Genomic DNA, 57,671 nt, shown 5'->3' with positions numbered 1-57,671 from the left:
ATTTCATCTCGCTCGGGTTTGGGTGGCCCTCGGCCTACTGCTCCCAGTTCATTCCGGGCGGCCTCTACTACGACCAGCTGATCGCCGCACCGAAGGCCATCAAGGGGCGGGTGACCTTTGGCGGTATCTTCATCTATCTCGGGATCACCGAGCGACACGGCAGTGCCGCCGATCGCTCCGGTTTTCCCGAATGCATCAACACTCTCGTGACCGCCATTCGCAACGACGTCGGCGAGCCCACGCTGCCTGCGTTGATGAACGACTACGAGGTGGAAGGCTCGGGCGAGTTCGTGGTCGGCGGCGCCGTGGCGAACGCCATCCGTCCCGAGATCGAAAGGTGCCCGAGCGTGGTGTCGAACTTCGCGCTCGTCTCGGCCGAGGGCGTGGGCATGCAAGACGACCATCACTTCAATCTGGACGGCCATCGCACCTGGGTGCAAAGAGCGCTCGCGACGATGAAGGACAAGGGCTGGCGCCCGTGGGCCCCGTGAGCCGCTGAGATGGTCTTTTCCAGCCATATCTTCCTGTTCTACTTCTTGCCGCTGGTACTGGCCGCGTACTACGCCCTGCCGGGCCGGGCCCGCACGGCCCTCATCGCCGTGTCGAGCTACGTATTTTACGGCTGGGCGAACCCGAGCTGGGCCGTGATCATGTTCTTCGGCTCGAGCGTCGACTACGTGTGCGGCATCTTGCTTCTGAAGATGTCACGGCTGCCCGACGTCGACGGCTTACCGCCCGTGATTGGTCCCGAGGTCGTGCGGACCCGCCAGATGAAGCTTGTGCTGGCGACGTCCATCGTCACCAACCTCGGGCTGCTCGCGGCGTTCAAATACACGGGCTTCGTCGCCGAGAACATCAACGCGCTTGGCGCGCTCTTCGGCAGCTCGACGCAAATCGTGCCGGTCTTGCACGTCGTTTTGCCGGTGGGCATCTCCTTTTACACGTTCAAAGCGATGAGCTACGCCATCGACGTGTACCGCGGTGACGCCCGACCGATGCGGCGCTTCACCGACTACATGTGTTTCGAGGCATTTTTCCCCGACTTGGTGGCGGGCCCCATCATCCGTTATGCGGCGATCGAGGAACAAATGCGCGTGCGCCAGCACACGCTCGAGAAGTTTGCGCGCGGCGTCGCGTTCTTCTCGCTGGGAATGGGTAAGAAGATTCTGCTGGCCAACCCGATGGGGCACATCGCCGATACGGCGTTCGCCGGTGGCGCCAAGCACTTCTACGACGCGTGGTTCGGGCTGGTCGCTTACGCGTTCCAGATTTACTTCGATTTCTCCGGCTACTCAGACATGGCCGTGGGCTTGGCGCTGATGCTCGGCTTCGTGCTGATCCAGAACTTCGACTCACCCTACAAGGCGCGCAGCATCACGGAGTTCTGGCGGCGCTGGCATATCAGCCTGTCCACGTGGCTGCGCGACTATCTGTACATCCCGCTCGGTGGCAACCGCAAAGGCCCGCTGCGCACGTACGCCAACTTGATGGCTGTGATGTTGCTCGGTGGGCTCTGGCACGGTGCCAGCTGGAACTTCGTGATTTGGGGCGGCATTCACGGTGGCATGCTCGGGGTGGAGCGCAGGCTCGGTAAAGCTCATCCGCTGCGCCGCCTGCCGCCTGCTGTCGGCGTCGCCTTCACCTTCTTGATCGTGTGCTTGTCGTGGGTGTTCTTCCGCGCCAAGACGCTCGATCAGGCGGTGACCTACCTGGGCTCGCTGTTTGGGCTCGCCGCCGTTTCGCCGGCGGCGGACGTCGTGGCGGGCGCGTTCCACCCGCGGTACTACGTGGGGCTATTCGCTCTGGCCGCGGTCGTGATCTTCGGCATGCCCAACAGTTGGGAGCTCACGCGGCGCTTGTCCTTGCCCCGTACCGCGTTCGTGGCGGCCACGATGACGCTCGCGACGTTGATGATGTGGACGCAGACCATCAACCCATTTCTGTACTTTCAGTTCTGAGGCCGCGCGATGCAAAGCACCTTGCCTCCCTCGTCCTCCGCCATCGAACGCAGCGGCGGTCCGACCGACCCCACAGGCGACGAGCAGCTGCGCCGCGGTATCATCGCGACCGACGTGAGTCGCGGCGCGGCCTGGCTGCTCACGCTGCTGTTTCTAGGGGCGATCTACGCTGTTCCGCTCGCGCAGGCCTACCTCGAGAAGAGCGAGGGTGAGGAATCGCCTCTCGCAGATCTGGTGCGCCGCCCACCGACGGCCGAGAACCTGCGTCAGCTCGAGAAGGGCATCGAGGATGCCTCGTACGCCAAGTCCTGGGTCCAGCCCCGCGTGCAGCTGCTGCTCACTCGTCTAGGTCGTGTTGGCAACAAGCTCGCGGTCGTCGGACACGGCGGCTGGCTCTATTACACGCCCGGTGTGCAGCACGTCAGCGGGCCCGGATTCTTGGAGCCCGAGGTGCTGCGGGGCCGCGCCAGGGAAGCCCTGGACGCAGGCCAGGAGCCCATCCACCCGGATCCGCGACCCGCCATCTTCGCGTTCCAGCAAGCGCTCGCGCAACGCGGGATCCGCCTCGTGCTCCTGCCGATGCCGGACAAGGCTGGCATCGAGCCGGGTCCACTTCTTGGGCGTGATGGGCGCGTCGAAATGGCGCAGAATGTCGACTACGACGGCTTCTTGAGCGAGCTTCGAGCAGCCGGCGTGGCCGTGCTCGACGCGCGCCGCAGCGTGCCTGAGCCCCGTACCGAGCCGCTCTTCCTGGCTCAAGATACGCATTTTACGCCCGGCTACATGGAGCGCATCGCCGCCGACCTCGGCCAGCTCGTGATCGGGCTTGGGGTATTGCCAAAGCTGGCAGAGAAGCCCGTGCTGCACGGCGTTCCGCAGCCGGCTTCGCGCGTCGGTGATCTGGTCGACATGCTCAAGCTGCCCGACGATCAGAGCCTGTTTCAAGCGGAGAGCGTGGTCGTGCACCAAGTGCAGGACGCGGCCGGCACGCCTTGGGAGCCTGACGAGAGCGCCGACGTGCTCCTGCTCGGCGACAGCTTCACCAACATCTTCACGCTCGAGGGAATGGGCTGGGGCAATGCGTCCGGCCTGGCCCCGCACTTGGCCCTGGCGCTTGGTCGCCCCATCGACGTGATCGCGCAGAACGACTCCGGTGCCTTCGCTACGCGCCAAGCGCTCGCGCGCGAGCTGAACGCCGGCCAAGATCGCCTGGCGGGCAAGCGCGTGGTGGTCTGGGAGTTCGCTGCGCGCGAGTTGTCGGTCGGAGATTGGATTCCGCTGGATCTCCCGACTCCCAAGCCTGCGGGGGCTCCGTAGGATGCCGACCGCCCTGGTTACTGGCGCCGCCGGCGTGATGGGCGCCCGCTTGACGGCGCGGCTGCGCAAAGCGGGCTGGCAAGTGCGAGCGCTCGTGCTGCCCGGTGATCCGTTGCGAGCGCGCATGGATGCGCTGGGCTGCGACGTGCGCGAAGGCGATATCAGCGATCCGAACACATTGGCCGGCGTGTGTCGCGGCGTCGACCTCGTCTACCACTTGGCCGCCATCATCATTACCCACGACCCCACGATGTTTCAGCGCGTCAACCGCGACGGCACGGCGCACCTTGTTGCGGAGGCGCGAAGAGCGGGGGTGCCGCACTTCGTGTACGTCTCGTCGGCATCCGTCGTTTACCCCCGTCGCACGCGCTATGCCGAGTCCAAGCTCGAGGCCGAGCGTCTCGTCCAGGGCTCAGGGCTCGCCTACACGATCGTGCGGCCCACGCTGGTTTACGAGCAGGGCGGCGGTCAGGAGCTCCTGATGTTCCTCGACTACTTGCGGCGGTTTCCGGTGGTGCCGTTCATCGGCGCCGGGGGCGCGCTCAAAAGGCCCGTTTGGGCCGAGGATGTCGTCGACGGCCTCGTGCGGCTCGCCAATGCGCCGATCGCGCACGGCAAGACCTACAACTTCAGCGGCGCGGAGGTGATTTCGATGCGCGAGCTCGCGGAGCTGCTGCTGCTTCATCACGATCGGCCTCGGCCGTTCTTGCACCTGCCGGTATGGGCGTGCCGGGCGCTAGCGGCCGTGCTCCCCGTGTTCATGAAGCGGCCCCCGCTCACCTCGAGCGCGATAGCCGGCATCGTCAACGACGCCGATCTCGACCCGACCGAAGCCATGAACGACCTCGGCTACGCGCCGCTCGGCGTGCGCGCTGGGTTGCGTCGCTGTTTTCCTTCACCCGCCGTCGAGGCGGCCACCCTCGCACCCCGCGCGAGTGAAGCTCGAGAAAGGACAAATTAGATGAGCCTGCGTTTCCCACTGCAGCAAATTGGTACTCTGTGCTGCTCGGCTGTGCTCGGATGCTCGGCCTTTTCGGGCGAGCCTCCGAAGGGTGCCGACGAAGCGCCGCCCGCGGAGGACGTCGCGCTGATGCGCGAGGTCGGCGGGAAGGCCAGCGGCACCATCGTCTGGTCCAGCTCCCGCGTGGGCAATCACGACCTGTTCACGATGAAGACCGACGGCTCGGACGTCAAACAGATCACCAAGGGCGACGAGGTCGACTGGTTTCCGAGGTTCTCTCCGAGCGGCGAGCAAATCCTGTTTTGCCGCAGCAAGCAAGGCTGGGTGAGCGAACGCGACGCCAACACCAGCGACAAATGGGACATCTACACGGTCAAGCCCGACGGCTCCGAGCCGAAGAAGGTCGTCGAGGGCGCGAGCTGGGGTAGCTGGATTTCGGAGGATGAGATCCTGTTCGTGCGCGGCACGAAGGTCTTTCGCAGCAAGGTCGGCAGCGGTGCAGAGACGCAGTTGATGGACAGCGAGGGCGTATCCGATCTGGACGGCGCCTTGCTGCAGCAGCCGGAGCTTTCGAGTGACGGCAAGTACCTCGCCATCACGCTGCGCGGTTCGAAGCGCGAAACCGGCATCTGGAACATCGCCAAGAAGGCCTGGACCCAGACCGGGCTGGGCTGCCAGGTGAACTGGACGCCGGATCACACAGCCATCTACTGGGTTCATCCGACCGGGAATGGCGATAGCCGGGTGCTGCGCATGCCGATCGATGACGGCACGCCGCCGAAGGACGTCGACTTGGACAAGCTCCAGTTCATGGACTTGCCGGGTCGCCGCTCGCACGAGTACTTCCCGCAGCTGTCGCGTGACGGCAAATGGATGGTCTGGGGCATCACCCAGCGCGGTCACGACCACGACACCGCCGACTACGAGATTTACCTGTGGGAGGTGGGCACGCCGCCCGAGAAGGCTGCGCGCCTCACCTACAACTCGGCCAATGATCGCTGGCCCGACATCTTCATTCCGTCCGCCGGGAGTGGCTCACCGTGAGGGAAACGCGCATCGCCGTGGTCGGCGCGGGCGGCTTCATCGGCTCGCACCTGGTGCCGGCTTTGCTTGAACGCTTTGCCTGCCAGGTCGACGCCGTCGACGTGGATTTGACCAAGCTCGAGTGTTGGGACGCGCGCGTACGGCGCATCGAGGCGCGCGTCGAGGCGCCGGGGCTCGTCGAGGACGTGACCGAGCGCTGTCAGGTCGTGATCTCGCTCACGGCGCTCTGCAACCCAGCCCAGTACTCGACCATCCCGCTGGAGGTCATCGACGCCAGCTTCACGCACCTGTTGCCGCTCGTGAAACGCTGCGCGGAGCGCGCCGTGCGCTTGATTCACTTCTCGACCGCCGAGGTTTACGGGCGCACCGCGCTGGACGCGCAGGGGCTGCCGAGCGCGCGTATGCACGAGGACGACTCGTGCTTCTTGCTCGGCCCGGTGGGGCGCGAGCGCTGGACGTATTCGTGCGCCAAGCAGCTGCTCGAGCGGGTGATCTGGGCGCACGGTCAGCACGGCGCGTTGCCGTTCACGATCATTCGGCCCTTCAACACCATCGGCGCGCGCATGGATTTCCTGCCCGGCATCGACGGGGAGGGGACACCCCGCGTACTGGCCAGCTTCATGAGCGCGCTGCTGCGAGGGGAGCCTTTGCCGCTCGTGGGCGGCGGTGCGCAGCGGCGGGCGTTCATGGACGTGAGCGACATGGTCGAAGCCGTGTGCCGCGTGCTCGAGCGGCCGAACCAAAGTAGAGGTCAGATCTTCAACATCGGCAACCCAGACAATAACGTCAGTATCGCGGAGCTCGCTCGGCTGTTGGCCGACGCTTTCGCTGAGCGGTTACCCGAGCGCGCGCCTGCCCAGTTTCGCGCGGTGTCGGCCGCCGAGTTCTATGGCCCCGGCTACGACGACACGCAGGAACGCATCCCCGACGTTCAGAAGGCGCAGCAGCTGCTCGGTTGGAAGCCCCAGCGGCGCCTGGCCACCTCCTTGCCGCCGATCGTGCACGACTACGTCGAGCGCTACGGCGGTCGGGTCGCAGCGGCATGCTCGCTCTCCCAGCTCGCGAGCTCCGCATGAAGGTAACGGTCGTCATCCCTGCGTACAACGCTGCCCGGCACATCGAGTCGGTGCTGGAGCGCGTCGGCGGCTTGGCTTCGTCGGGGCTCACCCACGTGGTGGTCGTCGACGACGGCAGCCGCGACGACACGGCACGTCGGGTCGAGCGCTACAGCTCGTCGGCGTTTCGCCTCAGCTTGCTCCGGCGGCGCAACAACGGCGGTTACGGCGCGGCGATGAAAGACGGTCTGGCCAAGGCTTGCGCCGATGCGCCGGAGCTGGTCGCCTGTATCCACGCCGACGGTCAGTATGCGCCCGAGGCCTTGCCCGGGCTGATCGGGGAGCTTTCGCGTCGTGGGCTCGATCTGCTGCAGGGCTCGCGCATCGCTGCGGGCACGGCCTTGCAGGGTGGTATGCCCCTCTACAAGTACGTCGGCAATGCGCTGCTGAACCGCATCGAGAACCGGACGCTGTCGCTTTCGATGACTGACTACCACAGCGGCTACCTTCTCTATGGGCCGCGCGCGCTAGCGCTGCCGTTTCACGACCTGTCTGACAGCTTCGATTTCGATCTGGAAGTCATCGCCTCGGCGCGGGCACGTGGGCTCGCGGTCGGCGAGGCGCCGGTGCCCACGCACTACGGGGACGAGGTCTCGCACCTGAACCCGCTGACGTACGGGCTCCGGGTGCTTCGGGTGATGTGGAACTATCGTCGAGGTCGCTATGACGCAGCGTGAGCGCGCACTTGGGGTTTGGGGCTGGCTCGCCGCCGCATCGGCGCTTGGCATTGTTGCTTGTCACGCCGGGTCTGCGAAATTCCCCTGGGGTGATGCGAGAGCGGGCACGCGCGTCGAGCACGCTTACGTGCATACGCTGAACGAAGGCTACGCGCGAACGCACTCGCAGGTCTGGGTGCGTGAGGTGGCACGCCCGACGCGCGCCGCGTTGGACTACGCCGCCTATCACAGCAACTTCATGATCGCCGACCCGGAGCCAGAGACGCCCATGTCGGCTGCGGGCACGCCCGATACCTCGCACCCGTTCGCGGGGCAGCTCGACCAGGGCAGCCTGACGAGCGATCTCGCGAGGACGCCGCTCTCGCCGGTCGAGCAGCAGCAAGCGCTGGCTTTCGCGCCGCTGTCGGAGTTTTTGCAAGCGCACAAGGTAGCGGGGGCCGAAGCGCTGGCCGAGGTTGGCTCAGCCGTGCGCAGCGAGCGGTGGGGCTTGCAGTTGCCGCCCGGCACCTCCGGCCAGCTCCTGAGCGAGGTGTTCGTTCATCAGGCCGCGTCGGGCGCAGTAGAGTTGTGGGCCAAGGTGGAGTTTCAGCCTTGGTTCAAGCCTTTTGCGGACTCCGCCGATCAGGACGGGGACGGCTTTCCCGAGCTCTATGGCCGAGTGGCGCCTGGCGTCGTCACTCCCGTGCTTGTGGCTGCGATTCAGAAGGACTACGTGGCGCCAGTGCTGTCGCCGAGCGAGGTGAAGGCTTGGGCGAACCAGCTCTCGTCGTATTGGTACCCGTCCTTCAACACCGATCTCATGCCGGCGGGACCGAGCTTTCCGGACGCGCAGACCGAGCCCTACATCAAGCAAGAGCTGGGCGGGCGCGCTTTTCCGGCGCCGACCATCGTGCTGCGCGGCAAGCCGCAAGGCAAAGCCACGTACAACGTCTTTGTGGTGCGCGGCGAAGGCGCGGCGCTCGCGGCCGCTGCGCCCGCGGAGCCGGCGCTCCGGCTGAGCAAGACACGTCCGTCGCCGGATCCCGCGCCGGGGCTCGAGGCGGTGCGGCGCGAGCTGGCCCAGGCGGGCGGCTCTTGGCCGGTGTGGATGGCCAAGCTCAAGCCGACCCATGACGCCCTGAAGAAACGGCTCAAGGGCATGCCGCCGAAGGTCAAGGCGCTGGCTGGGCGAGATGGCTTTCTGTTCTACCGCAACGACCTCGAGTACGTCAGCGGTGGTGATCTCGAGCAGCAGCGCAAGGGCAAGAACCCGCTACCGGTGATCCTCGAGTTCAAGAAGCTGCTCGACGAGCAGGGGGTCGACTTCTTGTTCGTGCCGGTCCCGACGAAGCTCGAGGTGTATCCGGAGAAGCTGGACCCCGCTTTCACGGCGCTCTCGGGTCAGGTCATCAATCCGGCTTTCCGCAAGCTGATCGAGAGCCTCGGCAAGGAAGGCGTGGAGATCGTGGACCTGCTGCCGGCATTCCTGCAGGCAAAGGTCACGAGCGCAGCGGAGCCGTTTCTGTTCCAGCACCAGGACACGCACTGGACCGACCGGGGGCTGCGCTTGGCCGCAGACCTCCTGGCCGCCCGCGTGAAGAAGTACCCCTGGTACGCCGAGCTCGCGAAGCAGAAGCGCGCTTACGACTTGCGCGAGACCAGCTTCACCCGTTTCGGCGATCTGCATTCGCGACTGCCGGAAGCTGAGCAGAAGAAATACGCGCCTGAGACGCTCGTGGCGCACCGGGTCGTTGCCGGCGGCAAGCCGTACGACGACGACCCGGATAGCCCGGTCGTGCTCTTGGGCGACAGTTTCACCGCCGTCTATGAGCTGACGGACGCCGAGCACGCCGGCGTCTCGGCGCACCTCGCGCGTGGCATCGCGTATCCGCTCGACTTGGTCATGAGCTACGGCGGCGGCCCCAACGTGCGGCAAAAGCTGCTGCGCCGCAGCGTCGAGGCGCTCGGCACGAAGAAGCTGGTCATCTGGATGATGACGGCGCGTGATCTCTACAACTACTGGGAAGACTGGGAGCCGCTGAAGAAGCCATGAAGCGCCGCTCGCTCCTGCTCTTGCTCGCGGGCGGCGGCTGCTTTCGCGTCCCGCGCCGAGAGCTCGCGTTCGGCCGCGCCCTGATCGGCCTGGCCCGTGACACCGCGTTTGTCGACGAGAGCCAGGTGACCTGGAGCCTGACGGAGCTTTCGCGTCTCGTCGACGAGGCGGAGAGCGCGCTCGCTTCGTCGCCCGAGCGCTCACCTGCTACGGTGTTGAGTGAGCTCCTGTTCGGTCGTTGGAGCTTCGTGCGCGAGGTGGCCGACACGAATCTAGCCTTCGTGTGCCTGCCCGGCGTGCTGGAGCGCCGCCGCGGAAGCTGCGTTGGCCTTGGCACCTTGTTTCTCGCGCTGGCTGACGCGCTCGGCCATCCGGCGTCCGGGGTGATGATGCCTGGGCACTTCTACGTCCGGGTGCAGGAGCAGGGCGGCGCGCGCAACGTGGAGCTACTGCGCGCCGGTGAGGCGATGCCGGACGCGTGGTACGGCCAGCGCTTTCCGGTACCGGGCGGCTCGGCGCGAGAATACGCGCGTCCACTCAGCCAATCCGAGGTGCTAGGCGTCGTCGAATACAACGTCGGCAACGAACGGCGCCGGCAGCTACGGCTGACCGAAGCGCGAGCAGCCTTCATCCGCGCCACCGGCTTGTTTCCGGAGCTGTCCGAGGCCCACGCCAGCCTTGGGGCCGTCGAACAGCTGCTCGGTAATCTCGAGAGCGCGGAGGCAAGCTACCGTCGCGCTTGCAACGCCAATCCGCACTTGCCAGGCATCGAGCAGAACCTTGCGCTCTTGGCAGCGGAGCGCACGACCGCGACGACTCCGCGGGCGTGCCCGCTGCCGCCGAGCTACTGATAGGCAGGGGAATCTCGCTAGTGCAGCGTCGCCTAGGTTCCTCCCTGGTTCCGTGCGTCTGAAGCTGCGGATCGGCACAGAGGGGGCTGGGCAGCGGACAGGCGGCGCGCGGGTGCGCTCGCGAGGGTGCGGCGCACGGCGAACCGCAGAGAACAATGTCCTGTCAAATCAAGGCAGGTTCCGCAGTGGGGGCGTGACGTCTCCGGCGGGTGTGATGTTCCTTCCCGCGTGCGATCATTGGGTGAGCACGATGCTGTCGACCAGGCCTGTGGTGTTGCTGATGGGCGTGCCGAGCAGGCATCCAACGACGCTGCCAACATAGCTGACCCCGGATGTGATCTTGGTGGCAGAGTCTCCGGCGTAGCGCCCGGCGGTGACCGTTCCGGAGAAGAGCGCGGTCTGGCCGACGACGGTCGGGGCAGACCAGGTGATGGTGCTGGCTCCGCCGGTGGCGTCGTTCCAGGTGACAGTCTCGGTCTCCGGCGGCCCCGCGGAGACGGGCACGCAGCCGAGGGACAGCGTGATGGAGGCGGCGCCGGCGGCGCTGGGGCCGATCACGCAGGTGTCGTAGTCGAAGGCTTCTGTCACCGTGACGGTCTGCGGGGTGACGGCGACGGCCGGGCTGAAGGATCGGTTGAAGGATCCCACGCATTGAACGTCGATGACCGCTGCGCGCGCGGGCGCGGGCGCGGCGAGGGTGAAGCACAACGGGGCTGCGGCGGTCATGAGGGCGGCAGCGGTGAGCTGGGCGATTCGCAGCGTGTTGATCTTCGTGTTGCGGAGCATCGTTCATTCCTCCTGTGGGAATCGGGAGAGCAGCGCGCCGGCTGGAGCAGCGCCGAGGCGCCGTCCGGAGCGGAACCGTGTTCGGTCACCCGGGTCGGTTCAGCGACGTGTTGAGTGTCATGTCGCCTATGCACGAACGTCGCCGTCTGTGCAACAGGCAAACGATGGCGCCTCTCCACCGATGTGAATCGCAAACGTGAATCACATGGGCCGGCGCATTTTTCGATTTACGTGACTCGACCGGTCCGTACTATGCGGGCGGGCACTCCGCCGTCGTTCTCGACCGAGTGTCCGCAGTCGTTCGCGGCAGTGAGGGGCGCGCTCCGCGGCTGAGGCATTCAGGCAGCAGCAGTAACAGTAGTAGTAGCAGCAGCAGCAGAGCGCGACTGGGGCGGGGGGCTGCTCGTGCCCGGTGCCATGATGTGCGTGGTACCGGGCAAACGGGCCCGATGAGGCGGTGTGTCCTGATTTTCGCGCGAGCTCAGCGCGGGAGCCGGCGGCTCGTGCGGCGGCGCGCCGAAAGACGCGCAGGGGCCTGCCTCGCCATCACCTCCGCAAAGTACGTCTTCACATTGGTATCGATCTTGAATTGGTTGAGTTGGACGACCTGACATCTCTTCAGCCAGCGCAGGCTCAACATCGCGCGGCACCCCGCTTCAACAAAAACAGAGGACACACGATGACCTATCGCAAGATCTCTCTTTTCAGCTGTCTGGCGATCCCGGCTTTCTCCACCCTGCTGCTCGTGAGCTGCACCAGCGACGGCCCCTCCGTGGCCGGCGGCGATGACGACGAGGCCGTGGTCGAAGCCCATGACGCGCTCACCCCCGAGCAGTGCAACTACTTCGACGTCAACGGTACGGTCCAGCTCTGTCACAGGACCAGCTCCACGACGAAGCCGTACACGATCATTCGCGTCAGCGAGCAGGCGTGCGTCAACGCGCACAGCGCCCACACCGGCGATTATGTCACCAGCACCGACCCGAGCTCGCCGAGCTACGACCCGACCTGCGGCGGCCAGGGCTGTCTGGCTGTGAACGCGCCGTGCGATCCCTCGGTGCCGTGCTGCGACGGCCTCACCTGCCAGAGCGGCACGTGCACCGATGTGAACGAGTGCGCCCTGGGCACCGACAACTGCGACGCGAACGCGGCGTGCACCAACACGACGGGCTCCTTCACCTGCGCTTGCAACGCGGGGTACGAGGGCGACGGCGTGACCTGCACCGACGTGAACGAGTGCGCCCTGGGCACCGACAACTGCGACGCGAACGCGGCGTGCACCAACACGACGGGCTCCTTCACCTGCGCTTGCAACGCGGGGTACGAGGGCGACGGCGTGACCTGCACCGACACCGACGAGTGCGATCCCAACCCGTGCCAGAACGGCGGGACCTGCACCGACGGCGACAACAGCTACACCTGCCAGTGTCCGGCCGGCTTCACGGGGACGAGCTGCGAGACTGACATCGACGACTGCGCCGGAAGCCCCTGCCTGAACGGCGGCACCTGCACCGACGGCGTGAACGGCTTCACCTGCTCGTGCGCCGCCGGCTACCAGGACTCCGTCTGCCAGAACCTGGTGGGCTGCGTGAGCGGGCTGCCGACGCCGACCGGCTTCTGGAAGGGCGAGAACAACGCCGCGGACAGCTCGGGCAACGGCTACAACGGGACGCTGCGCACCGGGGTCGCCTTCGCCGCCGGCCAGGTCGGGCAGGCGTTCAGCACCCAGAACGGCGACATGGCGGTCGCGACGACGGCGGCGCCGTTCGCGAGCCTCAACGACATGACGGTGGACATGTGGATCAACATCAACGACGCCACCGGCTACCAGGTCCTCTTCTCGAGGAACCGGGGCACCGGCGGCACCGGCTACGCCGTGTCCCTCAGCGGCGGACAGCTCGGCTTCGCGGTCAACGACGGCGTGAGCGTGAACACTGGCTTCTCGGCGCCGGTGTCGCTCTCGCTCCACACCTGGTACCACATCACGGTCTCGCGAAAGGCCAACGTGGTGAAGCTCTACGTCGACTGCGCGCTCGTCGGGCAGACCTCGAGCTTCTTCGCCGGCACGATCAACCTGTCCTCGACGCTTCCGGTCACCATCGGCAGCGAGGACACCGTGGCGGGCCGCCGCTTCCGCGGCCTCATCGACGAGGCGGCCTTCTACCCCGCGCAGCTCAGCGACGCGGAGGTCTCCTCGATCTGCGCCGCCGCCTCCGCCGGCGTCTGCATCCCGTGAGCTGAGCCTCGTCGACATCCTCTCGAACGGGTGGGGGAGAGAGGGAGGAGATCGCTTCCTGGACCCCCGCCGCGCGGGTGACTCAGGGGCTCGGCCTCGCGCGCCGGCCGGTGAAGGTGTCGGAGGCGATGGGATCGCCGGTGTCGCTCGAAGGATCGAGCGGATCTTCCCCGTCCTCGAAGGTGCGCACGACGAGAGAGCCGGCGATCTCGTCGCAGCCCTGACCGACCGTGTCGAGGACGATGTCGATCCGGGCCGTCGTCATCAAGGTGTTGTCCTCGTCGTAGACGAACGCGAACAGGGCTCCTCGAGCGCCGTCGTTCCCGACCTTCTCCCAGCTCCCCTGCTGGTTCGAGAAATTGTAGAGGGGCTGCGTCGACGTGGTCCCGAAGAAGGACCCGTCGGCCGCGAACGTCCAGAAATCTTTGGCGCCGCCCGCTTCCGAGATCAGGTAAGTCCCGGCGCAGCTGGAGGGGAAGCCGCCGGCCAGCGTGGGCGCCGGCCGGAGGGCGAGCCCGAGGGCCGCGGGCGGGAGCAGCGGGAGCGCGAACAGGAGCCTTTTGCGCATAGGGTGTCGATCCTTTCGACGGACCAGGGCGCGTGCTCATGGCGCGCCCTCGCGCCACGGCGCTGCGAATGGTCCGTTCAAACGAGCGTGAAGAGACTATCTCTTGTCTCACGGCGGCAGCGCCGCCGGTATCTTTTCTGGCGCGGGGAGCTACGGCGCGGACGACCGATGGTAGAGGTGCCCATCGAGGTACGCGCAATCGAACTCCGTGGCCGGCGTGGCGCCGGGATCGAGCGGGTCGACGCCCGTGGCGAAGATTTTGCCCTGGCAGCTGGCGGTGAACGTCTCCTTGTCAGGAGCGAACACCAGGACGTAGTCGACGACGGCGATCCCGGAGAACCCGGGCGCTGCGCCGGTCAGATCGAAGTTGAGGTTGAGCATGCGCACGGAGATCGTACGGTTCCCCGCGCGCCTCCAGGAGCCCAGGCTGTCGCTGAACGTGAACCCGCCGGCGCCGAACGTGACCTGATCCGAGAGGGTCATCCCGGCCGTGCCGTCCCGGTGAAGGTGCATGATCTCCGCTCGGTCCGGGAGGCTCGCCACGTAGGTCCCGGCGAAGTCCGTGCCCTCCGCGAGAGCGCCCCCGGCGCCAGCAAAGAGCCCCCCGGACGCTGCGGCGAGCGCCGTGGCTGCAAGATGAACTCGAGAGATACGCATCGCTGAAAGCTCCTTTGGTTCGAGGCCCCGCGTTGCCCTCGCGACGGGGGCGGAGGCGCGTATACCGGGGCGTGCACGGTAAGCGTCAGCGGCCCATCAGGTTGTTTTACTGTTGTCTCGCCGTGAATTCACAGTGAATTCACTGTGAATCGCATCGCCGTCCGCGCCTCACGCCGCACACCGCTCCTCACGCATTCCGCGGCGGAACGGCCGGGAGCGGGGCAAGGGGCCATGCGCTCTCCCCCGGCGTGTGGAGCCGGCAGGTTGCACGCTGTTGCGTCCGGAGGGGCCTGCAGGTGAGGATGCTGACGCAGATGAAGCGTTCTCCGCAGAGCGCCCAGCGCGCCGCCGTCGTGGCCGAGCTGGAGCGGGTGGTGACGAGTCCGGTGTTTGGTGGGTCTGCGCGGCAGATCCGGTTGCTCCGCTTCCTTGTCGGCGAGGCGCTCGCGGGGCGCGGCGCCGACCTGAGCGCGCACCTCCTCGCCACCCGCATCTTCGAGCGGCCCGAGGGCTTCGACTCCACGGAGGACTCGATCGTGCGTGTCGAGATGAGCAAGCTCCGGCGCGCCCTCGGGCGGTACTACGCCGCGAGCCCCGCCGCCGCGGTGCGCATCGAGCTGCCCCGCGGCCGCTATGCGCCCGTCTTCGCCGCGGGGCCGGCCGCGCCCGACCCCGCCCAGCCCTCCGCCTCCCCGCGCCCGCCGATGGATTCGCAGCCCGCCGATTGGTCGGGTCCACTGTCCCCCCGAGCGGGCGGTATCCCGGGCAGCGTCGACGGGCCCGTCGTCGCGATCCTCCCCTTTACCTCGATCACCCCCGTCTCCACCTCCTCGAACGGGGCCGCCCCGGACAGCGAGCCGCTGGAGCCGGGCTCTGCGGGCACGCGGCGCTGCGCCGTCGCCCGCGGCCTGACCGATCGGCTCGGCGACCTCTTCGTTCGCGCGCCGCGCGTGCGCGTGCTCTCGCGCGCCGCCACCCTGGACGAGGCCGAGGCGCGGGGCGCGCGCTACGTGGTCGAGGGGAGCGTGCGCATCGTCGGCAGCGCGCTCCGCGTGACGGTCAAGCTCCACGACACGACGCACGGTATCCAGGTGTGGGGCAAGACGTTCGACCGCTTCGACGTCGACGACCGTCTGCTCGCGGTCGAGGACGAGATCGCCTGCGAGATCACCACCCTGCTCGTCTCGCTGCCCATGGGCGCGATCCATGCCATCGAGTCCGAGGAGCGCGCTGTCCATCTTCCCCGCTCGTCGTACGAGGTGCTCCTGCGCTTTCCCCGGTGGCTCGCCACCTTCGATCGCGACCTGCAAGTCGAGCTCGCGGACCACTGCGCGCGCTTCCTCGACCTCGATCCCGAGGATGGGGTGCTGCTCGTGTATTCGTCGTTCTTTCAGGTGCTCTCGTCGTGGACGGCGGCCGGCAGGGATTACGACCTTCGCCAGGCTGAAGGCGATGCGCGCCGGGCCGTTGCGCTCGAGCCCAAGCTGGCCAATGCCCACCAGGTGCTCGCGTTCGTGCTGCTCGACGCCGGCGACGGTAGAGGGGCGCTGGCCGAGGCCGAGATCGCCCTGAGGCTCGGCGGGCCGCTCATGCTCACGGGCTTCCTCCTCGCGCTCGCCGGCGACTGGGAGCGCGGCACGGTCATCCTCCGCAAGCACCAGGGCTGGACGAAGCGCTATCCCCGCGCGATCCACCATGCCCTCGCGCTCGACGCCTGTCGCCGCGGCGACTACGCGGCTGCCCTCATCGAGGCAGAGGCCATCGCCCCCCTCCACCTGGCCTGGAGCGCGCTCGACCGCGCCGTCGCCCTGGCCCGCCTCGGCCGCCTCGCCGACGCCCGCCTCGCCGCCTGCGAGCTCGCCGCCATCCTGCCTGAGATCGCGCAGGATCCCCGGGCCGTTGTCCACCGACTGACAGCGGACCAGGCGCTTGTCGACGACCTCGTGGAAGCGCTCGCGCTCGCAGGGCTCGGTTGAAGCGGGGAGACGGTCGAGGCGGGCCGGCGGCGGCGGCTCGTCCATGCGGAGCCTGCAGTCGCATTTCACCCGTGGACCCTCCGGACGTAACCATCTGAATCGCACCGGGTCCAGGCCCGGGAGACAGCGTGCGCCGCCTCGCCCCACTCCCGGCCGTCCCGCCGCGGAATGCGCGGGGTGGGGGATAGGAACGAGGGATTCAACCTCCATCACGCCACCTCCGCGACGACCCTCCGGCTCATCGGGCGGGAGCGGTTCGACGCGTCCTTCAAGTTCGCGGTCGTGCGCAACCACGCGCTCTCCGGCGTGGATCGATCGGGCGGCGCTCTCCGGGGAATGCTCGGCTGCGAGCTCATCGCAGCACCGCCGCGCCCGCGCGGCGCCGGGCTCCAGGGTGCTGTCCGCCCAGGGCAAAGGCCAGCGCGGCCGCGAGCGCGGCCAGCGGCGCGACCTGCAGGGCGCCGAGGAGGCCGATCCGGTCGGCGAGGACGCCGGTCACGAGCGGCGCCAGGGCCAGGCCGAGCAGGTTGTTGGCCAGCGCCAGCGTCGCGAACGCGGTCGCGCGGATCGACGCCCGGATCATGCCGGCGACCATGGCGCTGGCCGGGCCGGCCGTGCCCCCGGCGAACAGCGTCCCGGCCCCGAGGAGCACCAGCTGCACGGGGCCTGCTTCGAGCCGGAAAGCCGCGCCCAGCAAGGTGCAACAGATCAGGCTGTAGGCGATCGCCATCCGCCGCGGGCGAGCCGGCTGGCCGCGACTCAGCCGATCGGTCAACACACCGCAGGCGATCATGCCGGCGCCGCCGATCAGGACGAAGACGGCCGCGGCGGCGCCCGCCCGATCGACCGTCATGCCGTAGTAACGGTTCAGGTAGCTGGGCATCCAGGTCAGCACGGCCCCCATGACGAACAGGTGCAGGCCGCTGCCCACATAGACACAGACGATCGAGAGCGTTGGAAACAGCGCCTTCAGCACGGAGCGGAGCGTCATCGGCTGGCGCGCAGGGGTCCGCGCGACAGCGGCGCGCTGGCCCTCCTCCAGCGCTGGTCGCAACCGCTGTTCGGTGATGGCAAAGCGGTAGATCACAGCGAGGACGAGGCCGAACAGGGCCATGACGCCGAACGACCAGCGCCAGCCCAGCCTCGCCGCCACGTGGCCGCCGAGCGCCATGCCCAGCACGGCGCCGAAGGCGCCGCCGGCCGCGAAGGCGCCGCTCAGGCTGGCCCACTGGTGCCGCGGGAACACCGACAGCACCACGGCGATACCGACGCTGCCATACGCGGCTTCCCCGACGCCGACGATAAAACGAGCGACGAGCATCTGGCCGAAGTCGGCCGACAGCGCGCACCCGAGCGTCGCCACGCTCCACAGCGTCGCCATGAGGGTCAGGCTCCGGACGCGGCCCAGGCGATCGGCCAGCAACGACAGCGGAATGGTGAGCAGACCGACGGTCAGCGCCACGACGCCGCTCAGGGCCCCTAGCTCGGTATCGGACAGGCCCCACTCCAGCTTCAGCGACGGGAAGACCGCGTTCAGGACCTGCCGCGACATGTAGTCGGACAGCAGCAGGCCAAAGCTCAAGGCGAAGACCAGCCAGGCGTAAGCGCGCGGCACGGCGGGCGCCTCGGGAAGATCGTCCGCCTCGGATTCGTGGGAACGCGGTGCCAAGAGGGTCTCCTTTCGTGTCCAGGCGCAGCTGTCCGCTGACGCGCGGAGCGTAGGCGAGCGAGCGACCCGGAGGGCGATGAAGTGGGCGTCGAGGCCATCGACGAGCCTGGCCGCCCGATGTTATGCCGGTGCTGACGGGGGGAGGTTCCGTGCCGGATCGTGCGCCTCGTTCCTTCGAGGCAAGCCACAGGGTCGAAGGGTCGCCGCGGGGCGAGCGCCCGGCGCAGGGCGGCTCGCCGGCGCCGGCGCCGAGGGCAGGGATCGCGCGGGACCAGCTCGTGCGCACCAGCGACGTCGGCGAGGCCCGGGAGGCCTTCAGCAGCCTGTACGGGGAGACGACCCTCGAGGCCGGCCGCGACGCGCCTTTCGGCTGTGCGCTGGAGATCGCGTCCTGCAGCGCGATCCGCGTCGTGACGGCCGGCTGGACCGGCGGAGGGCGGGCCCTTTTGCCCGCCGTCGGGGATCACTACATCTTGCTCCTGTCGGCCGGCGGGGAGTCCACCGGACATCACGCGGGCAAGCCCTTCGCCGTCGCGCCGGGCCGGCAGGGCGCGCTGCTCTCGCCGGGACAACCCTGCTCGACCGAGATCGGCGCGGTGTTCCACGGGCGGAGCCTCGTCATCGACCGCAGAGCGATCGACGCACACTTCGCCGCGCTCACGGGCACCACGCCGCGCGGCCCGATCCGGTTCGACGCGGCGCTGGACGTCGAGGACGGACCGGGCCGTACGGTGCACGAGGTCGCGCAGCTCTTCCGCCGCCAGGTCGAGCAGCCATGGGCCTCGCCGGTGCTGCTCACCGCGCTGCGGGACGCGCTCTTGACGAGCCTCCTGGCTCACACCCGGCACAGCGGCTCTCAGACCCTCGAGGCGCCGCAGCAGCGCGTGGCGCCGGCGTGCGTCCGCAAGGCGGAAGAGTACATGGCCGCGCACGCGGCGGAGCCCATCACGCTGGCGGACATCGTGGCTGCGGCGGGCGTGCCGGAGCGGTCCCTGAGGGCGGCCTTCGTGGCGAGCCGGAGAATGGCGCCGATGGATTTCCTGCGGCGGCGCCGGTTCGAGCTCGCGCGCCGTTCCCTCACCGAGCCCTCGGCCGGCACATCGGTCGCGGGCGTCGCGGCCGCGCTCGGGTTCGGCCACCCGGGCCGGTTCAGCGTCGACTACAGGCGTTGGTTCGGCGAGAGCCCCTCCGAGACGCTCGCCAGAGGGCGCGCGGCCGCGGGCGCGCCGCGCCCTGAGCAGCACGGCCGGCCGGGCGGGGATCTCCGGTGAGCCCCGCAGACTCGGCACGTCCCGGAGCGCCGCCCCCGACCTGATCCTCCCCCGCGACGTCGCCTGTCCAGAAACGGCAGCGCCTGTCCACGGACGGCAAGAATTCGCGCAGGCGCGCCTCGCGTCGTTGCGCGCTCGCCCGAGCGAGGAGTAACAGAATCCATGTCAGCGAGGCCGGCTCGACGCGCCGGCCCCAAGGGGGATTCCGAATGAAAGCTGATTCCGCACCTCCCATGCTCTCGCTCCTCCGCGAGCACCAGCGCGCCCTCGGCGATGCGCTGTGCCTCAGCCTTCGTGCGCGGCTCCCGATGTACCGCGCGGTGCCCGACGAGGAGCTGCGGCAGAGCGCCCGCAGGTTCGTGGAGCTCTTCATCGACGCCCTTCACTCGCACAGCTACGAGCAGATCCTGGCCGTCGCGCGGGCGACCCTCGAGCGGCGCGTCCAGCGCGAGGTCAACTTCGATGATGCGGTGCAGCTCACTGCCGCACTCCGGGGCGTGTTCCTGGCGTTCATGCGGCCAGCCCTGGAGAAGGGCCTCGAGGACGCGGTGGAGGTGCTGTTCCTCGCCGAGGCCATCTACGCGGAGCTCGATCGGGTCACGATGCGCTTTTACGTAGAGAAGCTCGAGGCCACCCATGCTGCGCTTGTCGAGAGCGAGGAGCGGCATCGCAGCCTTGTGGAGCTCTCCCTGGACGGGGTGGCCGTGCTCCGGAAGGGCCGGATCCTCTACGTGAACCCGACCGGCGCGAGGATGCTGGGCGCGCAGCCGGACGATCTCGCGGGCGCCTCGCTCATCGACCGCCTCGATCCGGCCGAGCGCGAGGGCGCCGGAGCGCGCCTCTTCGCGGCGGAGAAGTGCAGGACGCCGGTCGAGCGGTTCGAGGCCGCGCTCGTGCGACCGGACGGCGAGCGCATCCCCGTGGAGATCCTCGGGACGCCGGTCCCCTTCGAGGGCGGGCACGCCGTGCAGATCGTGTTCCGGGACATCGCCGATCGGAACCAGGCCGAGAAGATCCGCGAGCTCACCTTGCTCCAGCAGCAGACCATCTGGGCGCAGGAGCAGGCCCTGCGCAAGCTGTCCACGCCGCTCATTCCGCTCGGCGACGGCGTTGTCGTCGTGCCGCTCATCGGTGCGATCGACGAGGTCCGCGCCGAGCAGCTGCGCTTGGTGCTGCTCGACGGCATCATCGCCCACGACGCGCGGGTGGCCATCCTCGACGTGACCGGGGTCCCGAGCGTCGACAACTGGGTCGCCGAGGCGCTGCTCGGCGCCGCGAAGGCGGCGAGGCTGCTCGGGGTCGACGTGATCTTCTCCGGGATCAAGCCGAGAGCGGCGCAGGCCTTCGTCGAGAGCGGCGCCCGCTTCCACGGCGTAGTGATGAAAGCGACGCTGAAGGACGGGCTCGCCTGCGCGCTGAAGGGGGCACGGGAGCTCCAGAGCTAGCGCGCTCGCGGGCCGACGCGCACGCGACGAAACTCTGCGGCGGAGCGCCCGCTCTGCGCTTCGCGCGCGGCAGGCAACGTGTAGGCGTGCGGCTTCTTTCAACTACGCGCTACCCTCGACGAGCGCTTCGCCGAGCAGGATCCGCCGCGGCGCCGCTCGACGCGCGAGGCGCGCTGCTGCCGCTCGACGATCCCGAGCTTCTCGTGCACCTCCCCGAGCTCGGCCAGCCACGCCTCCGCGCCGCGGACCTTCTCGCGCTGCCGCTCGAGCTCGTCGGCGATGTGCCCGACCGCGGCGGTGAGCTTCGTGAGCCGCCGGCGCGCGAGCACGCTCGGCATCTCGCCGCGGAAGAACATCTTGGGATCGACCGGCCTCCCTTTCAGCGAGTCGAGGTACGAGCCGAATCGCACGATCACGTCGCGTGCCTCGTCGAGCACCTCGGCGCTGTCGAGCTCCGGCGCCGGCTTGGGCTGGCGATCGAGGATGTCGGACATCGCCTGATCGGCGGCGAGCTGCTTGCCGATCGCGAACTCGACCATGCCGTCGAGGGCAGGGAGCTTGCCCATCAGGACCGCGGCCATCTGCTCGCGCGCGAACTTTCCGTAGATCTTGGTCTCGAAAGGATCGATATAGGGGTCTGCCATAGGCGCCTCCTTGGGTTGAGCAAAACGCGCTGATGTTGGCAGAGCTCCTCGGGGGATGGCAATGGCTCACGACGTCATCAGCAAGGAATGGCACGAATCGGACGCGCTGCTGGGCTGACCGGGCCGCGGCCTCGTGTCAGTCGCGGCGCGCGTCTGCCAGCAGCCGTCGCAGGAGCTCCTCGCGATCTCTGGCGTAGGAGCCCCGCGGGAAGTCGCGCCGGTGTCGCTCGAGCAGGAGCCGCACAGCACCGTTTTCACCGGAGGTGAGCGCCGCGAAGACTTGCCGCATCAGGCGGTGTTCGGGCATCGACACGGCGGCGTCGCGTCCAGGAGGGCTGTGCGGAGCGCGCGGGGGTGGGGCGTGGCGCGGGGCCTCGGGGGCGCCGCGCACGGCGCTGGCGGGCGGCTCGTGCGGGTGGCAGACTCCGGCGGGCGTGGCCGTGCAGAAGTCAGAGACGCTGGTGGACATGTGGCATCTCCTTTTCTGTACAGGAGACCTGTTCCTCCCGCGCCGGCTGGAGCACTGGGCAGAACACGAGTCGACGGCCCCGACGGGGTGGTCACGATGGCGTTGGTCGGACGAATACTTCTCCTGTACGCTCGCGATGCGCCGGGCGCGAGCCCGCCGTTTCCTTGAACAAGGAGGTCGCTCGGATGACACGCAGGGTTCAGCTTCGGATCGTTCTCATCATTGCTTTTTCGCTCTTGCTTTCGTTCGTCGGTATCCGCCCGAGCGCCGCTCGGTCGAACTTGCCCTACTGGACCGAAATTCCGCAGGGCGGCGCCGTCCCCGACGCCATCTGGGACGGCGCGAGCGCCTATCACGAGGGCATCTTCTACATCTTCGGTGGGTTGAACGGGACCTACCCGGATGACGAGCCCGTGGCGGATTTCAGCGCCTTCGACGTCGACACGCTGACCTGGTACGACCTCGGCCAGTACCCAGGCGGGCCGTCCGCCAGGGCCGAGTCGATGATGTGGTGCGTCGCCGAGGAGGACGCGCTGATCGTCTCCGGCGGGAGAGGTCCTTTCCGGCGCGGGCTCGACCTCACGCACCAGGACACGTTCCGGTTTGATCCGGTGCACGGGTGGACGCAGATCGCGCAGAGCGCGGCCGAGATCGGGCGCGCCAACCGCTCCACGGAGGCGGTCGCCGTGCGAAAGAAGGGGAAGCACAAGACGGTCGCCTACGCTTTCTCGGGCTCGTCGTCGACGCTGCCGGCCTTCATCAACCGTCCTGACGGGCTCCAGCACAACCTGGTCCGCTACAAGAACGGTTGGAAGCAGGTCGCGACCGGCTCGCCCGCCCCGCGCGCTCGAGCCCACCATCCGCTCGTCTACTCCGAGGGCTGGAACGCCCTGCTCGTCTATGGGGGATACACGAACGACGCCGTGAACGGGACCGGCGTGTTCACGCCGGAGAACTACCTCGGCGACCTCTGGTGGTTCGACGTCGGAACGGAGACCTGGGATCAGCTCGTCTTCGACGAGGCCGCCGGACCGGGCCACCGCGACAACGCGAAGCTGATCGCCGATGAGCACAACGACCGCATCTGGCTGTTCGGGGGCAGCCAGTTCGACGGTACCACCCTGTCCGATCTCTGGTACTTCGATCTCCACACCGGGACCTGGACCCGCGTGGACACCGCGATGACGGGGCCGGCGCCGGCGCCGAGGTTCGGCCAGTTCTATTTCACTCGCAAGACCGCCACGGCCTACGAGCTGTACATCTTCGGGGGAGCGACCGCGGAGTTCGCGCCGGTGCTGCTCAACGACATGTGGAGATTGACGATCCCCCTCGCCTGCGGCGGCTGATCGCGAGCGTCGTCACCGGCCCCGCGCGAACCGCTCGTCCTCCCGCCCGCTGGAAGCGCGCCGAGTCACCGGGAGCTGCGCGAGCGGGGTTTGCAACGCCAACACGAGCACCGCGGGGCGCCGGCCGAGCGCTGGCCCCCTGGCAGCAACGCCTCGATCGGCAGCTTCGCCAGCAGCGTCGGCAGCACCTCGTCAAAGTTCAGCCCAACAGGAGCTGCCGCGATGGCGAACGGTGCGCGCAAGATCTGCGTGGATGACGGCCGGGCTGCGCGTTTCGGTGCTCGATTCCGCGTGAATGGACTGCGTCCGTGGTGTCGCTCCTGGTTTGGCACGTGGGCTGCAATGCAAAAGCTGTGAAGGCAAAAAAGGGCGAGTGAAAGGCGGAGTCGGCAGCAGACCTGCAAGCGCCGGCTGGGCGCAGCAGGCGATTCCGAGAAAGAGACACGTCATGAGGCTCGGATTGGCCCTCCTGATCGCGCTCCACGGCGCGATTCACCTCATCGGATACCGCGAGTGGTCAAAGCTCGCGGCCGCCGGTCTGCCGAGCGATCGCACGCTCGTGCCCCTCTCTCCCACGGGCAGCCGGGTCTTCGCCCTGCTCTGGCTCGCGGCGTTGCTCGTGCTGCTCGGGGCGGCAGCGCTCCAGGTCCTGCGACGCGACGCGTGGTGGGCGCTGGCGCTCCTCGGCGTGCTCCTCTCCCAGGGCCTCATCGTGCTCGCGTGGCCTCAGGCGAAGTTCGGGACCCTCGTCAACGTGCTCCTCCTCTTGCCGATCGTGTCCGCGGCCGCACACGCACGCTTTCGCCATGAGGTCGATTCGGAGGTCCGAGCGCTGCTCGCGCGCCCCTCCGAGCCGCACGCCTCCAGCGTCGAGCCCTCCGAGCTCGAGCGCCTTCCAGCGCCGGTGCGCACCTGGCTCGAGGCCTCGGGCGTCGTCGGCCGGGAGAGGGCTCGGACGGTCCGGCTGAAACAGCGCGGCGAGCTCCGGACGAGCCCCGACGCCGCCTGGATGCCCGCGGAGGCCGAACAGCACTTCTCCGTCGACGAGCCAGCGTTCGTCTGGGAAGTCACGACGACGATGATGGGTATCCTGCCGATCGAGGGCCGCGACAAGTACGCCGCAGGCAAGGGCCAGATGCTCATCAAGGCGGCGTCGCTCGTCAACATCGTCGACGCGGCCGACGAGAAGATCGACAAAGGGGCCATGTTGCGCTTCCTGGGCGAGATCGTCTGGTTCCCGTCGGCGGCGCTCCGCCCCTACGTCACGTGGGAATCGATCGACGCGACGAGCGCGAAGGCGACGATGCGCCACGCAGGGAAGGTCGCGTCGGCGGTGTTCACGTTCGATGCCGAGGGGCGCGTGGTCGGGCTCCAGGCCGAGCGCTACCTCGGCGGCGGCGCGGACGCCAAGCTCACGCCCTGGTCCGTGTCGTGCTCGGACTGGCGCACGTTCCGGGGTATCGGGGTTCCGAGCCGAGGGGAGGTCCTGTGGAAGCTCGAGAGCGGGGACTTCAGCTACTACCGCTGGGAGATCGTCGACCTGGAGCACAACCCCGCCGGGCCGTACCGCCGGGAGAGCGGCGCTCGCTCATCCGATGAGCCTGCGGCCTCCGAGTCAGCGCTGAAGAGAGCCCAATGACCCGGACGGTGCCGTGAGCGGTCTGCCCGAGCTCGCCGGATGGACACTGCGTAATGCGGCAATGCGATCATGCGGTAAAACAACAGCGCCTGTGTAGGCGTGATCCTCTCGGAAAAGGACCTTCCCATGCTCAGCTAACTCGCGTTATCATGGTCATGCCGATGTTTGCGTCTAAGCTGCCGTCGCTCGGAGCACCCTCGTCCGAGCCGCCGCACCGCTTCCCCCCGACCTCCTGGGGCCTGGTCGGGAAGGCCGGCCAGCCGTTCACCCCGGAGGGGAAACAGGCGCTGGCCACGCTCTGCGAGCTGTACTGGTATCCTATCTACGCCTTCGTGCGCCGCTGCGGCGCTCCGGCCGACGAGGCGCAGGACCTGACTCAGGGCTTCTTCGCGCGCTTGCTCGAGAAGAACAACATCGCCACGGCCGACCAGGAGCTCGGCCGCTTCCGCTCGTGGCTCATCGCGTGCGTCAAGCACTATGTCGGGAACGAGCGCGAGCGCGCCTGCGCCAAGAAGCGCGGCGGCGGCGGCCTCCGAGGCTTCGACGCGGAGCGTGCGGAGCGGTGCTATCAGGCAGAGCCGACGCACTGGCTCACGCCGGAGAGGCTCTACGAGCGACGGTTCGCCCTGGAGCTGCTCGAGCGCACGCTGGCCTCGCTGAAAGCCCACTATGAGGAGACCGGACAGGGGCAGCTCTTCGAGGCGCTGAAGGGGCGCCTGTCCGGGGAAGGGGACGAGCGGCGGCACAAGGAGGTCGCAGCAGCGCTCGGAATGAGCGTGGGGGCGGTGAAGACCGCGACTTCTCGCATGTACGACCGCTACGAGCAGATTCTTCGCGAGGAGGTGACACACACGGTCGCTCGGGTGGAGGACGTGGACGACGAGCTGCGTTCGCTGCAGCTCTCGTTGGCGTAAGATCCATCGGACGCCGGTAACCTTCATGGCCCGATCCGGAATGATGGGCAATGGCTGGTGAAGTCCACACCGATTCTGCCGCGCCCATGACGCTCCGTGTCTGTCCGAGGTGCGGGGCGACGATCTGGCGCGATGCGCCGCTCGGCCTCTGCCCGGCCTGCCTCATCGGGCGCGTGGTCGACCGCGCCTCGCCGCCGGCCGAGCCCGACCCGCTCGGCCAGCAAAGCAGCCCCTTTCCATCGTTGCGTCTCGGCGCCTACGAGATCCTCGATCAGCTCGGCGCAGGCGGCATGGGGGTGGTCTACCGGGCCCGGCAGGTCCGCGCCGGCCGGATCGTCGCGCTCAAGATGCTCGCGGGCGGCCCGTTCGCGAGCGACACCGCGGCGCGGCTGTTCCAGCGCGAGATCGAGGTGGTCGCCCGCCTGGATCACCCGAACATCGTGCCGATCTACGACGTCGGCGAGCACGAGGAGCGCGCATATTTCACGATGAAGCTGATGGCCGGCGGCACGCTCACCGCCCGCCTCGATCGCTACCGCGATCCGCGCCGCGCCGCCGAGCTCGTCGCGAAGCTCGCCCGCGCCGTCGACGCGGGCCACCGCCGGCAGATCCTCCACCGCGACCTGAAGCCGGCGAACATCCTGTTCGACGAGGCCGGCGAGCCCTACGTGGCGGACTTCGGGGTCGCCATGCAGCTGGGGGATGAGTGCGGAACCATGACGGGCGCCCGCGTGGGAACGGCCGGGTACATGGCGCCGGAGCAGGCGCTGGGCCACGCGAGGCGGCTCACGCCGGCGGCCGATGTCTTCAGCCTCGGCGTGATCCTCTACGAGCTGGTCACCGGCCGCCGTCCCTTCGATGGGCCGACGCCGCAGGAGACGTTGCGGCGCACGGCCCAGGAGGAGCCGACCTCGCCGCGCTCGGTCCGCCGCGACCTGCCGCGCGATCTCGAGACCATCTGCCTGACGTGCCTCCGCAAGGAGCCCGAGCGCCGCTATGGCTCGGCCGAGGCGCTCGCCGGAGATCTGGAGCGCTGGCTGCTCGGCGAGCCCATCGCGGCCCGCGCCCCGGGCCGGGTCGAGCGCGCGCTCCGCTGGTGCGCGCGGCACCCGGTCGCGGCGGCGCTGATGCTCGTGGCGACGCTGGCGCTCGCGGGGGCCGTGGCCACGGCGCGCGCCCAGACGGAGGCGCGGCGGCAGGAGGTGCTCGATGGCAACGTGTACGCTGCGCGGGCGCTCGCCGGCGCGGTGCTCGCGCAGCTCTGGCACTACGGCGTGCTCGTGTCCCGCGCCGCCGCCGATCCGCGGGCGGCGGCGCTCATCGAGCATCCGCACCTCCCGGTGCTCGAGGAGCTCCGCGAGGCGTACGTGGGCCAGGACGGAGGCCCCTCGCTGGTCACCTGGTTCGTGGTCGACCGGGATGGGGGGCTGCTCCTGCACTGGCCGGAGGCGGCGCCGCCTCGGGGGCCGTACTCGTTCCGCAACTACTTCCGCGGTGCCCGGCGCCTCGCCGAGGGGCCGGATCCCGGCGTGGCGTACGTCTCCCGCGCCTTCCAGTCGGAGACCGACTACAACCACAAGTTCGCCCTCGCAGCCCCGATTCGCGGCGCTTCCGGCGAGTTCGCCGGGGTGCTCGTCGCGACCATCGCGACGGACTCCCGGCTCGGCGCGCTCCGGCTAAGCGACGGCCGCCGCTTCGCCGCGCTGGCCGCGCGCCGCGATCTCGAGCGCGGCGGGCCAGCCCCGGGGAGCGATGAGTTCACGGTGCTGGTCCACGACGGCCTCAGCTATGGCGAGGGCGCCGCGCTCCGCAGCGCGACGCTGAGCGGGCTCCTCCCAGGGGCGCGGGCCTCCGACGCGGCAGGGCTGGAGCAGCTCCGGCTCCCGCCGCCCGAGCGGGTGGCCTCGGTGGACGATTGGCGCGATCCGCTCGCCGAGCGCGATCCTGCGAAGTACGGCGGCGACTTTCTCGCCGGGATCGCGCCGGTCGGCCACACCGATCTCGTGGTCATCGTCCAGAGCCGCGCAGACGAGGCCACCGAGCTCGACGCCGACCCGCGCCTGCGGCTCGTCTCCTGGAGCGGCGTCGTCATGGCCCTGCTCGGCCTCGCCTTCGCGGCCGCGTCGGCGGCCCGGCGCCGTCGACGGCGCATGGCGGACGAGCGGTAGGAGAGGGCCGCATGCGCGTGGTGTCGCGCTTGTCTAGAGCGGGCGGCCGATCCGGGCGCGGACCTGCGCCCGGATATCCTCTGGGAGCGAGCGCAGGTAGTCGTCGGGCAGCAGCCGCAACGTCTCGTCAGGCGCGAGGAGGAGCCGCTGCTCGGGCGTGAGCCCCGCGGCCCGCTGCTCTGGCGGCAGCCCGGCGAGCCGCTGCTCTGGCGGCAGCCCGGCGAGCCGCTGCTCGGGCGTGAGCCCCGCGGCCCGCTGCTCTGGCGGCAGCCCGGCGAGCCGCTGCTCGGGCGGCAGCGCCGCCAGCAGCTCGTCGACCGGCAGCGCCGGCAGCAACGCCTCGATCGGCAGCTTCGTCAGCAGCGTCCGCAACACCTCGTCGAAGCCTTCCAGCTCGCGCATCGCCATCGCGCTCTCCTCTGCACCGACCTGCTCGGCCAGCCACCTGCGAGCCTCGACCGTTCGCGCCTCGCCGTGACCGAGCAAGTGTAGCAGATCGTCGCCCTCGTCCTTGGCCACCGTGGCGAGCTCGACCACGTACAGCGCGAACGCTCCGCTCTGGAGCTGCCAGTACCCGCCGGCGAGGTCGAGCCATTCCAGCCCGAGCGCCGCGGCATCGGCGTCGAGCGAGCGCGTGCGCGACGGCAGCAGCACCACGCCGGCCAGGTCGGCGCGCGCTCGGAGCCGCTTTCCAGCGCTCGCGTAGTGCAGCGACAGGTAGCCCCAGAGCCGGTCGAGATCGCGGCCGCGGTAGGTGCGCCGGACGCTCTTGAACTCGACGATCGTCTCCCTGGGCAAGAGCGACCAGAGCCTTCGCAACGTGCCGGCCGGCTCGCGGACCTCACCCGGCGCGTCGTTGCGCAGCAGGAGGTAATCGGCGCGGGGCGGCTCGGCCGATAACGGCACCTCGCTCTGGACGTGGAAGTGGCGCGGGCGGCGCTGACGCAGCAGCACGGCGAGCAGCACCTGCCAGGCGGTCCGGGTCGAGCCCATGTCGCCCTGTACTCGATAGCTCCGGTGCAGGACAAGGAAACACGAGCACGCGAGAGCCCGTTCAAAGCCCTCGTGTCATCGCATTACGAGGATGGGTAATCTTTCGTCACGCTTTCTTCAGGAGGAGGGGAGTCATGTCGACTCCCGCGCTCCGCGCTGACGCGCGGCGCCACCGCCGGCTGGCCTCCACCTTCACGAGCGCGCAGCCCTCTCGGCCCTCGACAATACGGCGTCCCGGATGCTGCGCGAGGCGCGCCGCCGGCGGGTGAAGACGGACGCCGCCCTGTCACTGCCTACTTGGCGAAGGTCGACCCGTTCCAGACGTACCGCGCCGGCTGCGCTCCTCCCCACGGCAGCAGCAGCGGCTCGAAGCCGCCGACGGGCCCCTTGTCCTGGTTGAAGGGGTACGTCTGCTCCGTCCACTCGACGGCCTTCCCCGGAGCGAGCTCGATACCCATCTTGTCGCCCACGCGCACGAACTTGAGCTCGCCGGCGATCTTCTTCTCGCCGATGCTGCGCGCGACCTCGGCCGCGAAGATCCGCTGGATGCTCTCGCCCTCGACCCGGAAGATCTGCACGACGTCGCGGTCCACGGTCCCGCCGCCCGCCTCCTTCGGCGCGGCCGCGCGGACGGTGCCGTGGACGATGATCTCCGCCTTGCCGTCGCCGGTGAGATCGAGCGCGCGCACCGAGCGGATGTCGGCCGGAGAGCCGAACTGCGCGAGCGTCATGAACGCGTACCCCGCGCCGCCCCGGAACCCCTTGCCGAACACCACGATGTCGCGGTCGTGCAGGAGCACCCGCTCGGGCTCCTTGCCGCCGGCCACGTCGGCGCCGAGGTCGAACCGCGGCTTGCTCGACGAGGCGCTGCGGTCGCGCCGGTAGAGCGCGTACACCTTGTCGAGCATCTCGGCCGGCGAGAGGCCGGCCGGCTTCGGCGCGGCCCGCGTCTCCTCGGCCCTCGCCGGCGACGGGCGCGGCGCCGCGGCGCCCGCCTGCCGCTGCTCGCTCGCCTTTGTGAACACCCCGTCGGTCAGCTTGTAGAGCTGCGACTTGATCGACCCCCAGGGCAAGAGCAGCGGGTCGTACGTCGTCTCGACCCCCTCCGCGTAGTTGCTCGCGTCGTACCGGGTCGCCTTGCCCGGCTCCACGCGGATCGCCATCTTCTCGCCGTCGGGCACGAAGCCGACCTCGTTGACGACCGATCCCTTGTCGGTCGCGATCGCGATCTCGTGCTGGAAGATCGGCTTCGGCGTGTCGCCGGCGCCGAACTGCAGCACGTGCATGACCTCTCGGTACTTGGTGCTGCTGCCGGAGCGCTTCCGCAGGATGAGCTCGGCCTGGCCGTCGCCCGTCAGGTCGCGCGCCGTGAGCGACGGCAGCATGCCCTCCTTGGCGTCGACCCCGAGGTCCTCGAAGTAGTACTGCGCGCCCTTCCGGAACCCAGGGCCGAGGACGATCAGGTACCGCTCGTAGACGAGCACCCGCTCCCGCATCGCGTCGCCGGCCACGTCCGCGACGAGGTCGTAGCGCGCGCGGCCCTGGATGCCCTTGCTCCGGAGGAGGCCGTCGGCGAGCGCGAGCTCGGGCTCGGTCGCGAGCGGCGACAGCGATCCGTACTCCTCCGACGCGGCGCTGCCGACGACCGCGTCGACCCCGGCGCCGTCGTCGTCATGGACGAAGAGCCCTGCCCGCAGCCCGACCCGGGTCGTCGCCGCCTCGGGGAACGCGGCCCAGGGGACGCTCGCCTCCAGGGTGTACCCGCCGCTCCGGGGGGCCTCGATGACCTTCGCCCCGGGCACCACCTTGCCGCCCGGGACCTTGACGCTCCCCGCGGTCTTGCCCGGCTGCCCCGGGTAAAGCGCGATCTCCTGGATCTTTCCGCCCGGGAACCCGATCACGACCTTCACGTGATCGGCGCCGCCTCGCAGCGTGTCGTCGGTCACGTCGGCGGCCACGTAGATCCGCGCGTCGTCGTAGGCGATGGCCACCTGCGCGGCCAGGTCGGTTTTGCCGGGCTTGCCCTTGAGCTTGAGGCCGAGGGAGGTGAACGCGACCGGCCACTCCTTCACGACCCCGTCGAGCTTGAGCCATTTCGACTCGACGAGCGGCACGGCGATCGGCTCGCCGGCGGCGAGGGCGGGGGAGGGGGCGGCGGCGGTCAGCGCCGCCAGCGCGACCGGCGCGAGCGCGGCGAGGTGGGGGCCGAAGGCACGAGCCCCCGGTGCACGGAGGTGGTGTGGTTGACGTCTCATAAGCTCGGGTTTGGACGCCTCTCCGCGCCCGCTTGTTCTTACCACGAGCGCTTTCTTTCCGGATCGCTCCGCGTGGCCAGCCACCCGAGGCGGCTCCCCCGACGCCGCGAGGGGACGGCCTCGACCGGGCGGGCGACCGGAACGACGGAAGCCGGCGACGCCGGCGCTCAGCGGCTTGTCAGCGGGGCCTGTCGGACGGCGTAGGGCGGGCGAGGCCGGCGCCTTCGGGGCGGATCTGGCGGTACACGAGCTTTGCGATCTCGACGGCCGGAACGATGAGCGCCGAGAGGACGAGCAGGAGCATCCACTCGTTCGACGACATCGCGTACGTGCGGAAGACCGGGCGCAGCGCGGGCACGAGCAGCGCGATGAGGTGGATCGCCGCGCTCGCCGCGACCGCCACGAGGAGCGGGAGGCTGATGAGCGGCTTCGACGCGAAGAGCGAGATCACCGGGCTCCGGCAGCTCCAGGCGTGGAAGAGCGGCGACAGCGCCAGCAGCGAGAAGGCGACGGCGCGCGTGCGGAGCAGCGCCTCCTCGGTCTGCTCCGACGTCGCGTAGAGCGCGACGGCGGCGAGCCCCATGATCGCGCCGACGTACAGGATCCCGAGGTAGTCGCGCTTGACGAGCAGGCCCTCGTCGCGCGGCCGCGGCGCCTCGGACATGAGCTGCGGATCCGGCGGATCGATGCCGAGCGCGAGCGCCGGCAGGCCGTTCGTCACGAGGTTGATCCAGAGGATCATGAGCGGCGTCAGCGGCGGCCACTTGCCGAAGAACGAGACGACGAACACGGCCACGAGCAGGCCCATGTTCGACGAGAGGAGGAAGAAGATGAACTTCTGGATGTTGCGGTAGATGGCGCGCCCCTCGCGCACCGCCTCGACGATGGTCGCGAAGTTGTCGTCCGCCAGCACGAGGTCCGCCGCCTGCCGCGCCACGTCGGTGCCGCCGCGGCCCATCGCCACGCCGATGTGCGCCTCCCGGAGCGCGGGCGCGTCGTTCACGCCGTCGCCCGTCATCGCCACGATGTGGCCGTGCGCCTTGAACGCCCGCACGAGCCGGAGCTTCTGCTCCGCCGTCGTCCGGGCGAAGACGCGCAGGTGCATGATGCGCCGCGAGAGCTCCTCGTCGCTCATCGCCGCGAGCTCCGCGCCGCTGAGCGCCTCGTCTCCCTCGTCCCAGAGCCCGATCTCCTGGGCGATCGCCGTCGCGGTGAGCCGGTGGTCTCCGGTGATCATCACGGCGCGGATGCCGGCGCGGCGGCACTCGGCCACCGCCTCCTTCACCCCCTGCCGCGGCGGGTCCATCATCCCGACAAGGCCGAGGAACGTGAGCTCGCGCTCGACGTCGGCCTCGTCGCGGCTGATCCGCACCCGGCGGCAGATCGCGAGCACGCGCAGCGCGGCCGCGCTCATGCGATCGGCCTCGGCGACGATCGCGGCCCGGTCGTCCTCGGTCAGGGCGCGCACGCCCTTGTCGTCGGCGAACTTCACGCAGAGCGGCAGGAGCACGTCGACGCTCCCCTTCACGTGCGCGATCTCGCGGCCGCGCTCGTCGCGCGTGATCACCGTCATCCGCTTGCGGTCGCTGTCGAACGGCAGCTCGTGCACGAACGCGTGCGACGGCGCCACCGACTCGCGCGAGTAGCTGCCCTTCGCGGCCAGCGTCAGCAGCGCCCCCTCGGTCGGATCGCCGACGATGTTCCAGCGGCCCGTCGCCCGGTCCTCGTCGAGCGACGCGTTGTTGCAGAGCGCGACCGTCGCGAACAGGTACGTGAGGGGCGCCGAGTGCTCCACGACCTCCACGCCCCGCTCGTCCCGCAGCGCGCCCGTCGGGTTGTACCCCTCGCCGGTCACCGTGTAGCGGTGGCCGCCCGCGTACACGTTGCGCACGGTCATCTCGTTCTGGGTGAGCGTGCCCGTCTTGTCCGACGCGATGATCGTGGCGGCGCCGAGCGTCTCGACCGCGGGCAGCTTGCGCACGATCGCCCCGCGCCGCGCCATGCGCTGCATCCCCAGCGCGAGCGTGATCGTCGTGATCGCGGGCAGCCCCTCGGGGATGGCGGCCACGGCGAGGCTCACGCCCTCGAGCAGGAGCTCGTGCCACGGCCGGCCGCCCCGGATGAACCCCCAGCCGAGCAGCACCGCGGAGAGCGCCAGGCACACCCGCAGGATCACCGAGCCGAAGCGGTCGAGGCGCTCCTCGAGGGGCGTCTTCTGCTCGCCGACCGAGCGGATCATCTCGCCGATGCGGCCGAGCTCGGTGCCCACGCCGGTCGCGGTCACCACCGCGCGCCCCTTGCCGCGCACGACGCTCGTGCCCGTGAAGACCATCGTGACCCGGTCCCCGAGCGGCGCGTCGCGCGCGACCGGGGCGAGGGCGTCCTTGACCGCGGCCGCGCTCTCGCCCGTCAGCGCCGCCTCCTCGGTGGCGAAGCTGATCGTCTGCACGAGCCGCGCGTCGGCCGGGACCGAGTCGCCCGCCTCGAGCTCGAGGATGTCGCCGGGCGCGACGTCCTCGGCCGCGATGACCACGGTCTTGCCGCCGCGGCGCACGCGCGCGTTCGGCGCGCTGAGCTTCTGGAGCGCCTCCAGGGCCGCCTCCGCGCGCCGCTCCTGGTAGTAGCCGAGGAAGGCGTTCAGGATCACGATCAGCAGGATCGCGATCGCGTCGCCGAAGCGGTGGAGGATGCTCTCGTGCTGGTCGGCCGTGAAGCCGACGACCACCGCGATCGCCGCCGCGGCGAGGAGCGTGAGCACGAGCGGGTTCGCGAACTGCTCGAGGATGCGGACGAGCGCGCTCTTCTTCTTCGTCTCGGGCAGGCGGTTCTTGCCGTGCTCCGCGAGGCGCTTCTGCGCTTCGGCCTCGGTGAGCCCGCCGGACGAGCTCACCCCGACGCGCTCGAGGAAGGCGCCGACCTCTTCGGCGTGGACGGGGATGGAGACGGCAGGCGTGGCGTTCGGTCCGGCCGGGCGGAGCGCCGTGGCGGCTTGGCTCATGGGCAGGCGTGCTCTAGCGCTTCATCCTGGCTTGTTCACGTTGTTCTTCGGCCTCGAGCTCCGCGAGCGCCGCCGCGAGCTCGTCCTGCTCGGCCTGGGGCACCGCGGCCGGCGCGCCGGCCGCGCCGGCCACGCGCACCTGCGGCGGCGCAGCGGCGGGCGGCGGCTCGGGCGGGAGCACGCCCATCTTCCGCTTGAGCGCGAGCAGCTCGTCGTCCGCGCCCGCCGTCGCCTCGAGCTGCCCGAACCGGTGCGCCAGCGTGTCGCCCGTGTACTGCTCGGCGATCTCGCCGGCGGCCTCGGCCTCGGCCTCGATCTGGTCGATCTTGTTCGCCATCCGATCGAACGTCTCGAAGGCGGAGGCGTTGTTGAGACCGCTCATGGTCTCCTGGATCGCCTTCTGCGCCTCGGCCCGCTTCTTCCGGGCGATGAGCACGTTCTTCTTGCGCTTCGCCTCCTCGATCTTGTTGTTCAGGAGGCGCAGCGCCGTCTTCAGCTGGTCGACGGCCTGCTTCTGCTTCTGCCACTGATCCTTGTAGGAGGTGGCGAGCTGGTCGTGCTCCTTCTTGCGGTTCAGCGCCTCCTTGGCCAGCGCGTCGTCGCCCGCCTTGATCGCGAGCATCGCCCTGCGCTCCCACTCCGCGGCGTTGGCGGCCTCCTGCTCGGCCTGCTTGGCCAGCCGCTTCTCGTCGGCGATCGAGACGGCGACCTGCTTCTTCGCCTCGATCAGCTGGTTTTGCATGTCGATGACGACCTGGTTCAGCATCTTCTCGGGGTCCTCCGAGCGGCTGATGAGATCGTTCAGGTTCGACTTGATGAGGGTCGCAAGGCGCGCGAAAATTCCCATAGATCAGCTCCAACTCTCGGGTAGCGCAGGGTCGAAAGGCGCGGCGGGTCTGCTCAGCTGAGCGCGAGATCGTGCAGCACCGGGACGTGGCGGGCGAGCGCGAGATCGATGTCGCTCAGGATCGCCTCGAGCTCGTTCATGTCGAGGTTCTCGAGCTCCAGCGCCGCCGACAGGACGACGGTGCCCGCCTCGAGCCCATACGAAGCATGCATCAGATCCGTCGCGTTGTACTCGAGCAGGCGGCGGAAGAGCTTGGTCTGGTGTGTATCGTCCCCTGGCACGGGGCCGATCGAGACACGCACCGCCACGATCGGCGGGTCGATGCGGATCGCGATCGGCGGTGAGCCCGGGCCCCCCGAGACGAGATAGGTACCGGCGTCGTTCTCGAACCGGCGATCGAGCTGCAGGAGGTAGGTTTCGACATCCTCGGCTGTGCGCGGCATGGCGCGCCGAGCCTACAGAATCATCTCGCATCGGGCTAGTGCTGCGTCCCTCGGATTCTTCCCGGGATTCCGCGCGCCGCGCGGGCTGCGGCCGCGCCCACCGAGGGCGCGGGGCTCGCCGTGGTCCTCGGGACCATGGCGCCTCATCCGTTTCGCGCTCGCTCCGAGCGCGCCTGCGCCGTATCACGCGGCGAGCCGCCGCGCCGTGCGCAGCGGCTCGCCGCGGCCGCAGCTCCATGCGCCGCGGTCGTCGCGCGTCGCGGCGGTCGCGACGTGCGCCGCGTGCCGCGCTCCGTGATCGGTTCCGCTCGCTCCGGGAATCACGGGCTTTACCCGGATGCTCGCTTTTTTCTCGCCTGTTTGAGATTGGCGGTGGTACGGTCCCGATCCAGGTTACGTGGCGATCCACCCGGGCGACGTTGTTGCTGGCTACCGTGTCACCCGTCTGCTCGGGCGGGGCGGCATGGGCGAAGTCTGGGCAGCAACACGGGAATCGGACAACCAGCAGGTGGCCATCAAGGTCCTGCTCGCGCGCGCCGCGATGAAGCCCGACCTCGTGAGGCGCTTCGATCGCGAGGCGAAGATCGCCTCGGCCATCCAGAGCCCGTACGTCTGCCAGCTGCTCGAGGTCGGGCAGACGGACGAGGGCGAGCACCTGCTCGTGTTCGAGCAGCTCGACGGCGAGTCGCTGGCGGATCGGCTGAAGCGCGAGCAGTACCTGCCGTTCAGCGAGGTCGGCACGATCATCGATGACGTGCTGCAGGGGCTCGTGGCCGCGCACGCCGCGGGCGTCATCCACCGCGATCTGAAGCCGGGCAACATCTACCTGGAGCACCTCGGCCTGCCGGATCGGCGCGAGCGCGCGAAGATCCTCGATTTCGGCATCTCGAAGCTCACGCGGCGCGAGAAGGAGGAGCCGACGCTCACCGCCTTCGACGCGACGCTGGGATCGTTCGCGTACATGGCGCCGGAGCAGGTGCGGGGCGCCGCGCGGGCCGACGAGCGGGCCGACATCTACGCGGTCGGCGCGGTGGCCTTCCGGGCTCTCTCCGGGCGGCTGCCGTTCGAGGGCGCGAACGCAGCGGTGCTCGTCGCGATGAAGCTCGATCGCCCGGCGCCGTCGCTCGCCGAGGCGACGGGCGAGAAGTGGCCGGTGGGCATCGAGCGCTTCCTCGAGCGGGCGCTCGATCGCCGGCGCGAAGCGCGCTTCGGCTCCGCGGCGGAGGCGCTGTCGAGCTGGCGCGCCATCCAGCCGGCGAACATCACGCGCGCGACGCGCCGCTCGCAGCGGAGCAGGTACCCCTCCGAGCTGCCCGACGCGTTCCTGGAAGACAACCCGACGGTCGTCGACGGCCCGCCGACGATGACGGAGAACGGTGGCTTCAGCGACGCCGGCCACAGCTCGCCACCCCCTGCGCCGCTCGCCCCTCCCAGCAGGACCGGGAGCACCGCGCCCCCGCCGCCGCCGAGCAGGGCGGGCGCGGGCGCGCCGCCGGCGCCGCCGAGCAGGGCGGGCGCGGGCGCGCCGCCGGCGCCGCCGAGCAGGGCAGGCGCGGGCGCGCCGCCGGCGCCGCCGAGCAGGGCGGGCGCGGGCGCGCCGCCGGCGCCGCCGAGCAGGGGCGGGGGCGCGGCACCCCCAGCGCCGCCGAGCAGGGCGGGCGCGCCGCCGGCGCCGCCGAGCAGGGGCGGGGGCGCGGCACCCCCAGCGCCGCCGAGCAGGGCGGGCGTGGGTGCGCCGCCGGCGCCGCCGAGCAGGGCGGGCGTGGGTGCGCCGCCGGCGCCGCCGAGCAGGGCGGGCGCGGGCGCGCCGCCGGCGCCGCCGAGCAGGGGCGGGAGCGCAGAGATTCCCCGGCCGGAGGGGCCACCTTCGCGCCGCAAGACAGAGAGGCACTGAGTTGCTCGACGCCACGGTAGGCACGAAGAACCGGGTCGAGGTGCGCGGCGGGCGCATCCGGCTCACGAAATCGTCGGCCGCGCGCGGCGGCGGATGGCTGGAGATCGGCACCGATCCCGTCATCGTGGGCCGCAACGCGGCCTGCCAGCTGGTCCTCGACGACGCCAAGGTCAGCGCGGTGCACGCCGAGTTCGTCGCCACCGAGCAGGGCGTCCGGGTGCGCGATCTCGACAGCAGGAACGGGACCTTCGTCGGCGGCGTGCGGGTCGGCGACATCTACCTGCTCACGAGCACGAAGCTCCGGCTCGGCGAGACAGAGATCCAGTTCGAGCCGCTGCGGCCCGAGCGCATCACGGTCTCGGCGATCCCGTCGTTCGGCCCGCTCGTGGCGAGCAGCCCCGGGATGCGGGCCATCTTCGAGCGCCTCTCCAAGATGGCGCCGACCGATCTCACGGTGCTCATCACGGGCGAGACCGGGACGGGCAAGGAGCTCGTCGCGCAGGCGCTGCACCTCGCGAGCGCCCGCTCGAAGAAGCCGTTCGTTGTCGTGGACTGCGGCTCGATCCCGCCGACCCTGGCGGAGGCGACGCTGTTCGGCCACGAGCGCGGCGCGTTCACGGGCGCGGTCGACAAGCGCCTCTCGCCGTTCATCGAGGCGGACGGCGGGACGATCTTCCTCGACGAGCTCGGCGAGCTGCCGCTCGAGGTGCAGCCGAAGCTCCTCCGCGCGCTGGCCGAGCGCCGCATCAAGAGCGTCGGCGGGTCGAGCTACCGCGAGGTCGACGTGCGCGTGCTCGCGGCGACGCGCCGCGACCTCGTCCGGGCCGTCAACGGCGGCAATTTCCGGAGCGACCTCTACTTCCGCGTCGCGCAGATAAAGATCGAGCTGCCGGCGCTCCGGCAGCGCGTGGAGGACATCCCCGTGCTCGTGCGCCGGATGCTGAAGGATCTCGGCGACGAGAGCGCGTACGAGCGCGTCTCGAACATGACGCTCGAGCGGCTGATGCGGCACGACTGGCCGGGCAACGTCCGCGAGCTCCGGAACGCGGTCGCCGTCGCGTTCGCGCTCGCCGCCGAGGGCGAGGAGATCGACATCGCGGCGCACCTCGGCGCCCTCACCGAGACGCCCGTGCACCCGAGCTCGTCGCCGTCGATCCACCCGGGCAGCGGCGGCGGCGGCGGCGCGGTCAACAGCTCGTTCGCCTCGATGAAGGGCCGCCAGTTCCAGGAGGCGAAGCGCGACGTCCTCGCGCGGTTCGAGCGCGACTACTTCGCCGCCCTGTCCGAGGACGCGAAGGGCAACGTGAGCGAGATGGCGCGGCGCGCGGGCATGGAGCGGGCGCACGTGCGGGCCTACCTCCGCCGCCACGGCATCGGCGCGAAGCAAGAGCAGGAGTAGAGCGGCGGTCACCCGCTTCGGATACGGGCCCATCTCGACGTTTTCGGTGCTCGGCGTACGTGAGTACGCCTGCGCGCCGAAAACGCCGATCTGGACACGTCTCCTGTGCGGGTGACCGCCGCTCTGCGACGCTCGTGCCAGGGGCGGGTGGGAACCGCTCTATGGCGGTTTATCTCTCGGTTGATCGGCGGATCGGCGCTCTGGCGAGCGGGCGGCCGGACCTGACGACGAGTCGTCGTCTTCGCGTCACACCGCCGCGGCCTTGTCGTCCCTGCCGGACGGCGCGGTCTCGTCGGACTCGAACAACCCTTCGAGCTCCTGCGCCGCCTGCCTCGCCGCCTCGATGAGCTTGGCCTCGTCGTTGTGCACCGCGTGCCCGCGGACGAGCACCTTCTCGTCGTGCGCCCTGAACCGCGCGATCGTCGCGCGGGCGTCCCGCTCGCGCATCCCGAGGCCCTCGAGCACGCGCGCCGCCACCTCGAGCGACGACAGGAACGTCTCCCGCTCCAGCACCGTCACGCCGATATCCATCAGCGCATACGCGTGCTGGCGGTTCCGGGCGCGCGCGTAGATCATGAGATCCGGGAAGTGCCGCTTCACCACCTCCGCCGTCTTTACCGAGGACGCGACGTCGTCGATCGCCAGCACGAAGATCTTCGCCTTGTCGGCGCGCGCCGCGCGGAGCAGGTCGAGCCGGGACGCGTCTCCGTAATAGATCTTGTTACCGTATTTGCGGACGAAGTCGACCTGCGTCGCGCTCGCGTCGAGCGCGGTGAAGGGGATCTTCCTCGTGCGGAGGACGCGAGAGACGATCTGGCCGAAGCGGCCGTATCCGGCGATGATGACCCTGGGGTCGTTGTCGTCGATCGCGTCGAACTGGCGCTCTGGCCCGCCCCGCAGCCATCGCTTGACGAGCGCGTCGCCGAGCGCGATGACGAGCGGCGTGAGCGCCATGGACAGGGTGACCACGACGACCAGGAGGTCGGCGAGGAGCCTGTCCATGATGCCCTGTCCCGCGGCCAGACCGAAGAGGACGAAGGCGAACTCGCCCCCTTGCGGGAGCGCGAGCGCGAGGTCGCGCGCGGAGCCCGGGGCGTGCCCGCTCGCCCTGCCGAGGGTGAACAGGACGGCGGCCTTGAGCGCCATCACGCCAAGGACGAGCCCGAAGACGAGCAGCGGGCGCTCGATGACGAGGCCGATGTTCGCCGACATGCCGACGGCGATGAAGAAGAGCCCCATGAGCAGGCCCTTGAACGGCTCGATGTCCGCCTCGAGCTCGTGGCGGTACTCCGAGTCGGCGAGCAGCACGCCCGCCATGAAGGCGCCGAGCGACATGGAGAGGCCCACCTGCACCATGACGAGCGCCGTGCCGAGCACGACGAGCAGGGCCGCCGCGGTGAAGATCTCGTGGGCGTGGGCGGCGGCGATGGCCCGGAAGACGGGGCGCACGAGGTAACGGCCGCCCGCGATGACGGCGAGCAGCACGGCCGCCGCCTTGAGCGACGAGGCGACGGCGCTCCCCTCGGCGGGGGCCGCGCCCCCGGCGCCGAGCAGGGGGAGCACCGCGAGCAGCGGGATCACGGCGAGGTCCTGGAACAGCAGGATGGCGAACGCGGAGCGGCCGTGCTGTGACTGCATCTGGCCCTTCTCGGCCAGGATCTGCAGGACGAACGCCGTCGACGAGAGCGAGAGCCCGACGCCCGCGATGGCCGCCGTGTCGGCGCGCAGGCCGAGCGCGGCGCCGATCAGCGCGATGAGCGCGCCCGTGAGGGCGACCTGCGCGCCGCCGAGCCCGAACACGGCGCGGCGCAGGACCCAGAGCCGCGACGGCTGGAGCTCGAGGCCGATGAGGAAGAGGAGCAGCACCACGCCGAGCTCCGAGAAGTGGAGGATGTCTTCGACGTTGGTGATGATCCGCAGCCCCCACGGCCCGAGCAGCGCGCCCGCGACGAGGTAGCCGAGCACCGCGCCGAGGCCGATCCGCTTGAACAGCGGCACGGCGACCACGGCGGCGCCGAGAAAGACTGCGGCGTCAGACAGCAAGCTCATGCGTGGTGGATCTCCTTGAGGCGCGGCGTCCGGAGCGCGGCGGCCGAGAGGGTGCGCCGAAGGCGCCGGCGCGCCTAGCGCAAAGCAGGCGAGGCCCTCCGCGGGCGGCGCGCCGCGCCCGGCGTGGCCGCCGAGCTGGGTCATCAGCCGCTCGGCCGCGGCGGGCGGCGCGCCTCGGCTGTTCGGGCCGGCGCCCCGCCGTGATAAGCACGAGCTGCCATGCAGATCGAGCTCATCGCCACGGCAAGCGAAGATTCCGCGTACCTGCCCCGGGTGGGGCTCGGCACCCTCGCGGCGCTCACGCCTCCCGAGGACGAGGTCATCTACACCGATGACGTCGTGCAGCCCTTCGATCTAGAGCGCGACGTCAAGGACGTCGATCTCGTCGGAATCAGCGTCGACAGCAAGACCGCCCGCCGGAGCTACGATATCGCCGCCGCTTACCGCAGGCGCGGCGTGAAGGTGGTGCTCGGTGGCATCCACCCCACAGCCTGCCCCGATGAGGCCATGCAGCACGCGGACGCGGTCGTGGTCGGCGAGGCGGAGGAGGCGTGGCCCGCCCTGCTCGCCGACGTGAAGCGCGGCGAGCTCAAGCCGATCTACCGCCCCGAGCTGCCGAGCCTCGCGGGCAGGCCGGCGCCGCGGCGCGACCTGTTCACCTCCAAGAAGTACATCCCGTTCCAGGTGGTGCAGACGATGCGCGGCTGTCCGTACCCGTGCGAGTTCTGCAGCGTGTCGACGGCGAACGGCACCACGATGCGGTTCCGCCCGACGGACGAGGTGCTGAGCGAGCTCCGGTCGCTCGGGAAGCTCATCATGTTCGCCGACGACAACGTGATGATCCACCGGGCCTACTCGAAGGAGCTCTTCACCCGGATGATCCCGCTGAAGAAGCACTGGATAGGCCAGTGCTCGCTCGCCGCGGTCAAGCGCCTCGAGAACGTGAAGCTCATGGCCGAGAGCGGCTGCAAGGCGCTCTTCATCGGCTTCGAGAGCATCGACGAGGAGACGGTCAAGTTCACCGGCAAGCGGCAGAACCGGCCCTCCCAGTACAAGGACACGATGGCGATGCTCCACGATCACGGCATCTCGGTCTGGGGGAGCTTCGTCTTCGGCTTCGATACGGACGATCCCGAGGTGTTCGATCGCACCGTGGAGTTCGGCATCGACATGAAGCTGACGATGGCGCTGTATGCCATCCTCACCCCGTACCCCGCGACGCAGCTGTACCGCCGCCTCAAGGCGGAGGGGCGCCTCACGGACGAGCGCTGGTGGCTGCGCCGCGACCACGACGCCGGCTCGCCGTATTTCGTGCCCAAGCAGATGTCCCGGGAGCGGCTCCGGGAGGGCTGGGTGTCCGCGTGGACGAAATTCTACTCGCCGTCCTCGATATGGCGCAGGTTCACCCTGACACGGCAGTCGAGCTGGATTCAGCTGGCCGGCTTCTTCCCGCTGAATTTCATGCAGCACACGCTGGCGCACCGCAAGATCGCGGGCGGCGAGCAGCGCTTCCGCTCCGGCGTGCACATCGAGGAGACGGCCGCTGCGTCCGTGGCGCAGCCAGAGCCGCAGCCTGCGAGGGCCAAGGGCGGAAGGCAGCTGCCGATCATCGGATAGGTGATCTCTTGGTGTCAGGCCCGTGGCCTGGCTGCAGAGGTGCCGCCCTGCACGCTGCGGCGCAATGGTACGGCGCTCCGTCGGTCTGCAATGACGCGGCGCCCTGGCGCGCCCGCGGCTCGACAGACCTCCCGCGGCTCGCCGAACACCCGTAGCTGACCAAACGCCCCGCCGCGCATCGGTAGATGTGGTCAATCGACCGTGAGATGTGGTCAATCGACCGTGAGATGTGGTCAATCGACCGTGAGATGTGGTCCATCAACCGTGAGATGTGGTCAATCGACCGCGCCCGGATTGGCCGCGCCGACCGGCGAGCGCGCCACGTTCGTTTGAGCGATTACAGCAAAGATGTCGCTTGCTGATTTTGCTACACTCGCGTGAGCTCCTGGAATGCCGGGTGTTCGAGCGGGGGTGAACCCGCTTTGTCGCGGCATCGAGGTCCCTCAAACGGAGGTGTCATGCGTCGATTTCGGTTCTCCTCCTCGCTCCTCATCGCGGCTGGCGCGTCCGTGTCCAGCGCCGGCGTCGTGTCCAGCTGCAGCGCAACGGGCTCGTCCATCGATCTCACCTCGAGCGGCGCTGACGACACAGGGACGGGAGCGGGCGGCACGACCGGTGGCCCCGGAGGGCTGGGTGGTCTCCTCGACATCGATGGAGGGCAGGAGCACCAAGACGACGTGATGGTGAACCCGTGTGGGAGCGCGTGCGGCGACGAGGAGCTGTGCACCGGCGCGACCCTCGGCCTGGACGACGACTGCGATGGTGCGATCGACGAGACGTGCCCCTGCATCCCCGGCCAGGCGCACTCCTGCTTCCGCGGCGATCCGTCGTTCCGGAACAGCGAGGGCTGCTTCCCCGGCACCCAGCTCTGCGACGAGACGGGCACGTGGGGACCGTGCGTCGGCGGCGTTCACGCCGACGAGAACTGCTATATGGATAGCGGCGCTCTGTGCCGCCCGCTCCAGGCGTCGCCCTTCGCCAATGTGAACCTCAAGGCGGGCACGAGCGCCTTCAGCGCGGATGCGGTCGCGGGCTCCGAGGTGTGGACGGTGGACTGCCCGGATGGCGTCGACCCGTGCCCCGGAGTGACCGGCACGGATCCGGCGGACGATTTCAAGCCGCTGCAGTCGGGCGAGTACACCGTCACGTACACGAAGCGCGTCGCGAGCGGCGCGAGCATGAGCTGCCAGTACCCGCTCTTCGTCGGCGCGGGCGGCCTGCGCGTCGAGCTGGAGTGGCAGCACGAGTTCGGCGACGTCGATCTCGATCTGCACCTCCACAGGCCGAACAACACGCAGCCCTGGAAGATGCTGGGATCGTCGGCGGACTGCGGATGGAACAACTGCGCCATCCTGCACTTCGCGAAAAACTCACACGAGCCCTCGGATATCCGGTGGTTCTTGAACAGCGCGAGGCTGCCGGACCCCGTGAACTGGTACCTGGACCCGGTGCCTGAAAAGAATAGCTGCTTCAACGCCCCCCGGGGCGTGGGGGAAAAATGGAGGGCCAACGAGCTTGGCTGCCACAACCCGCGGATCGACCTCGACAACAGGGGGTGCGACCCCGACGAGACCAACCCCGACGAGCCCACCTTCTGCGCTCCGGAGAACATCAACATCGATTTTCCGCCGAAGGGTCAATGGACGCGGATCGGCGTGCATTACTATCGTCGTGGCGGGGTGACCCACGATATCCACCCCCGGATCAAGATCTTCTGCAACAGCGCCCTCGGGGCCGATCTGGGGCCCGCGGGGTTCTACAGCCCCGAGCGGCCTGTCGCGTTCGCGCCAGAGGACGAACGGACCAGGTTCTGGCTCGTCGCCGACGTGCTCTTCCCCGAGCCGGATGAGTGCGGCCAGGCGGCCTGCATCGTCCAGCCGCTCTATGAGAGCGCGAGCGCCAAGACGCCGCTGCTCACCACGAGCGACTACGTCGAGACGAGCTTCGGCCCCGCCTACCCGAAGCTGCCCTGAACGACGCGCGCGACGCGCGCCCCGACCCACGTCCAGATCACCGCGATGGCCAGGCCTCCCGACGCCAGCGCGCACGAGCGCGCCGCGCGAGCGCGCGAGCTCTGCCGGCGCCGCCTCGCCCCACGCGCAGGCGCCGTGAGGCGCAACGCCACACCGGCCAGTAAGGCATACTTCGTAGTGATTCGCCTGAAAATGATTTGTCTGACTCCTTGCCGGATAGGGTAGCTCGCCTGACTCCGCGTCTGGCGAGGGCGCGTCTCGTCGGCTGACGGCGGCTCATTATCGCCGTCGCCGGCCGTAGTCCGTGCTAGGGAGTCCTCCTCCTGCGGCTCACTCTGCTGAGTTCGCGAGACGGTCGTTCTTATCCCTCGATGGGGGCGGGGCTTCGTGATCTGCCACCCCGATGCGCGCGTTCGCGCCCGTCGGGGACACCGGTATCCGCTTTGCTTCATGTTGCAGGGCATGGTGCGCGGCGCGCTTCGCCCTGGCGCTGAGCGGGCGCGGGCCCGCCGCGACGTCGCGTCTACGTCTCCTAGTGGAGGTATCATGTTTCGTCTTCGTGTCCTCTCCGTGCTCCCCGTCGTGATCGCGACCGCGGCGTCGGGCGTCGGTCTCGCGGCCGGCTGCAGCGCCGAGGGCAAGCGGCTCTCATTCGATGGGACGGCGGACGGCAGCCCGCACACCGGCGAGGCGGTCGGCGCCGGCGGGGCGGGCGGCGCCGACGGGGCGAGCTCCCAGCCTGGCGACTCGGAGGGCTTTGGCGGCTTCCTCGACGATATCGGTGGAGGGTCGCATGAGGACTTGCCGCAGGTGGTGATCAACCCGTGCGGGAGCGCCTGCGGTCCGACGGAGCTGTGCGGCGTGGATGAGCTCGGCGTGGATCACGCCGGGCTGGACGACGACTGCAACGGCATGATCGACGAGATCTGCGGGTGCATCGCGGGCCAGGCGCACTCTTGCTTTCGCGGCGATCCGTCGTTCCGGCGCAGCCCGGGGTGCTTCCCGGGCACCCAGATCTGCAACGAGACCGGCACGTGGGGCCCGTGCGTCGGCGGCGTGCACGCGGACGAGAACTGCCACCAGAACGACGTGGCGGGCTGCCACCCGCTCCAGGCGGCGCCGTTCACGACCGTCGACCTGAAGGAGGGCACCGGCTCGTTCAGCGAGGACGCGCGCCCGGGCTCCGAGGTGTGGACGGTGGTGTGCCCGCCGGGCGTGAGCCCGTGCCCCTCGGTGGGCGGGGAGGGGCCGTCGGACGACTTCAAGCCGCTCCAGTCGGGCGAATACACGGTCACGTACACGAAGACTTTGGCGAGCGGCGAGGCAGCGACTTGCGTCTACCCGCTGTTCGTCGGCGCCCGGGGCCTCCGCGTCGAGCTCGAGTGGGAGCACGAGCCGGCCAGCGTCGATCTGGACCTCTACCTCCACAAGCCGAACAACATGCAGCCCTGGACCGTCGGCGGCTCGGGCACGACGTGCGGTTACGGGAACTGCACGCTCGACAGCCTCTCGGGCGGCTCGGCCATCACGTGGTTCAGCGACGCGGCGACGCCGCCCGAGCCGGTGAACTGGTACCTGGATCCGGAGGAGACCAACAACAGCTGCTACTACGCCCCTCGCGGCGTGGGGGACGACTGGCGCGATCTCGGCAGGGGGTGCCACAGCCCGCGGCTCGACCTCGACAACATCTCGTGCGCCCACCGCACGACGGATCCGGACGATCCGACCTTCTGCGCGCCCGAGAACATCAACGTCGATTTCCCGCCCAAGGCGAGCTGGATGCGGATCGCCGTGCACTATTTCGGGGGCAGCGTGTCGTTCGACGTGCACCCGCGGATCAAGATCTACTGCAACGGCGAGCTCGGGGCCGACCTCGGGCACACAGGCTTCTACGACCCCGAGGTGCCCGTCGCCTTCGCTCCGGAGGACTCGGGCGACAGGTTCTGGCTCGTCGCCGACGTGACTTTCCCCGAAGCGGGGGAGTGCGGAAACGATACGTGCATCGTCAAGCCGATCTACCGGGACGAGACCATGAAGACGCCGTTCCTGTCGACGGTCCGCGACATGCGCAACGACTTCGGTCCAGCCTACCCCAGCCCTTGACGGCATGGCGCGGGCCTGCGACGGGCCCGCGCCTCACGCCTCGACGCCGGCCCGCCTGAGGAAGGCGAGCGCGGGCCCGAGCGCATAGGCGGGCGCCCTGCCCAGGCGCAGCTGCTCCCCGGTCGACAGGTGGAGGAGCAGCCAGCGCGGGGTGAGGCCCGGCTCGTCGACGTCCGTGTCCGAGGCCGGCGGGGTCGAGACGCCGACGATCGCCTGGATCGGGAGGATCCGCCGGAAGCCGCGGCCCTCTTGGATGAGCTCGGCGCGCTCGAAGTCGAGGCGGAACAGGCCGTGGAGCCGGCGGCGGCGGCGGACGGCGAGCAGCGCGGCGGTGGCGCCGGCGGCCCATGTGCCCGCGATGAAGAGGATGGGAAAGGGCGCAGCGCGCGACGCCACGATGCCTGCCACGATGACCGAGGCGATCAGGGCGAACGCGGCGACGCGACGGACGGCGAGGTCGAGGCCGTCGCCACGGCACTCGCAGACGAGAACGGCGGGGCCTTGCGCCAGGATGACGCCGTCGGTGTTCGAGAGCAGGACGTCTCCGTCAGACACTGCGGGCCTCCCGATCGGGTGAGGTGGTCGAATACCGCAGGCTCGGGGGCGAGGCGAGGGGCGGCGAGACGGGGGTGCCGAGCCGCCCGGCCCCCGGCCACGAGCTCCCTCACCGGGGGCCTGCCGCGTGCGACGGGAACAGTCGAGCCGTTGGCTGCTTGGAACAGGCGTTGAACACGGCCCGTCCCCCGCTCCGCCCACGAGCACCCTCGCCGGGGGCCTGCCGCGTGCGACTGGAACAGTCGAGCCGCTGGCTGCTTGGAACGCGCGTTTTCCGTCCGTGCATGGAGAGGCGCGGGAAAAGGGGGGAGCGGTCGTCAATCGCTTAACGCCCGGCGGCGCAGCGCGGCCGCGCGAGGAGAGGGGCGCGAGGGGGAAAGGCACCGAATGCCCATGGATTGGCCAGGAATGGCGGGGGGGTGGCGCGCGTGGTACGTGGTATGCCGCTGTGCCGGCGAGGGCGAGCAGGCACGCCCCTCGCGCGACCGGGGCGGTCGTCACGGCGACTGACGCCGAGGTTCTCATGGGGGCATGCACGCTCGGGACCGAGCTGCCAGAGGAGGACTCTGCGATGAGTTGGATTGTGAGACAGGCATTGCTCGCGGCAGCGGTGAGCTTGATCGCGAGCTGCGCCGAGGAGCGGCCGCCCATCAGCCAGGTTCAGGCGAACGCGCTGGCGAAATCGTTCTTCGTCGGCGCCGATCTGCAGAGCAGGGAGGACGATCCCGAGTTCTGGGCGCGGACCACGGTGGTCGACGTGGGGTACGGCGCGTCGCAGGACGGGCTCTTCTCCTCCTCGTACGCGCAGGCAGACGTCGCGCGCATCAAGTGGGTCATCCAGGAAGACCTGCTGCTCGGGCGCCTCACCTACGAGCGCGTGAACGACTCCGACGGCAAGGGCGCCGGCGCCGCCACGGACGACGGCGTCGTGGTCGTCGCCTACAAGATCCTCTCGCACTTCGACATCCAGCGCGACTACAACCGGGCGACGGGGGAAGAGAGCAACGTCGTCGTCGAAAATACGACCGACCGTCCATGGTATGAGCGTGAGTACATGCGGGTCGACTGGTCGAAGAACCTGAACGTCGACTCCTACGACTTCGACACGCTGTCGCTCATCGGCATCTACGGCGGCGTGCAGTACGAGCCGCTCTCCTACTACGTCAACGACCCGAGCCACCCCGACGCGCCCCACTTCGACGCCGAGGAGGGATATTTCGACGTCACCAACAAAGCCTTCGCGGTGCCGCAGCTCGTCGATCTCAGCCACCTCGGGTGGGGCATCGACAGCTTCCCGGCCTGCATGCTCGACACGGACTTCGCGGGCGGCACGGCGCCGGTCGGCTCCTGCAACCCGGTCGAGATCACCCTCCGGCAGTCCTTCCGGCGCGTCGTCGATCGGGACTACGAGCCGGCCGAGTGGGACGGCTACCGGTTTCGAGCGTACGGCGCGTTCGTGCGAGAGCGCTTCGGGTACGCCCGCAACTACGGCATGAGCGACGCCAAGTGGCACCGCATGATCTCCCGCTACAACATCTGGGAACGCAGCCACTACTACGACGATCCCGAGACCATGACGGGCGAGATCCCGTGCTTCACGCCCGAGACGACCCCCGTGGGCGCAGATCCGCACCGCGACGAGGACAAGAACGGGACCGAGGACGAGTGCGAGGCCGTCACCGGGGCCATGATGGACTGGGGCGGAGGGAGGGAAGCGGTGGGCCCCGGCTCTCGGTGCGATACCTTCAAGCAACGGTGCACCCTGCCCTACCAGCGGCGGAAGGCCGTGGCGCAGCCGTGGTACGTGACGTCGAACAGCAACCCCGACTATTTCACCGCCACGGACTGGGCAGCCCACGAGTGGGACGTCGCCCTGCGCAGCGCCGTCGTCACGGCCAAATACGCCGAGTGCGTCCGGACGCTGGGCGACGCAGCGCGCTGCAGCGAGGCATTTCCGGTCTACAACGGGCAGATGGACGACAACGCCGACGCCATCGCCCTCGCGCGCGAGGTCGACGCGTGCCGGCGCGGCGCGGCGCGCGAGGGGCAGCGCTGCGAGGCCGTCGCCGACGAGATCGGCGCGCGGCGCGGGTACTCGAGGGGCGTCATCGCGCTCGCGAAGATGCCCGAGATGATCGTGCTGTGCCACAGCCCGGTCGAGTCCGCCGACCCCGAGGCGTGCGGCGGCCCGCGGCTCCCGGAGGCCGTGACCGCCAGGATGTGCAGCGACGAGCGCCACAAGGCGGCGGGGCGGGATCCCGAGCTGATGAGGGCGTGCGGCGCGGCGCTGAACGCGCGAACCGGCGATCTGCGCTATCACCAGATCAACAACTTCGAGGCGCCGCAGGCCCCCTCCGCCTGGGGCATCTACAGCGACTCGGAAGACCCGCTCACCGGCGAGAAGGTCGCGTCGAGCATCAATGTCTGGACACACGTCGACGATATCTGGAGCCAGGGCGTCGTGGACACGGCCCGCTACATCAAGGGAGAGCTCAAGACCGAAGAGGTGACCGACGGAGATTACGTCCGCGACTGGGTGCAGGCGAGCGAGGGGGCGTCGAGGGGCGGCGCGCTGCCGCGGTTCACGCGGGAGGAGCTGGCCCGGCGGATCGCCCGGACGGCCGGGGTGGACGAAGCGGTCACCTCCGACGGCGCCGGCCAGATGGTGCGCAATCCGGCGCTGCGCGAGAGCCTCCGAAAGCTCGCGAAGGAAGCGCGCGGCATCGCGGCCGACGCCACGGCGCCGGACAGCATGCGCGCGATCTACGAGGCGCGCCGCAGATCCGCGGCGGGCACCGAGCTCGAGGCCGAGCTCACGACGAAGGCGATCCAGCAGCTCACCGGCGTCGAGGGGCTGCCGCTCACGGACGAGGTGATGCGCTTCGCCTCGCCCCTCCGAGGGGCGAACCCGAGCGTGCGGCGCGAGCTCGGGAACCTGAAGGAGATCGCGCTCGCCGAGCGCGGCGCGTGCGTGATGCGCGAGGCGCCGGCGCCGCTCGCGAGCGCCGATCTGGCGGATCTCCTCGAGGAGAAATTCGCGAACAAGTACGGACGCTTCGGCGAGGGGGACGCCGCGCAGGAGGCGAAGCGCGCCGAGGCCATGCGGCGGTACCTCGCGCAGCGCGTGCACTACTCGGTGGTCCTCCACGAGATGGGCCACTCCGTCGGGCTGCGGCACAATTTCGTGAGCTCTTCCGATGCCTGGGGCTACCGGCCGCAGTACTGGCAGCTGCGCACGAGCAACGGGCGGGTGAAGACGCCGTGCGAGACGCTCTCGGACGACGGCGAGGCCTGCGTCGGGCCGCGGTACTACGACCCTGTCACCGACGACGAGCGGAAGAACCTGATCTGGATGTTCATGCAATCGTCGACGATGGATTACGCCGGCGAGCCCACGCAGGACCTCATGGGGCTCGGCGCCTACGACTTCGCCGCGGCGCGCATGTTCTACGGCGACGCCGTCGCCGTGCACGCCGACCCGAGCTACAAGGCGACGACCCCGCGCGGCAAGGGCATGCTCGCGAAGATCGACGACTTCGGCGGCATCCTCGGGTTCCAGCCCGAGTACGACGACGAGGACATCCATTACTCCGACCTGCAGAACAAATTCGAGCTGATCCAGCCGAGGAGCTGCGTGGAGGTCGACCCGAGCGCGTACGTGCCCTCGGACTGGGACGAGGAGCGGGACGGCGTCTGGAGCCCCTTGCTCGACGGCCAGATCGTGTCGATCGGCGGCAAGTACACGCGGTGCCGGCAGCAGAAGGTCGATTACGTGACGTGGCGCGCGCTGGCGACGCCGAAGGACGTGAAGGGGCCCTCGGTGGACCCGGCGGGGCGGACCCGCGTGCCCTATGGCTTCGCGACCGACCGGTGGGCCGACCTCGGCAACCTGAGCGTGTACCGGCACGACAACGGCGCGGACGCCTACGAGCTCTTCAACTTCTTCGTCACGCAGCAGGAGGTGAATCACATCTTCGACAACTACCGCCGCGGCCGGCAGGCCTTCAGCGTGCGCGCGGCGTCGGAGCGGACCCTGAACCGATACAACGCGAAGATGCGCGACGGCGCGAAGGGCCTCGGGCTCGTCATGAACATCTACCGCGAGTTCGCGCTGGACCGCGGCTACGACTTCGACACCTTCTGGGTCCAGGCCGCGAACAACCTCTTCAAGGAGAACACCCTCGCGGCCGGGATCGCGTTCGATCACTTCGCGCTCCAGCTGGCGCGCCCCCAGCCGGGGGAGCACTTCCTCCCGAAAGGAGAGACCGTCCTCCGGTCATCGAGCGACGTCTTCGGCGATCCCGGCGATGCGCTGGTGGTCGTCCCGAACGGCGCGACGGGCTATTTCGGCGACATCGCCCTTGGAGGCAAGCCGCTCGAGAACGCGCTCGCGGAGGACAAGGGCGAGTACGACTCGTCGTACACGATGAACGCCGGCGCCTATTACGACAAAGCGTGGGTGTCGATGCTGATGACCGAGTCGGTCGACAACTTCATCAGCGACTCGCGGCACGACTTTCTCGACGCGCGCTACCGCGCGGTCTCGCTCGCCGACGTCTTCCCCGAAGGGTACCGCCGCTGGCTCGGCAACAACCTCACGGGGGATGACGCCATCAAGGGCGTGCGCGTCGAGGCGGACCAGCGCGGCCGGCCGCTCAGGGACGCGAGCGGGTACCCCGCCGGCGCGCTCGGCTGGACCTCGTGGTGGGCCGAGAGCGGGCCGGAGAGCTGCTTCCCCGGCGCCGGCAGCATCGTCTGCAGCTCGTACGGCGCGGTCGACAGCTCGCCGTGGAACCCGCGGGCCCCGGCCAAGGTCGCCATCCTCGACCCGCAGGTCGGCTGGGAGCAGCAGAAGTTCCTCATCGCATGGACCCTCCTCTACCTGCCCGAGAACCAGAAGGAGAAGTGGCTGGACATGATGCGCGTCTGGGAGATCGGCGCAGACACGGATCCCGGCTTCCCGAGCCGGATCGAGCTCCATCATCCTTCCGGGAAGGTGTTCGTGGCGAAGGCGTACGGGACCGAGACCGTCTTCGGCAAGGTCGTGCAGAAGGGCATCGGCGCCCGCGTCCTGGAGTATGGGAATGAGCTCCTGGCGAAGGCGTATGTCACGGAGCCGGGGCCCGACCTCGACGGCGACGGCAAGGCGGACTGGCACAAAGTGAAGCTGAGCCCGGAGAGCGGGCAGCCGATCGTGCGGTGGGATCCGACGATCGCCGCCATCGCGGACGACGGCGAGGTCCTGCGGGAAGGCGTGCCCGGCTGCAAGGCGGACGCCGACGCGGACGATGACGACTTCAGCGATTTCTACAAGTGCACGTGCTCCTCGAACCGCGCCTGCAGCGCGCTCGAGAGCTACGTCTCGGTCCCCGTCTTCATCCGGCAAGCGCTCTCGGCGTTCAAGCTGGGTGACCCGACCATGAAGGGCCTCCACTGAGCTCAAGCCCTCGCGATGTTCATCACGTCCGATCACGTCCGATGACCTCCGAGTACGTCCAGCTGCTCTTTCACAAGGACGAGAGGAGGCTCTGCGGTACCACAATGGTCGGGGCATCTTGCCGCATGGGGCGATTCGCCCCATGCGGCCGCGCCATGGGCCGCGGTGCGCGAGGCGCGCGGTGGCGTGGCGCAGGGTTTGCTGAACTTTTCCGATGAAATGACGTGTTGTTGGCTACCGCCGCACCCCCGCGGCGCCTGTGTCGGTAACGCAGGGCGGCCGGGCGGGTCGCGGTGTCGGCGAGCTGCGCCCCGAACCTGCTGTCGCGGAGCGCCGATTCGATCGTAGCGCTGTCGCTGGGACACGGGAAACGCAGAGCAGAGAGGCCGTCCTGCGTCGCGCGTCGCGAGCGCCGGGAGGGCCGTTGGCCCGAGGGCACGGAGAGGACCAGCGATGGACTTCGAGAATGTCACGCATGTCCAGAGAGCGCAGGCACAGGTGGGAACGTCGCTCAACGGCGTGTGGCGGCTGGACGCGCTGATCGGCCTCGGCGGCATGGCGGCCGTGTATGCCGCGACGCATCGGAGGGGCCATCGGGTCGCGATCAAGCTGCTGCACCCCGAGAGGGCGAGGGACCGGAGCGAGCGCGCCCGGTTCCTCCGCGAGAAGGCCATCGCGCAGACCGTGGATCACCCCGGGGTCGCCGCGGTGATCGCGGACGACGTGACCGAGGACGGCGTGCCCTTCCTCGTGATGGAGCTCCTCGAGGGAGAGACCCTGCTCCAGCGCTGGAAGGCGCAGAGGGGGCCGCTCCCTGCTGCCGAGGTCCTCTCGCTGAGCGAGCAGATCCTGGAGGTGCTCACGGCCGCGCACGCGAGGGGGGTCGTCCACCGGGATCTGAAGCCCGACAACATCTTCCTCACGCGGGATCGCGGGGTGAAGATCCTCGATTTCGGCATCGCTCGCCTGGGGGTCCCCTCGGGGCAAACCTCCCTTGTGGGGCTTCGCGCGATGGGCACGCCGGCGTACATGCCGCCCGAGCAGGCCCGCGCGCGGTGGGACCTCGTCGATGCGCGGACGGACCTCTGGGCGCTGGGCGCGACGATGTTTTCGCTGCTCACGGACCGGTATGTGCAGGAGGCGCCGACGGTCAACGAGCTCTTCTTCCTCAGGATGACCTGCCCGATCCCGTCGCTCGCGCGGATCGCGCCGTCGATGGTCCCGGCCGTGGTGCGGGTGGTGGACCGCGCGCTCGAGTTCGCGCAGGCGGATCGCTGGCCGGATGCGCGATCGATGCTCGCGGCGGTGCGCCAGGCGCACGCCGCGCTCGCGCTGCCCCGGAGCACGCTCGTGCCGCCGCCGCGGAGCACGCTCGTGCCGCCGCCCCGGAGCGCGCTCGCACCGGCGAGGGACGTGCGCGACCGCGGCGCGCTGGACGAGCGGTCGCAATCGGGTCGCCTCCAGGCGCGGGGTTCCCGGGCGTCGTCGCTCTCGCCGCCGCGGTCGCTCTCGACGATCCCGTGCGCGCGCTCGACGATCCCCCGCGCGCCTTGACGCGAGCGTCGAGCAGCGACGGCGGGCGCGCGGAGCCGGGCGACAGGCTCGCTCGCGCCCTCCGTGGGTCGCTCGCGTGCGTGGAGCTGGAGTCGAACCGGCGAGCTGCTCGCTGGGGGATGGATTCGAGCGGCGAGCTGCTCGCTGGGTGACGGATTCGAGCCGGCGAGCAGCTGGCCGGGCTTACGCGCTCAGGCCGGCGAGCAGCTCGCTCGGCCGCAGCACGCCTCGCCGATCCGACTCGCGCCGGACGATGAGCGTCTCGTAGATATCCATGTAGCTCGCCATCATGCGCTCCGCCGAGTAGCGCCCGACCGCGAGCTTCCTTCCGCGCTTGCCCATCGCCTGGGACCACATGGGATCGCCCTTGAGCGTGGCGAGCTTGGCGGCGAGCGCGCCCTCGTCCTCCGACGGGACGAGGAAGCCTGTCTCCCCGTCGGCGATCAGGGCAGGGATGCCGCCCACGGCGGTCGAGACCACGGGCAACCCCGTGGCCATCGCCTCGACCATGGAGAGCGGGAGCCCCTCCGACTTCGACGACAGGACGAAGACGTCGCTCGCGGCGAGGAGCTCCGGCACGTCGTGCCGTTCGCCGGCGAAGATCACGCGGTCGCCGATGCCGAGCCCTCCGGCGAGGTCGCGCAGCGAGGCCGCTTCCGGCCCGTCCCCGACGAGGAGGAGGCGCGCGTCGTCCGAGTTGCCCGACAGGATCCCCGCGGTCGCCGCCGCGCGGAGCAGGAGCGCGTGGTTCTTGACCTGCGACAGGCGCCCGACCGCCCCGGCGACCCACGCGCCCTGGGGGATCCCGAGCTCGGCTCGGATGCGGTGCCGGGCCGCGGCGTCCGGCCGGAACCGGGAGAGGTCGATGCCGTTCAAGACCACATGGAGCTTCGAGCTCGGCACCTCGTTGTGCTTCAACATGAAGTCGGCCGTCGACTGCGACACCGCCACGTGCGCGTCGGCGAGCTTGGCGGCCATGTGCCGCAGCCACGCCCTGCGACCCTGATCGAACATCGCGCCGTGCAGCGTGTGGCACACGGGCACGCGGTGCAGCCGGCCCGCGGCCGTCGCGTAGATGAGCGGCTGCTGGTTGTGCGAGTGCACGATGGAGACACCGTGCTTGGCGAAGAGCGCCGCGAGCTTCCCGGGGAGCTTGATGTCGAAGCCGGAGCGCTTGGGCAGCATGTGCACCGCGACGTCGCGCTCCCGGAGCTGCGCCGCGCGCGGCCCGTCGGGGTTCGTCTCGATGCCGACGACCATCACCTCGTGCCCCGCGGCGCGCTGCAGCCCGGCCAGATCCACCACGACCTGCTCGGCGCCGCCCACCTGGAAAGAGTTCAGCACGTGCGCGATCACGAGGCGCTCGTGGCGTGCTCGGGGCATCGTCGCAGGCGCGGTGGTCTTCATAGCGTAATCTATGCTCATGGTTCCCCTCTGGGGTGCGCTTCGGGCGCATGTGGTCCGATCTGAGAGAAACCCCTCCTTCGCGTGCTCATGCAGCGGGGCAAATTACCACAGGGTCCACACACGAAACGAGGAGAAATCTCTGTGTGCGCCTCGATATGCGTGGCACCGCTGGATTGAAGTGAGGGGAATGCCTTCATCGGCCTGTCCGCTGACTACGTGCAATGACGCTTGTGGCAGATGGCGACAGCTGAGACAAAGAGCGTCACGGCGGCTTCACATGGTCGCCACGACGGCTCGCCCCGATCCAGAACAGCAGCTGTGCCGTGTCGACATTTCGGCAGAACTGACCGAACGCCGCGTATCTTCCGCGCCGTGGGCGAATTGGAGGTCCGCGCTGTCACAGGCCAGGAAGTCATGCGAAAAGCGTGCAAGCTGCGTTACGCCTTGGTTGGATATATTCGTCCGAGGTGGCTGATGGTGGTCGGGTAGGGGCAACCGTCGCTTTTGTGGGTGAATGTGCGGTGGGCGCCTCCCTGGCGGGCGCGGGCGCCGCTGCGGCGTGTGGCGCAAGGCGTTCAGGGGCGGGCCGCGACCTGGTCCGGCGCATCGCTGACCATGGCCTGGCTCCTGGGAGCGCAGGCGGGCCGCGATGGCTTGCAGGGTGGGCGGTGGGTGGGGTTGTGTGCGCGGGGCCGCTGCCGTGCGGCGTGCGGGGAGCCAGGTGAGGCGCGGAGCCAGCTGTCCCCTCTCCTCGGGCAGTGGTGGAGGAGCAGGGGACAGCTGGTCGAGGGGTGGGCTCGTGCTCACTCGAGCACGGCCCTCCGCTCTTCCGGGATCAGCGCTCGGGCACCTCGGCGCAGACCGCGAAGGTGGTCAGCGTCACCGTCTGCGCCTTCTTGCCGAAGCCGCTCTCGAAGACGGCGGTCGAGGTCCAGCCTGCGCGGCCTTCCGCGGCGGCGTCGAACGGCGAGTTCTCGACCACCCTGCTGGTCCCCTGCGCGGCGCCGGTGATTGAGAATCCGCCGCTGAGCACGACCTCACCCGCGTTGCAGAGCGCCTTGACGTTGACGAACGCGCTCGCGGGCGCCGCCTCGCGCGTCACGGAGACCACGTGGATCTTCGCGAGCCCGGGCGATCCGGCCGGCCCCTGCGGGCCGCGCTCGCCCTTGGGTCCCATGGGCCCAGCGAGGCCCTGGGGACCGCGCGCGCCGTCGGCACCCTTGAGGCCCTGAGCGCCGTCGACGCCCTTGATGCCCTGGAGACCGATGATGCCCGCGGGCCCCTGGGCGCCGCGCTCGCCCTTGGGTCCGGCCGGGCCTTGCGGACCGACCTCGCCCTTGGGGCCAGCGGGACCCTGAGGACCGCGCGCGCCGTCGGCACCCTTGAGGCCCTGAGCGCCGTCGACGCCCTTGAGGCCCTGGAGACCGATGATGCCCGCGGGCCCCTGGGGGCCGCGCTCGCCGCGCTCGCCCTTGGGTCCCATGGGGCCAGCGGGCCCCTGAGGACCGAGCTCGCCCTTGGGCCCGGCGGGACCCTGAGGACCGCGCGCGCCGTCGGCACCCTTGAGGCCCTGAGCGCCGTCGACGCCCTTGATGCCCTGGAGACCGATGATGCCCGCGGGCCCCTGGGCGCCGCGCTCGCCGCGCTCGCCGCGCTCGCCCTTGGGTCCCATGGGGCCAGCGGGTCCCTGAGGACCGAGCTCGCCCTTGGGGCCAGCGGGACCCTGAGGACCGCGCGCGCCGTCGGCACCCTTGAGGCCCTGAGCGCCGTCGACGCCCTTGATGCCCTGGAGACCGATGACGCCCGCGGGCCCCTGGGCGCCGCGCTCGCCGCGCTCACCCTTGGGTCCGACCGGGCCTTGCGGACCGACCTCGCCCTTGGGGCCAGCGGGACCCTGAGGACCGAGCTCGCCCTTGGGGCCAGCGGGACCCTGAGGACCGCGCGCGCCGTCGACGCCCTTGAGGCCCTGAGCGCCGTCGACGCCCTTGAGGCCCTGAGGACCGATGTGCCCGGCGAGCCCCTGGGGGCCGGGTTCGCCACGCTCGCCCTTGGGTCCCATGGGCCCGGCGGGACCCTGAGGACCGCGCGCGCCGTCGGCACCCTTGAGGCCCTGAGCGCCGTCGACGCCCTTGATGCCCTGGAGACCGATGGTGCCCGCGGGCCCCTGGGCGCCGCGCTCGCCGCGCTCACCCTTGGGTCCGATCGGGCCTTGCGGACCGACCTCGCCCTTGGGGCCAGCGGGTCCCTGAGGACCGAGCTCGCCCTTGGGTCCGACCGGGCCTTGCGGACCCATCTCGCCCTTGGGTCCGACCGGGCCCTGCGGACCCATCTCGCCCTTGGGTCCGACCGGGCCCTGGAGACCACGCGCGCCGTCGACGCCCTTGAGGCCCTGAGGACCGATGTG

At 69.8% G+C, this 57,671-nt stretch carries 39 protein-coding genes (2 of these 39 running past the window's edge); 24 read left to right on the top strand and 15 right to left on the bottom strand.

Annotation, left to right across the window (positions count from 1 at the left end; all coding sequences use genetic code 11):
- The 9 genes in view from WME90_RS29095 to WME90_RS29055 are tightly spaced (at most 9 nt apart) and all read left to right on the top strand, a layout consistent with a single transcriptional unit that may run on beyond the window.
- Positions 1-491, top strand: the 3' portion of a protein-coding gene (locus WME90_RS29095; protein ID WP_437275274.1) for a sialate O-acetylesterase. Its footprint begins 484 nt before the window's first position; the window shows 491 of its 975 coding nt (coding positions 485-975); its start codon lies off the left edge, out of view; its stop codon occupies positions 489-491.
- A gap of 9 nt (positions 492-500) precedes the next feature.
- On the top strand, positions 501-1,958 hold the full coding sequence (locus WME90_RS29090) for an MBOAT family O-acyltransferase (RefSeq protein ID WP_437275273.1): 1,458 nt from the start codon (positions 501-503) through the stop codon (positions 1,956-1,958).
- Positions 1,959-1,967: 9 nt separating this feature from the next.
- On the top strand, positions 1,968-3,275 hold the full coding sequence (locus WME90_RS29085; protein ID WP_437275272.1) for an alginate O-acetyltransferase AlgX-related protein: 1,308 nt from the start codon (positions 1,968-1,970) through the stop codon (positions 3,273-3,275).
- Between the two features lies 1 nt (position 3,276).
- Positions 3,277-4,236: an NAD-dependent epimerase/dehydratase family protein gene (locus WME90_RS29080; protein ID WP_437275271.1), complete on the top strand. Its 960-nt coding sequence runs from the start codon at positions 3,277-3,279 to the stop codon at positions 4,234-4,236.
- The gene (locus tag WME90_RS29075; RefSeq protein WP_437275270.1) at positions 4,237-5,280 is read left to right on the top strand and encodes a TolB family protein; all 1,044 of its coding nucleotides are present in this window, start codon (positions 4,237-4,239) and stop codon (positions 5,278-5,280) included.
- Positions 5,277-6,356 (top strand): NAD-dependent epimerase/dehydratase family protein, encoded by a 1,080-nt coding sequence (locus tag WME90_RS29070; protein WP_437275269.1) that lies wholly within the window; start codon positions 5,277-5,279, stop codon positions 6,354-6,356. The genes WME90_RS29075 and WME90_RS29070 overlap by 4 nt, the downstream gene beginning before the upstream one ends.
- On the top strand, positions 6,353-7,072 hold the full coding sequence (locus WME90_RS29065) for a glycosyltransferase family 2 protein (RefSeq protein WP_437275268.1): 720 nt from the start codon (positions 6,353-6,355) through the stop codon (positions 7,070-7,072). The genes WME90_RS29070 and WME90_RS29065 overlap by 4 nt, the downstream gene beginning before the upstream one ends.
- Positions 7,059-9,104 (top strand): alginate O-acetyltransferase AlgX-related protein, encoded by a 2,046-nt coding sequence (locus WME90_RS29060; RefSeq protein WP_437275267.1) that lies wholly within the window; start codon positions 7,059-7,061, stop codon positions 9,102-9,104. Before WME90_RS29065 ends, WME90_RS29060 begins: the two co-directional genes overlap by 14 nt.
- Complete coding sequence (locus WME90_RS29055) at positions 9,101-9,955, top strand: transglutaminase family protein (RefSeq protein WP_437275266.1); 855 nt, start codon at positions 9,101-9,103, stop codon at positions 9,953-9,955. The genes WME90_RS29060 and WME90_RS29055 overlap by 4 nt, the downstream gene beginning before the upstream one ends.
- Positions 9,956-10,189: 234 nt before the next feature.
- On the opposite strand, the gene WME90_RS29050 is transcribed toward WME90_RS29055, so the two are convergent.
- Positions 10,190-10,741: a hypothetical protein gene (locus WME90_RS29050; RefSeq protein WP_437275265.1), complete on the bottom strand. Its 552-nt coding sequence runs from the start codon at positions 10,739-10,741 to the stop codon at positions 10,190-10,192.
- A 679-nt stretch (positions 10,742-11,420) separates the two neighbouring features.
- Here WME90_RS29050 and WME90_RS29045 point away from each other — a divergent pair.
- On the top strand, positions 11,421-12,977 hold the full coding sequence (locus WME90_RS29045; protein WP_437275264.1) for a LamG-like jellyroll fold domain-containing protein: 1,557 nt from the start codon (positions 11,421-11,423) through the stop codon (positions 12,975-12,977).
- An 82-nt stretch (positions 12,978-13,059) separates the two neighbouring features.
- On the opposite strand, the gene WME90_RS29040 is transcribed toward WME90_RS29045, so the two are convergent.
- Both WME90_RS29040 and WME90_RS29035 read right to left on the bottom strand, forming a co-directional pair.
- On the bottom strand, positions 13,060-13,545 hold the full coding sequence (locus WME90_RS29040; RefSeq protein WP_437275263.1) for a hypothetical protein: 486 nt from the start codon (positions 13,543-13,545) through the stop codon (positions 13,060-13,062).
- Between the two features lie 150 nt (positions 13,546-13,695).
- Positions 13,696-14,202 (bottom strand): hypothetical protein, encoded by a 507-nt coding sequence (locus tag WME90_RS29035; protein WP_437275262.1) that lies wholly within the window; start codon positions 14,200-14,202, stop codon positions 13,696-13,698.
- A gap of 314 nt (positions 14,203-14,516) precedes the next feature.
- On the opposite strand from WME90_RS29035, the gene WME90_RS29030 reads away from it, so the two are divergent.
- A complete protein-coding gene (locus WME90_RS29030) occupies positions 14,517-16,178 on the top strand; it encodes a hypothetical protein (protein ID WP_437275261.1) in 1,662 nt (553 codons plus the stop codon).
- Positions 16,179-16,530: 352 nt separating this feature from the next.
- Here the strand turns inward: WME90_RS29030 and WME90_RS29025 are convergent, their stop codons facing one another.
- The gene (locus WME90_RS29025; protein ID WP_437275260.1) at positions 16,531-17,847 is read right to left on the bottom strand and encodes an MFS transporter; all 1,317 of its coding nucleotides are present in this window, start codon (positions 17,845-17,847) and stop codon (positions 16,531-16,533) included.
- Between the two features lie 149 nt (positions 17,848-17,996).
- On the opposite strand from WME90_RS29025, the gene WME90_RS29020 reads away from it, so the two are divergent.
- Both WME90_RS29020 and WME90_RS29015 read left to right on the top strand, forming a co-directional pair.
- Complete coding sequence (locus tag WME90_RS29020) at positions 17,997-19,118, top strand: AraC family transcriptional regulator (RefSeq protein WP_437275259.1); 1,122 nt, start codon at positions 17,997-17,999, stop codon at positions 19,116-19,118.
- A gap of 209 nt (positions 19,119-19,327) precedes the next feature.
- On the top strand, positions 19,328-20,563 hold the full coding sequence (locus WME90_RS29015) for a PAS domain S-box protein (protein WP_437275258.1): 1,236 nt from the start codon (positions 19,328-19,330) through the stop codon (positions 20,561-20,563).
- Between the two features lie 98 nt (positions 20,564-20,661).
- On the opposite strand, the gene WME90_RS29010 is transcribed toward WME90_RS29015, so the two are convergent.
- Positions 20,662-21,207: a hypothetical protein gene (locus WME90_RS29010; RefSeq protein ID WP_437275257.1), complete on the bottom strand. Its 546-nt coding sequence runs from the start codon at positions 21,205-21,207 to the stop codon at positions 20,662-20,664.
- Positions 21,208-21,343: 136 nt separating this feature from the next.
- Positions 21,344-21,676, bottom strand: coding sequence for a hypothetical protein (locus tag WME90_RS29005; RefSeq protein WP_437275256.1), 333 nt, complete (start codon positions 21,674-21,676; stop codon positions 21,344-21,346).
- A gap of 185 nt (positions 21,677-21,861) precedes the next feature.
- Here WME90_RS29005 and WME90_RS29000 point away from each other — a divergent pair, with 185 nt between their 5' ends.
- The 4 genes from WME90_RS29000 (at position 21,862) to WME90_RS28985 (ending at position 27,743) form a co-directional block, all read left to right on the top strand.
- Positions 21,862-23,022 (top strand): Kelch repeat-containing protein, encoded by a 1,161-nt coding sequence (locus WME90_RS29000; protein ID WP_437275255.1) that lies wholly within the window; start codon positions 21,862-21,864, stop codon positions 23,020-23,022.
- Between the two features lie 448 nt (positions 23,023-23,470).
- Entirely contained in the window at positions 23,471-24,661 is a 1,191-nt protein-coding gene (locus WME90_RS28995; protein ID WP_437275254.1) for a DUF6544 family protein, read from the top strand.
- 161 nt (positions 24,662-24,822) lie between these two features.
- Positions 24,823-25,575, top strand: a complete 753-nt coding sequence (locus tag WME90_RS28990) for an RNA polymerase sigma factor (protein WP_437275253.1) — start codon at positions 24,823-24,825, stop codon at positions 25,573-25,575.
- Between the two features lie 50 nt (positions 25,576-25,625).
- Positions 25,626-27,743, top strand: coding sequence for a serine/threonine protein kinase (locus tag WME90_RS28985; RefSeq protein WP_437275252.1), 2,118 nt, complete (start codon positions 25,626-25,628; stop codon positions 27,741-27,743).
- Between the two features lie 33 nt (positions 27,744-27,776).
- On the opposite strand, the gene WME90_RS28980 is transcribed toward WME90_RS28985, so the two are convergent.
- From WME90_RS28980 to WME90_RS28960, 5 genes are all read right to left on the bottom strand, one after another.
- A complete protein-coding gene (locus WME90_RS28980; protein WP_437275251.1) occupies positions 27,777-28,736 on the bottom strand; it encodes a hypothetical protein in 960 nt (319 codons plus the stop codon).
- Positions 28,737-29,029: 293 nt separating this feature from the next.
- Positions 29,030-30,991, bottom strand: coding sequence for a sugar-binding protein (locus WME90_RS28975; RefSeq protein WP_437275250.1), 1,962 nt, complete (start codon positions 30,989-30,991; stop codon positions 29,030-29,032).
- A 178-nt stretch (positions 30,992-31,169) separates the two neighbouring features.
- Complete coding sequence (locus tag WME90_RS28970; RefSeq protein WP_437275249.1) at positions 31,170-33,989, bottom strand: cation-translocating P-type ATPase; 2,820 nt, start codon at positions 33,987-33,989, stop codon at positions 31,170-31,172.
- 13 nt (positions 33,990-34,002) lie between these two features.
- Complete coding sequence (locus WME90_RS28965) at positions 34,003-34,836, bottom strand: PspA/IM30 family protein (RefSeq protein WP_437275248.1); 834 nt, start codon at positions 34,834-34,836, stop codon at positions 34,003-34,005.
- Between the two features lie 53 nt (positions 34,837-34,889).
- Positions 34,890-35,279 (bottom strand): hypothetical protein, encoded by a 390-nt coding sequence (locus WME90_RS28960; protein ID WP_437275247.1) that lies wholly within the window; start codon positions 35,277-35,279, stop codon positions 34,890-34,892.
- Positions 35,280-35,676: 397 nt separating this feature from the next.
- Between WME90_RS28960 and WME90_RS28955 the strand changes: the two genes are divergently transcribed.
- Both WME90_RS28955 and WME90_RS28950 read left to right on the top strand, forming a co-directional pair.
- Complete coding sequence (locus tag WME90_RS28955) at positions 35,677-37,173, top strand: serine/threonine-protein kinase (RefSeq protein WP_437275246.1); 1,497 nt, start codon at positions 35,677-35,679, stop codon at positions 37,171-37,173.
- Position 37,174: 1 nt separating this feature from the next.
- Entirely contained in the window at positions 37,175-38,572 is a 1,398-nt protein-coding gene (locus tag WME90_RS28950) for a sigma 54-interacting transcriptional regulator (RefSeq protein WP_437275245.1), read from the top strand.
- 246 nt (positions 38,573-38,818) lie between these two features.
- Here WME90_RS28950 and WME90_RS28945 read toward each other — a convergent pair whose 3' ends face one another.
- Complete coding sequence (locus WME90_RS28945; RefSeq protein WP_437275244.1) at positions 38,819-40,621, bottom strand: monovalent cation:proton antiporter-2 (CPA2) family protein; 1,803 nt, start codon at positions 40,619-40,621, stop codon at positions 38,819-38,821.
- Positions 40,622-40,840: 219 nt separating this feature from the next.
- On the opposite strand from WME90_RS28945, the gene WME90_RS28940 reads away from it, so the two are divergent.
- From WME90_RS28940 to WME90_RS28930, 3 genes are all read left to right on the top strand, one after another.
- Complete coding sequence (locus WME90_RS28940; protein ID WP_437275243.1) at positions 40,841-42,238, top strand: B12-binding domain-containing radical SAM protein; 1,398 nt, start codon at positions 40,841-40,843, stop codon at positions 42,236-42,238.
- Between the two features lie 458 nt (positions 42,239-42,696).
- The gene (locus tag WME90_RS28935) at positions 42,697-44,211 is read left to right on the top strand and encodes a hypothetical protein (RefSeq protein ID WP_437275242.1); all 1,515 of its coding nucleotides are present in this window, start codon (positions 42,697-42,699) and stop codon (positions 44,209-44,211) included.
- Positions 44,212-44,757: 546 nt separating this feature from the next.
- Positions 44,758-46,314, top strand: a complete 1,557-nt coding sequence (locus WME90_RS28930) for a hypothetical protein (RefSeq protein ID WP_437275241.1) — start codon at positions 44,758-44,760, stop codon at positions 46,312-46,314.
- Between the two features lie 33 nt (positions 46,315-46,347).
- Here the strand turns inward: WME90_RS28930 and WME90_RS28925 are convergent, their stop codons facing one another.
- Positions 46,348-46,869, bottom strand: a complete 522-nt coding sequence (locus WME90_RS28925) for a hypothetical protein (protein WP_437275240.1) — start codon at positions 46,867-46,869, stop codon at positions 46,348-46,350.
- Positions 46,870-47,440: 571 nt separating this feature from the next.
- Between WME90_RS28925 and WME90_RS28920 the strand changes: the two genes are divergently transcribed.
- Both WME90_RS28920 and WME90_RS28915 read left to right on the top strand, forming a co-directional pair.
- Positions 47,441-52,306 (top strand): hypothetical protein, encoded by a 4,866-nt coding sequence (locus WME90_RS28920; RefSeq protein WP_437275239.1) that lies wholly within the window; start codon positions 47,441-47,443, stop codon positions 52,304-52,306.
- A gap of 453 nt (positions 52,307-52,759) precedes the next feature.
- Complete coding sequence (locus tag WME90_RS28915; protein ID WP_437275238.1) at positions 52,760-53,860, top strand: serine/threonine-protein kinase; 1,101 nt, start codon at positions 52,760-52,762, stop codon at positions 53,858-53,860.
- A gap of 183 nt (positions 53,861-54,043) precedes the next feature.
- On the opposite strand, the gene WME90_RS28910 is transcribed toward WME90_RS28915, so the two are convergent.
- Together WME90_RS28910 and WME90_RS28905 are read right to left on the bottom strand one after the other, a co-directional pair.
- Positions 54,044-55,267, bottom strand: a complete 1,224-nt coding sequence (locus WME90_RS28910) for a glycosyltransferase (protein WP_437275237.1) — start codon at positions 55,265-55,267, stop codon at positions 54,044-54,046.
- A gap of 835 nt (positions 55,268-56,102) precedes the next feature.
- Positions 56,103-57,671, bottom strand: the 3' portion of a protein-coding gene (locus WME90_RS28905) for a collagen-like triple helix repeat-containing protein (RefSeq protein ID WP_437275236.1). The gene runs 990 nt beyond the window's last position; the window shows 1,569 of its 2,559 coding nt (coding positions 991-2,559); the start codon falls outside the window, past its right edge; its stop codon occupies positions 56,103-56,105.

The organism is Sorangium sp. So ce375, assembly GCF_051473855.1.
GTDB lineage: Bacteria > Myxococcota_A > Polyangia > Polyangiales > Polyangiaceae > Sorangium.
Note: the sequence above shows the minus strand (reverse complement) of the source record. Positions and strands in the feature narration are given on the sequence as shown.

Coding starts and splice junctions, on each gene's coding strand:
- WME90_RS28975 (WP_437275250.1), bottom strand. CDS start 30,991: ATGAGACGTCAACCACACCACCTCCGTGCACCGGGGGCTCGTGCCTTC.
- WME90_RS29045 (WP_437275264.1), top strand. CDS start 11,421: ATGACCTATCGCAAGATCTCTCTTTTCAGCTGTCTGGCGATCCCGGCT.
- WME90_RS28935 (WP_437275242.1), top strand. CDS start 42,697: ATGCGTCGATTTCGGTTCTCCTCCTCGCTCCTCATCGCGGCTGGCGCG.
- WME90_RS29080 (WP_437275271.1), top strand. CDS start 3,277: ATGCCGACCGCCCTGGTTACTGGCGCCGCCGGCGTGATGGGCGCCCGC.
- WME90_RS29000 (WP_437275255.1), top strand. CDS start 21,862: ATGACACGCAGGGTTCAGCTTCGGATCGTTCTCATCATTGCTTTTTCG.
- WME90_RS29075 (WP_437275270.1), top strand. CDS start 4,237: ATGAGCCTGCGTTTCCCACTGCAGCAAATTGGTACTCTGTGCTGCTCG.
- WME90_RS29060 (WP_437275267.1), top strand. CDS start 7,059: ATGACGCAGCGTGAGCGCGCACTTGGGGTTTGGGGCTGGCTCGCCGCC.
- WME90_RS29040 (WP_437275263.1), bottom strand. CDS start 13,545: ATGCGCAAAAGGCTCCTGTTCGCGCTCCCGCTGCTCCCGCCCGCGGCC.
- WME90_RS28990 (WP_437275253.1), top strand. CDS start 24,823: ATGTTTGCGTCTAAGCTGCCGTCGCTCGGAGCACCCTCGTCCGAGCCG.
- WME90_RS28970 (WP_437275249.1), bottom strand. CDS start 33,989: ATGAGCCAAGCCGCCACGGCGCTCCGCCCGGCCGGACCGAACGCCACG.
- WME90_RS29090 (WP_437275273.1), top strand. CDS start 501: ATGGTCTTTTCCAGCCATATCTTCCTGTTCTACTTCTTGCCGCTGGTA.
- WME90_RS29005 (WP_437275256.1), bottom strand. CDS start 21,676: ATGTCCACCAGCGTCTCTGACTTCTGCACGGCCACGCCCGCCGGAGTC.
- WME90_RS28995 (WP_437275254.1), top strand. CDS start 23,471: ATGAGGCTCGGATTGGCCCTCCTGATCGCGCTCCACGGCGCGATTCAC.
- WME90_RS28910 (WP_437275237.1), bottom strand. CDS start 55,267: ATGAAGACCACCGCGCCTGCGACGATGCCCCGAGCACGCCACGAGCGC.
- WME90_RS28985 (WP_437275252.1), top strand. CDS start 25,626: ATGGCTGGTGAAGTCCACACCGATTCTGCCGCGCCCATGACGCTCCGT.
- WME90_RS29035 (WP_437275262.1), bottom strand. CDS start 14,202: ATGCGTATCTCTCGAGTTCATCTTGCAGCCACGGCGCTCGCCGCAGCG.
- WME90_RS29030 (WP_437275261.1), top strand. CDS start 14,517: ATGAAGCGTTCTCCGCAGAGCGCCCAGCGCGCCGCCGTCGTGGCCGAG.
- WME90_RS28965 (WP_437275248.1), bottom strand. CDS start 34,836: ATGGGAATTTTCGCGCGCCTTGCGACCCTCATCAAGTCGAACCTGAAC.
- WME90_RS28960 (WP_437275247.1), bottom strand. CDS start 35,279: ATGCCGCGCACAGCCGAGGATGTCGAAACCTACCTCCTGCAGCTCGAT.
- WME90_RS29010 (WP_437275257.1), bottom strand. CDS start 21,207: ATGGCAGACCCCTATATCGATCCTTTCGAGACCAAGATCTACGGAAAG.
- WME90_RS28920 (WP_437275239.1), top strand. CDS start 47,441: ATGAGTTGGATTGTGAGACAGGCATTGCTCGCGGCAGCGGTGAGCTTG.
- WME90_RS29055 (WP_437275266.1), top strand. CDS start 9,101: ATGAAGCGCCGCTCGCTCCTGCTCTTGCTCGCGGGCGGCGGCTGCTTT.
- WME90_RS29085 (WP_437275272.1), top strand. CDS start 1,968: ATGCAAAGCACCTTGCCTCCCTCGTCCTCCGCCATCGAACGCAGCGGC.
- WME90_RS28915 (WP_437275238.1), top strand. CDS start 52,760: ATGGACTTCGAGAATGTCACGCATGTCCAGAGAGCGCAGGCACAGGTG.
- WME90_RS28980 (WP_437275251.1), bottom strand. CDS start 28,736: ATGGGCTCGACCCGGACCGCCTGGCAGGTGCTGCTCGCCGTGCTGCTG.
- WME90_RS29050 (WP_437275265.1), bottom strand. CDS start 10,741: ATGCTCCGCAACACGAAGATCAACACGCTGCGAATCGCCCAGCTCACC.
- WME90_RS29015 (WP_437275258.1), top strand. CDS start 19,328: ATGAAAGCTGATTCCGCACCTCCCATGCTCTCGCTCCTCCGCGAGCAC.
- WME90_RS28945 (WP_437275244.1), bottom strand. CDS start 40,621: ATGAGCTTGCTGTCTGACGCCGCAGTCTTTCTCGGCGCCGCCGTGGTC.
- WME90_RS28930 (WP_437275241.1), top strand. CDS start 44,758: ATGTTTCGTCTTCGTGTCCTCTCCGTGCTCCCCGTCGTGATCGCGACC.
- WME90_RS29065 (WP_437275268.1), top strand. CDS start 6,353: ATGAAGGTAACGGTCGTCATCCCTGCGTACAACGCTGCCCGGCACATC.
- WME90_RS28940 (WP_437275243.1), top strand. CDS start 40,841: ATGCAGATCGAGCTCATCGCCACGGCAAGCGAAGATTCCGCGTACCTG.